Below are 57671 nucleotides of genomic sequence, written 5' to 3'. Positions count from 1 at the left end.
TTGCGGGCCGACCGGGGTCGTGACCCTGAACACGTGCCCGGCCGGTACATTCCAGGCGCGACCGGTGCGGATCGGCACCTCGAACTGCTCGATCAGCGTGCGCCCCTCCTTTTTGTCCCGGACTCTCTCGTAGAAAGCCGTGTCTACCTGCAAGGCCGAGCCTTTGCTGACTTGATAGGCCGCCGGATAGTCTTTGTACATGGCACAAATCCTCGATCAGTGATGGGAAGAAGGGGTAAGCATCTGCAACAGGAGGTGTTCGGAATCGTCGAGATAACGGCTCATGGCGTTCGCAGCCGCGCGCTTGTCGCCGTCGGCCAGAAACTCATGTATCTGCCGGTCACGCGCCAGCCAGGGCGCCTGAAAACGGGATTCATCGGGAGCGGTGCAAAACACCAGGCGCAGTTGCGCGACGACGTTGGTGAAGAACTCATCGAACAACGGACTGCGCAGCAACCCGACGATGTGTTGATGAAAGGCCAGGCTGTGGGTGCCGACCGCGCGCCAGTCCTCGCGCTCCCGGGCCAGCTCGGTGGCCTCCAGGGCTTCGAGCATCCGGTCGGACTGATACTCACGCAATGGCTGGCTGGTGCTGATGGCTTGCAGTTCCAGGGTGCGCCGGACCTTGAACAGATCGCGCACATCATCGACACCCAGCCTGCGCACCATCACGCCCTTGTTGCGGACATACCGGGTCAGCCCTTCCTGCCCCAGACGGTGCAACGCCTCGCGAATGGTGTTGCGCGAGGCGTTGTAGGCCGACACCAGATCGTTTTCCACCAGCGCCATGCCGGGCAGCAAACGACCGCCGATGATGTCAGCGCGCAATTCCAATGTGATGTGGTCAGCCAGGGACAGTCCGCTGCTCATACTCAACGCCTCGTGATTGTTCAACAATCGTCTGCGAATGAGTAATCACTATTCGTGCCATCACCTGTCGTTCCTGAACTAGTCCTCCCAGTATTTGAACAATACGCTGGCGTTCACGCCGCCAAATCCGAAACCGTTGGACATCGCGTAGTCAATGTTCATTGGTCGCGCCTGACCGTGAACGATGTCCACGCCTTCGGTGGCCGGATCCGGGTTATCGAAGTTGAGCGTGGCCGGCACCACCTGATCGCGCAGCGCCAACAGGGTAAAGATCGCCTCGACCCCGCCTGCGGCGCCGAGCAGATGCCCGGTGGCGGACTTGGTCGACGTCACCGCGATCTTGTTGTCCGAGCCGAACAACGACTTGATGGCCGCCAACTCTCCCAAATCGCCAACCGGTGTCGAGGTGGCGTGCGCGTTGAGATGCTGCACCTGCGCCGGCGAAATGCCCGCCTGAGCCAACGCCAGCGACATCGCCCGACGCGCACCGCTGCCATCCTCCGGCCCCGCAGTCAGGTGATAAGCATCGGCGCTGGTGCCGTAACCGACCAGCTCGGCCAATGGCTGAGCGCCGCGAGCCAGGGCATGTTCCAGGGATTCGATCACCAGCAGGCCCGAACCCTCGCCCATCACGAAGCCATCGCGCCCACTGTCGAACGGCCGCGAGGCGCGCTCCGGGGTATCGTTGTAGCCACTGGACAGGGCCCGGGCCGCCGCAAATCCGGCGAGACTGACCCGATCGATCGCCGCCTCCGCGCCGCCACACACCGCAATGTCCGCCTCACCACAACGAATCAGCCGCGCCGCGTCACCAATCGCCTGAACCCCGGCCGCGCACGCTGTTACCGGAGCCCCCAAAGGGCCCTTGAAACCGTGCTGGATCGACACATGGCCCGCGGCGAGGTTGACCAGAAACGAAGGAATGGTGAACGGCGATAACCGTCGCGGACCACGGCTGTCAGTGGTGCGCACCGCATCGGCAATCGCGCCGAAACCACCCACGCCCGAGCCGATAATAGTGGCCGTGCGCTCTTGGGCATTGGCGTCGAGCGCTTGCCAACCGGCCTGCTCCACTGCCTGGCGCGCCGCTTCCATGGCGAACACAATGAAGCGGTCCATCTTCTTCTGCTCTTTGGGCGGCGTCGCCCGATCCGGGTCAAAACCCGCCTCGGCATCTTCCGCCAGAGTCGGCACCACGCCACCGACCTTGGCCGGCAGATCGGCAACCACCTCGTCCGGCAACGCCCGCACCCCGGAGCGTCCAGCCAACATACGCGCCCAAACCGCTTCGACGCCGCTCCCCAACGGACACACCAGGCCCATGCCCGTGACTACCACCCGACGATTACTCATAGCGCAAATACCTCAGTCGATTCATGGCGCCTCACTTGTAACGCGCGGCGGCCGTGCTTCTGGACAGATTCGGCGCCATCGCATGACGCGCCGCCATAAAAGCTTCCCACTCCGAGACATTCGCTAACGAAGGAATGGTGATCAGTTCACCCTGATCCAGACCCGACAGCGCCGCGTCGACCATCTCCCCCGCTTCCATGATCATGTCTTCCGGAATCTGGGACGCATCAATACCGGAGCGCTCCAAAATCTCGGTGCGTGTCACGCCCGGCAACACCGCTTGCACCTGGACCCCGGTGCCTTGCAGCTCAGCATTCAACGACTGAGTCAGGCTCAACACATAAGCCTTGCTCGCACTGTACGTAGCGTTGAACCGCTCAGGCAAAAACGCCACCACCGACGCAATATTGATAATCGTCCCGCGACCCGCCTTGGCAAAACTGGCTGCCGCCGCCGAGGCCAACCGCGTCACCGTGGTAACGTTCAGTTGAATCAGGCGCTCCATCTGATCCATGTCGGCGTTGGCCAACAAACCATCCGCCGCGATACCTGCGTTGTTCAGTAACAGACTGATGCTCGAATCGCTGCGCAGACGTTGCTCGACCTTCAGCACCTCATCCTTTTGCGTCAGATCCGCCTTGAGCACCTCCACCTGAACACCATACTCCGCGCGCAACTTGCTCGCGGCAGCCTCCAATCGCTCCTGATCACGGGCGACCAGCAATAAATCAAAACCACGCGCCGCCAACCGCTGCGCGTAAACCGCGCCAATGCCGGAAGAAGCGCCGGTGACGAGGGCCGTACCTTGGGTCTGGACAGAATTCATGACAGTGCTCCTGGGAGGATGCTTAAGGGAAGACGAACGCTTCAGCGAACGACGGATTTATTATAGGCATAATTTTATCGCCATATGATAGCCGTAATTTTTTGCATCCCGATGAAAGGGGCCAGATAGACCTCCGCAGCAACAAGCAAAAAAGGCCGGTCAATGACCGGCCTCCTGGTGTGGATCTATCAGCTTAGTTCACTTCCAGCTTCTCGCGATTCTTGTCCAGAATGGCTTTGCCAATCCCCTTCACTTCCAGCAGTTCGTCTACCGACGAAAATGGCCCATTACTCTCACGATAAGCAACAATCGCCTTGGCCTTCGCCTCACCGATCCCGGACAACTCCCGTTGCAGGGTTGGCGCATCGGCCCCATTCAGATCGACCTTGGCGGTTTGAGACTTGGCGGCAGCGTCCAGCACCAAGGGTGCCTTGGCAGCCTCTGGCGCAGCCGTCGGCGCAGCGATTGCCGCAATAGAGGCGCTGGTGAGCAGGGCAAAAACCAGAGAGTAGAAGTAGCCAGTACGCATAAATGAAGCTCCATGACATCGATTGGAAGAAGCAGCTTTTCCGAAGCTGCCTCCCAAACTTAGGCGATGTGATGGAGCTGTCAAAAGTGTGTCCGTTACAGGATGTGAAACAATCAGGGTTCGAGGCGGCGTTGCTGGTGGATCCAGTCGACGATCTCCCCGTCGGGGGTGTAGCCGCTGACCGTTTCGCGTAGAAGTTGACGGACGCGGGAGTAATCATCCTGTTCGACGGCAAGCAGCAACTCGGTCAAACGCCCCTTGAGCACGTCCCAGGGCAAATGGTCTTCGTTGGCGGTCATGATCATCGGATGTGGCGTCGCTGCGACGTTATCCCCAATCAGCAACTCTTCGTAGAGCTTCTCTCCCGGACGCAGGCCCGTAAACTCGATCGAAATATCGCCCTGGGGATTTCGCTCGGAACGGATGCTCAAGCCGGACAGGTGAATCATCTTCTCTGCCAGCTCGACGATCCTTACCGGCTCGCCCATGTCCAGCACGAACACATCGCCGCCCTGCCCCATGGAACCGGCTTGAATCACCAATTGCGCGGCTTCGGGGATCGTCATGAAGTAGCGGGTGATTTTCGGGTGCGTGACCGTCAGCGGGCCACCGGATTTGATCTGACTGTGGAACAGCGGGATCACTGAGCCGGACGATCCCAGCACATTGCCGAAACGCACCATGGTGAAACGAGTCTTGTTAACCCGGGATACATTGGCTTTATCGCCGAACAACACCGGGGCAATTTCACGGCTGAGGGCTTGAAGGGTCAACTCCGCCAGGCGCTTGGTGCTGCCCATGATGTTGGTCGGGCGTACGGCCTTGTCGGTGGAGATCAGAACGAAGTTCGCGACCCCCGACTGCAGGGCAGCCTGAGCGGTATTGAGCGTACCGATGACATTGTTGAGCACGCCTTCAGCGATATTGTGCTCGACCATCGGCACATGCTTATAAGCCGCCGCGTGATAAACGGTATCCACATGCCAGGTCTTCATCACATCGAGCAGTTTGTGCGGGTGACGAATTGAGCCGAGTATGGGCAATAACTTGACCGACACCGACTCACGACAGCCGCGCTGCTCCAATTCCGACAGGATGCTGTAGAGGTTGAACTCACTGTGCTCAAACAGCAAAAGCGTGGTCGGGCCAAGGGAGAAAATCTGCCGACATAGTTCCGAACCGATCGATCCGCCGGCGCCAGTGACCATGACTGTCTTGCCTTTGATGCAGCGCTCGAGCAAATCAGCCTGGGCTGGCACGGCATCAMGACCCAGCAAGTCAGCGATATCCACTTCCTGGATGTCTTCAACCTTGACCCGACCACTGGCCAGATCGGTGAAGTTCGGGACGCTTCGCACATGGAGGGGATAGGCCTCCAGCAGATTGAGAATTTCCCTGCGTCGTGCGCGGGTGGATGACGGCAGGGCCAAAAGGATTTCCTGTGCGCCGGTGACGTCGATCATCTGCTGGATGTGTTTCGGTTTGTAGACCTGGAGGCCTGAAATAGAGCGATCGGCAATGCTGGAGTCGTCGTCGATGAAGGCTACGGGGCGCATCACCCGGCCCATGCGCAACGCAGCGACCAACTGGTTGCCTGCCACGCCTGCGCCGTAGATGGCGACTTTGGTCAGGCCGTCATCGCGGCTGGTGAACGGTACGTGCTGGGCCGCGGTGAACCAGTCGCCCATGAAGTACTGGCGCATGCATAGGCGTAGGCCTCCGATGATGACAAGGCTTAGCCACCAGTAGTTGAAGATGATGGAACGGGGGACGACGACCTGATGGTTGCTATACCAGAAAACGACTACTGCTAAAATGAGCGCAGAAAGGCTAACCGCCTTGATAATGGCAATCAATGCTTCATTGCCAAAGTAGCGCATGACTGCCCGATACATGCCAAACCGAATGAACAGAGGGATGGCAATCACTGGCGCGCAAAGAAACAACCACAGGTGAGCCCTCAGAGGCTCAAGCAGATCGTCTATACCCAAACGAACCACGAACGAACCCCACAGCGAGATCCAGACCAGGAACACGTCCATGATCACCTGAATCAGGCGCTTTCTCTGGCGAGGCATTCCCAAAAGGAATATCCGCAGTTTGTCCATTCCCATTCCTTCCATCTTGATCTCAGTTAGTCCAAGCCATGCAGGGATTGCACCACAGTCACAGAACAATTCCTTCGATAAACGAAGCAGGCGCCGGTGCCCGGGCACGCTTCACGCATTCACTCTAATCTCCAGTAGAGCGTAAAAGAGTAGAGATTAAACCTTCCAGACAGATAAAATGCACGCCCTGTGCGCATCCCCGATGCCGGTTCTATCACCCAGGATGATGTCAAGTAGACATCAGTCTTTTTTTTTACGCACTGACAATGCATTTTTTAAACTCATGATGCGAGGACGCATGGACCAGCAACCGCCCCTGTCCGGTAGATCAGACGCTGAGCTATTCGTCGAAAACTCAAGGAGTTCACTGACAGCCCCCGAAGTAGCGATCCTTCTGTGTACGTTTAATGGCTGCACATTTCTTAAAGAGCAAATTGACTCTTTCATAGCCCAGACACATCAAAAATGGACGCTATACATTTCTGATGATGGCTCTACCGATGGAACGCTTGCACTGCTGGAAAATTACCAGGACCTGATCAACTCACAACGCATACAAGTGTTCAGTGGTCCGCGCGCAGGTTTTGCTGAAAACTTCATGTCGCTGGTAAGAAACGAGAATATAAAGGCAGACTTTTTTGCATTCAGCGATCAGGACGATATCTGGTTCAATAACAAGCTGGAAAGAAGTATCCGACAATTGGAGTCGCTGCCCCCCCATCTGCCAGCCCTGTACTGCTCCCGCACTCGCCTGATCGATCAAGACCGGAAAATCATTGGTTTTTCACCTGACTTCAAACGGCCCCCAGTCTTCCAGAATGCGCTGATCCAAAGCATTGCCGGTGCCAATACGATGCTCCTCAATAGCGCAGCACGGGACCTCTTGAACAAGATCCCCCACACCATGACCGTTGTCGCGCACGATTGGCTCACCTATCTTTTGACGACAGCCTGCGGTGGAAACGTCATCTACGATTCAGAGCCGACGCTGGACTATCGCCAGCACGGTGGCAATGTCATCGGTGCCAATTCCGGTTTCAAAGAGCGCCTGATACGCCTCGGCAAGTTGATCGACGGACGCTTCAGCCGCTGGAGTGATTCAAACCTTCAGATCCTTGAGTTACTTGAAGGGGAACTGACACCCGTGAATCGGCAGACATTGAATGACTTCAAACATGGGCGGCAAAGCTCCATCTTCAAGAGGTTTCGCCTCATGAAAAAGTCAGGTGTTTATCGCCAGACCCTGGCCGGTAACATCAGCCTCATTCTGGCCATCTGCCTGAACAAGATTTAAGGTGACACAGCGGGCACCGACACAAGGTGCCCTTTTCAAAAAAGTGCTGCTCGCACCGATCACAATTTTTTAATGATGTATCGGCACAGACGTACGTAATACAACGTGCGGGTTCTGAGTCGCCCCAACCATTTCTTACCCAGCTTGTGATAAGGCGCCTGAAACGCAAGATCACGAATCACCGCAGTGACGCTCAACTCAGAAGTACGATCTATGCCAGCGTCGATCTGAGCCAACAGCGTAGGCCTTACATGATGCTGGTCAACCTCTCTGGCGACCTCGGCACGGCTGATAAAACCGCTGTCGATGGCTCTTCTAAGGCATGCCATCCAGAGATGGCCGTTCGGGTTCTCAAGAGAAACCCAAGGCTGGGTGTTCATGTCGGTGTAATGCAGCAATGAGGTCTGTCCGGCGGAGTACTGCTCCAGAGAGTTCCACGTCACCGGCACCGAGTAGCCAATCTGTTTCGCGACGCTCATTTCGAACATCAATGTGCGGTATTCAAGCGCCCCACTGTCCAGATCAGCAACAATATCTTCGATCTTCCAGTTTAATCGCTCGCAGTCCAGAACCATGACGCTGAATTGCGAACGGCGCCCCTGGGTCCCGCTTGCTACCGTCAACAGATGATTGTCGCCAAACGGCTGATTCCAAAGTCCTTCAATGTCCGCAAAGACCTGCATGTCGGCGTCCATGTAAATGGCTCGCCCTTTGAACTGACACAACTCCGGAATGAGGAATCGCTGAAACGAAAACGGTGTACGGGCCCGGTTTTCCAGGCCTTTAGGCTGCGGTATCGATCGCTGATGACTATAAATCGCCGACAGTTCAACCGATAGAGAAGATCGCTCTCTGATCGAAAACTCCAGCACTCGCATTGGCAGCCATTCCGCGGGAGTCGCGGCTACAAAAACCCGTACAGGTGTATCAGTGTTATCCGTGGCAGTTGGCGCTGGATGTTCATCGGTCTGCTGATTCATTTTTTTTCCGCGCCAAACTGCCAGTCGGCCAGCTTCTGAATGGAACCGGCATTGAAATATCTACACTCTTCCAAAATCACATATTCTATGGAGTTGAATAACATCGCCCGTTAATTCCACATCATCTGGTTATTTTCTGCACCACAGAATTCACAACATCCGTGCGCACCCGGCAGGCACTAACTCCGATAGCTATGGGCCATGTCAAACACCTTGTCCAGTTGTCGTTCAAGCTTGCCGATCGAGAACTGTTCAGCACAATAGGCTTGAGCAATCTCCAATGCCTGCTTGCGCGACTGCGGCGAGTCAAGAGACTGTTTCAACGCCTCATGCCACCCCTCATTCACTAGCGCTCCACCACCCTCCGGAATCACTTTGCTGTACACCGGGATGTTCGACGCCATAACAGGAATCCCCGCCGCAGTGTATTCAATGAATTTTGTCGGTGCCTTGCACAGGTTAAAGTCTTCGTTGACCAGAGGTGCCAGGCCGATGTCCCAGTTCAAACCGGCCAGCACGGAAAGAAACTCCGCGTAAGCTTTATTGACCTTGTGGCTTTTAACCCTGTCGCCGAAGCGCACGAGGCGCTCGGGCATCTGGATGGTACCGAACACCTCAAAATGCAGCTCGGGCCTTTCGTCGAGCAGACGCTCAAGCGCCGGCACAACCATGTCCAGGTCTTCCTGATGCCCCTTGGACCCCATGTAACCTATCGTCTGATACGAACGCTCCTGCCGGACAATAGTGACCCGCTCCCCCATAAACGGCGCATACATCCCGTGAAAAATAGGTTGGTGGGGGTACATCCCGCCCAGCAGACCTGCCAGATGAGAAGTGGATGCGTAGATAAGATCACAGTGGGCGAGCAGATATCGACGCGCGTCGATAACGTCCTGGGCGCCTTGGCGCTTCTGGATCTCCGCACCTAGCGAATGGGGAATTTCCAACAGGTTATCGTCGATGTGATAGACAACCGGAATGTTCTGCGCTTTGAAGTAATCGACAATATCGGCGCCAAATGGCTGACCGTATCGAGTAATGACGACCAGATCCGGATTGAACGAATCACTCCATTGCTTCCAGCACCCATCCCCCTTTCGCGCGACAAGATTCTGGGAAACAACGGCAAAGTTCACTTCCCCCCGGCGATGCATCTCGCGCAGGGGAAGATCGAAACTGATGAAATAGGTGGCGTTTACATTCTCGGTAAAAATCAGAATGTTCCGGCCATTCGGGTTGCCGGCCTGGAAAACGTCGAAATCACTCGACGCTCCGGTAGCACGCGGTCTGAACAGCGACTTGAGAAACGCAATCATGCGTTGGAAGCCTTCTGATCACCCGAACTTTGCCCGGCCTGCAGTTTGGCCTCATACGCCTTGATCACTTGTTGACGATGGCGCTTGGCTTCATAAACAGCCTTGTGCGGAATGTAGCCCGACAGTTTGTCGGTAGCCGCATTTTTCTTGTCCCACAGGCCGTGCAGGAACGATGGAATAAAATGGCGATATTTGATGTCGCGCAGCAGTGAAGGCCTGAAGTAACCGAGGTCGATTTCCTTCTGGATGGCTGCTTCGGTCAATGTCCCGTCCGCCAGCATCATCCGCACTTCAGCAAACCATGGCCAGGCGTTCTTGTTGCCGCAGGCGGACCAGGGCTGAGTATAGACGTCGGTGTAGTGAATCAACCGAGTGTCCGTGTCCCAGTGCTCCAGGCTGTTCCATTCGAACGGCACACCGTACTTGACGTGCTCTTCGTCCAGAATGATCAGCTGTGACATGAGCTGGTCGTAGTCATAACGCCCTTCATCCATGCCACGCACAATGGTTTCAACGTCCCAGTCCAAACGCTCGCAATCGAGCAGCATCACGGCGCACTGCTTCTTGCGGGTTTTCGGGGCGCCAACTTTCTGGGTCGACTCGTCCGTGAACTTTACTTCCTGCTGGATGATGATTTTCGCGCCATCGAACGGAATGTTCCACAGTTCGCGGATATCACGAAACACCAGCATGTCGGCGTCCATATAGATCGCCTTACCCTTGTAGCCGCTGAGTTTGGGAATGCAGAAACGACTGAAGGAAAACCCGGTGCGCTGACCGTTACGCGGGTCTAACGGCTCAGGTACCGGAAGGTCAAGCATCGGGATAACTTCAACCTTGGCCGTGGTATGTCGCTTGATCGAATACTCGAGGACGGGAACGGCTAACAGCTGCGAGCGATCAACACCCACATATACCCGTATCACTTCATCGTCATGAACCATTCGAAAATCCCTCTTAAACGTTAGCGTTCTTGAATTCTACCTTCGCCCATTCGGCAAGACGCTCTACGCCCGACTGAATGCTGACATTCGGGCTCCAGTTCAAAGCGGCCCGGGCGGCGGTAATGTTGGCGCACGCATAGCGAATATCACCGATCCGGAACTGGCCGGTGATTTTATAAGAGGTGTCGCTCACGCCCAGATTGCGCATCAGCATTCTGGCCATTTCAAGGATCGAGACCGGCTCGCCGCTACCAATATCGAGAATTGTGCCGTGGGCAACGTTGGCATTGTTCGCCTTGACCAACGCGTCCACGATGTCATCCACAAAAACGAAATCACGGGCAATATCGCCGTCTTCGAAAATCGCCAGTTCGCCACCGGCAAGCAGTTGACGAGCGAAGATCGACAATACGCCGGTATAGGGGTTACGCAAGGACTGGCCAGGACCGTAGACATTCTGGAAACGCAGAATGGTCGCATCCCACGGCGCGCCGTCACCGGCCTGGCATAGCAGGTATTCCTGCATCAGTTTTGTCGAAGCGTAAACCGAAGCCGGTGCCGGCGGCAGCCCCGCGTGGCTGGCGATAGGCCGAGCCGGTAACACCGCACTTGCCGGCAATGGCACCGTGAAGTCACCAGCGGTCATCGTCTGTGGCTGGCGTGGCAAGCCGACATATTCCACACCGCGGGCATCGGCGTAACCGCCCTCACCGTATACTGCCCGCGATGCCGCCAGTACGACCTTGCGCACATTGTTCTGCTTACGAAGCGCCTCGATCAAGTGGGTTGTCCCCAACACGTTGACCGAGCAATAACGAGACGGCTCATCGTAAGACTGGCCGGTACCGGTTTCTGCTGCCAGGTGATACACCAACTCCGGATCAGCTTCGCTTACGGCTTGCATCAGCGCCTGGGCATCGGCGACATCGCCGCGGACAAAGCGTACGTTCTGCGGCAGGACAGGGTCGACAGCATCACCACCATGGACCTGAGGGTGCAGGTTGTCGAAGACCCAAATAGAGCGAGAAGCATCTTCCTTGAGCAGGGCCTTGACCAGACGACTACCGATAAAGCCGGCACCGCCGGTAATGAAAATACGCTGTGTCATTGATTTGTTACCTGGGAATGTAGTGATGTTGAGCAAACCAAGTCGTCAACTATTCGGATGGCGGCATCGCCTTCCAAGATCATACGTTTTACAAAACGCTCGGAAAGGTGCCTGAACTCTGGCGCTTGGCTTTCATCCAGAACGCGCTCGATGAACGCGGACCAGTTCGCCATCTGCTCGATGGCGTACAGTGGAGCGTAGGTCTGGGTGTCGAGATCGCCCTTGACCACAGCAACCGGCAACCCGCGCGCTGCTGCATCGAGAGCCACAGTAGAAGGACTGGTGATAACCGCCTTCATCCGACCCAACAACCCGCCAGCGGTATATCGCTCCCATTCGGGCTGTTTGGGATCGGCGATGATCAGATTCGAGGCGACGGGCTTGTCTCCCTTGTAACGAGAGGTCAGCCACAGCCCCGCATGATGAGGCTTGATCAAAAAGGTGACAGCAGGAAATTGTTCCGCCAGCGCAGTTACCCCTGCAAGAAAAAACTGCCGATATTCTTCGGAGTACCGATGCCAATGCAGGTTTTCAAAGACACCAACCACACAAGCTTCGGGAGCGATCAACGTATCCAGATTGGCAACCTCTTCCTGGCCCACCTTGGAGCAGCCAACCGAAACGCATTTTGCACGGGTAGCTGCGCTGATGTCGGCGTGCAAGGTTTCCAGCCCGCCCCAAAGGTAAATCCTGTCGGCGGCGAAATTGATCCGGTCTATCGATTGGATCTTGTCGCTGTAGGTCAAGCCCACATTCTCGAGACCATGTTGCAAGGTCGCAGTCATGACGCCGACACCCTTCGCCGCTTCGGTAAGGGTGCGACTGAATCGATGAGGACTGAGATTGGTTTCCGATACCGTCAGCAGCACTCTAGTCCGGGAGCTGAAGTGGAATGAAGCCAACGGCTCGGTGGCGGATACTACTCGGACATTGATCTGATGAAGTGACAGGGTTTTCATCACTCGCGGAGAAGCTTTGAGCAATGCGCCGCTGCACACCACCTGCAGCGCTATCTCGCGCTGCTTGAGTTCAAGCATGATCGGCAGCGCAAGATCCAGGTCCTGGACCAGATGCAGTACCACGACGACCTCTGCTTCGTAGGAGTCTGCACCGGAGCGTTGCTCGATGGCCGATTGCACCGCATCCTGCCACAGAGAGCCAATGACAGCAGAACTGAAGTGCTGCTCAATCAGCGTCCGTGCAAGCGCTACGTCTTGGCGACCATTTTCGGTGCTCGACAGATAACGACGCAGCCCCTGCAAAAAATCACCGGTCATGATGCTGCCGGCTAACGGCGACAGTGCAGGCGTTGCGGTAGCGACGACGGGAATGCCTCGTGTCAGGGCATGAACCGTGCGATTGGCGGACTTGCAGACACTGAACGGGTCGCAGGAGTTAGGGATCAGAACAACCCGTGAAACAGCCATCCAGTCGTCGACAACGTTGATCGACCATTCCACATAGCGTGATGCAATAGCCATCGGCTTGATAAAGCGCTCGTACTTGGCAGCGTTGTTGCTGATCACCACAAGCTCAACCGGATACTCCAGCGCGATCGCTTCCAGTGCATCCTGGATGAGAAGCAAGTCCAGCATGCCGAAGTCGGCGTAATCGGCACCATGATTACCGAACCACAGTAAATACATGGTTTTCGACGAATCAGGGGCTGGTGCATTTGAAATCACAGGAGGGATCGCAGGAACTGCGACACCCCTTGTCTTTTTGAAGACCGCAGCCAGTCTCCGGAGCGGGCGCAAGGGTACCCCCACAATGGCCATAACAGTTGCGATCGAACCATCCTTGCCACGCTTTTTCCTGATACGTTGCAATTGCTTCTTCAACAAACGCTTGAGCGTGTAGATACCGCCTGAGTCCTTGATCTCATTCGCCAGCCTCATAAACCGGCTGCGCCACAAGGAGAGAGCCATGGTTTTTTGCATCGCCATGGCATCTTCGACAAGCTTGCGACCTTCGTTCGTTACCGTTTCAGAAGCCAGGCCATCCGGAATGACGTGCACGGCCACGCCTGGCACATGGGCCTTTATGACGTCTGACAAAGGTTCAGTGGTTGTCACAACAGCAGTTGCGAGCTGGGCCATTCTGATGAACATTTCGCCATGCGTGCCCAATGGTCCCTTGCCATAACCAGGCACAAAAACGTTGTCACATAGGTCGATGATGACGGGCATGTTCAGAGCCCGGGCACGCTGAACCAATGCCAGGCTTTCAACAGAAAAAGCTTTGACGACGACAAGGGCATCAAGGCTTTCAAGATTGACAGGACCTTGACTGGTAAACAGACTGCAGGTAAAGCCTTTCGCTTCAAGTGCCAGCAAAGGAAGTAATGCCCGATAGCGCACACTGGCCATGTCAAGCGACAGTGAGGCAACGCACCAGCCCACGTTTATCTGATGTCTATCCATAAGACTTCCCACCTCTGAACACTTCCCCCGCCCTTTGGTCAACGCAACTACAAACGGACCGGCCAATAAATAAAACAAAAACCGATAAAAAGAGATATAGCAATCCGCGCCCATGAATAAGAACCCTGGCTCTGCTCATGCAGCGCAAGCTCAATCCCGATGCGATTCGTAACCGCGCATTCTACCGAACACCTACCTATCCGCGGACTTTTTTTTCGGGGCAGGACATTTTGGACGATATTCACCAGGGCTTCATGACTTGCATCAAACAGACCAGCTGGCTCAAGACCGCCAAGGTTACGACCGAGAGCCCCGCGTTTGACTGCGCCCCGCGAGGCATACCTGTTAAGGGCAGCCTCGATCAAAGACCTTGAAGCTTTGCTGCCGTGCAATTGCTCGACGGTGCAGGAAACAACCGACCTGGACAAGGTACCGCTTGCACCGACAACATCGCCGTGCCGGTTATGCCGAATTTTCTCCAGCTGCATTTCCGCTATACGAGCCGGCACGCCTGAGGCTAGCACCTGCATTCCAAGAGGTTGAGCCTCCGGACAATAGATGCGCGGATGCGACCCCAGGCAACCTGCCCGGGCATAAACATGGTACCGTTTCGCGCCGCCGACGTAGCGTTGGCATTTCTAACATGCATGTCGATGAACCAAGCTCATGAAAAGAAAATTAACGAATTTGTTGCCAATGCGGTACATGACAGATGGAGGAGCCAAGTCGTTATGCACCACATTCCTGCCATGCCCGGGAGGGAGCGGTAGTAATGTCAAAGGCTGAGCCAATACTGTCAAAGGCTGAGTCAGTGATATCCATCGCTGATGTAGCCTCGCAACCTCATGTGCCATATCGCGGCGATATTGACGGGCTTCGCGCCATCGCTGTTTTGGGCGTAGTGTTATATCACGCTTTTCCTACGCTCATAGTCGGGGGTTTTACAGGCGTAGACGTCTTCTTTGTGATATCGGGTTATTTAATATCAGCCAATATTTACAAGAGTGCTGCGGCGGGGCGTTTCAGCTTTGTTGATTTTTACCGTCGCAGGGTTCGAAGAATATTTCCCTCGCTTATTTTGGTGATGGTGGCATGCCTAGGTTTTGGATGGCTTGCTCTTTTCCCCAACGAATATGCGGAGCTTGGAAAGCAAACTGCCTTGGGAGCAGGCTTTGTATCTAACATAGGTTTCTTTAGAGAAAGCGGCTACTTCGATGTATCATCAATCACCAAGCCGTTACTGCATCTATGGTCGCTGGGCGTAGAAGAACAGTTCTACATTCTATGGCCAATTGCTGCAGTTCTGTTGTGGCGCACAGGAAAATTTTTCGGAATTTTTCTGATCTTATCCATAATCCTATCCTTCATAGCTTCTATTATTGTCATCAAGACCAATCAAGTCGCTGCATTTTATTTGCCATTTTTCAGGTTTTGGGAATTGGCCATGGGAGCGTTGCTCGCATATAGCTCCAGGAATGGATGGAAAGCTCATTCATTTTTTGCATGGCTCGGGATAGCACTGATTGCCGCCTCATATACTTTCGCCAAAGAGGGAGTAACCTTCCCTGGATATTGGGCTCTCCTTCCAGTGTTCGGAGCATGGCTGATTATTGCATCGACTTCATCCGGCTGGCTTAATCAAAATGTATTGGCCTGCCCTCCAGCCAAATTTCTTGGACTCGTTAGTTTTCCCTTCTACCTTTGGCATTGGCCAATTCTCTCATTTGCCCATATAGTGCTTGGCGAAGAACCATCTCTGCTTGCTAGAGCCGGGGCAGTTATAGCTTCGTTGCTGCTGGCATCTGCAACGTATTTTTTTGTAGAGAAGCCACTCAGGTTTTCAAAGAGCGCGTACGTGACTGTAGGCCTGACTCTGTCAATGGTATGCGTCGGGACATTTGGCTGGTATGCGGCGCGAGCGGATGGGATCCCTTGGCGTGCCGCAGCAGTAGACCAAGAAGAGTTGAACAAGCTCATGGTCGGCCCTACTTGGAAATACACAAAAAATGACCTGTGCGTCTCTCTGTATGCGCCCACATTTCGTTATTTTTGCTCGCAGGAAAAAGCAGCACCACCAACAGTTATTCTTATTGGAAATAGTTATGCTAACCACTTGTATGGCGGGCTAGTTGAGAGCGCTCGTTTCTCAAAGCAAAACATACTCTCCTATGGTTCGTGCCAACCCGGCGGCTATCCGATTGACTGTGATACACAAGAAAAAATAGTTGCAGAAAACCCATCAATAAAATTAGCTATAATAAATGAGCTTTGGCCGAGACTTGGCGCCGATGGCCGAGAACAGGACATGATAACCGGAGAACCATTAAAAGCTGGTGGCGATCTAGCAGCTCGATACGAAGATTTTTTAAATGCCAAAATTGACTTCATGAACAAACATGGCGTAACGACTGTTATCTTCAAGCCAAAGCCGGAAGTCATGTATGAGCCTCGGACATGCTTTCCCCGCCCGTTCGCTCCAGCAGCAAATGACTGCTTGCTTCCCTTGGAACAGGTTAAAAAACAACAGGAGGGTATTGTCGCTGTGATTGATCGAGTTGTAGCAAAACATCCTGAGGTTTTTGTGTTCGATCAAAACCCTCTGTTTTGTAACGAGAACTCATGCAGCCTAATAAAAGATGGAATGCCCTTGCTGCGAGACTATCGCCATTACAACGAATTTGGCAGTCGACTTATCATTGAAAGATTTGCAGATTGGGCAAAGCAGCACAATATTGGAGTCGTCGACTAATTGAGTTCTGGCAATTGATTGATCTGAGTGTTGCCACCGCAAGGTGGCTCATTTCAACCAAGCCCGCCACGCGCGGGCTTTTTTATTGCCTGAGAACGATCAAAAAAGGGGTTTGGTGGGCGTTGTAGCGGTCGTGTTGCATGCGATCGGAAACGCGCCTTCCTGCGGATCCGATCATTTGATTGCAACACCGCAAATACGCCTGAGAGACTTGTCAAACCGGCTTATCAAAGCCGGGACGATACTTGAGCACTTTTGCAGGTACACCGCCCACGATAGCCCCTCGATCGACGGTTCTATTGACAACCGATCCCGCGGCGATAATGGCACCATCATGGATTGTGACCCCATCCAGGATGCGACTCCCCGTCCCGATCCATATGTCACTGCCCATCTGAATGCCTTTTCGAGTGAGGCCCTGCTTGGCAATAGGCACTGTAGGGTCATCGAAAATGTGATTGGCAGGAATGACGACAGTATGCGCCGCAATCCGCACATAATTCCCGGTTTTCAGCCCGCCATGACCATAAAGCACACAATACGGGTTAACCGAATTGGATTTACCCAACTCTATTCGCCCCCCCGGCCCAGTGTCCAGGATTGCGCCGGGATGGAGTATGCTTCCGTCACCTATAACAATGGTTGAATCCGAGTTAGTACAAATAAGTCGCGCGCCGGACTTTATGACCACCCGCTTTCCAATCACGATATTGGAAAGACACCCCTCAAAATAAGCATCCGGCGCGACCTGAACCCCCTCTCCAAAGGAGACGGTTATTTCTTCTTCTATTTTATTTGAAGAACAAAAGAACTGCCTTATCCTCGAAAGAATGATATTCATTAATATTTTACTACGTATGCTTTCGTCCTGTTCGGCGCATCATCTCCGTATCGGATTTGAGCTAGCGCTTCAGGTTTATCTTTAAAAAACTGATCAATAGCCTTTCCTGCCATCGGGTAATTTACAGAATTATAGTCATCAAAAAAAATCACCCCCCCCTTGACCATACGAGGATAGAAGTACTCCAAACACTCAATGTGCGGCTCGAACAAATCACAATCGATATTAACGTAGTGATATTTCTGTTCTTCCAGCAATGGTAGCGAGTGACTAAAAAGGCCTTCACGTAACTCGACGTAGCGACTCAGATCAGCTTGATCGATCAGAGCTTGAACCCCTGCAAGAGACGTCTCTGCAAATAAAGTCTTATTCAGATAAGTCGCATCAGCCGGCGCGAACAGCTTGTCTTGATCCGAAAGTGGCGGCAGACCGCTAAATGTATCCAAGCCCAGCATTTTAAAAGGTATACCGCTCTCACGCGCGTACTTTGCGCATGCCACAAGACTGCTACCCGTAAAAACGCCGCATTCCACTGCATTGAACCTGGAGAGTCTGCGGACACCTCTATTCCAGAAGAAATCTCCCCAGGGATTTTTTTTCTTTTTCTGCCTTTCACTTCGGAGAAAATTGGCAATGGCTATTTGAAAGCCATGAAGAACAGGAACCCGCTCGAAAAAAATATCGGGAAATGGAGGAACATGCGGAAACTCGAGCGACGCATTGAACTTAAGCTTCTTTTTTTTCACAACACCGTTATTGGACATTTTTACACCCTCGAACTGGAAAGGGCCAAGCCCAAGTCAACGATGCCAGTTTGGCCTGACACCGAAGTAACATCGAAATTAAAGAAGTTTTGCGACATCTCAAGTGGCACGGCGGCATCCCCCACCACCTCATTGACAATATAGCTCAAGAAATACTTCCCACCGAGCAAGTGGTTGTTAAATGAAAATTCCAAGTGATACTCATCCCCTTCAACCACATCATGCAGCAGTGGACCGCACTCCGCCCCATCAATTGCACATACAGTAATACCAGAACTGTTCCTGATACCAAAATTAAACGCTATACACTCCGCTGAACTCGCAGCTAAAAACTTAGCCTTGAATACATACTGATTTGCCTGATCCCTATACTCCAACGAAAAATCTTTAATCATTTCAGCAGTCGATGAAAGCTTACTGATCTCCGACTTACCCATTGAGCGAGCTTTCGGCTGCTGTTCGCTTCGTACACTTTTGTACACTTCGATGGCCTCAAAGACGGATCCATCGTGAATTTTCTTGCCACCCTCGATGACGACAGCCCGGGTACAAAAATTCGCTAGCAAATTCTGGTTGTGCGTCACCAACAGAAAAGTCTGCCCCGAATCACGCATCTCCCGGATACGGTCGTAACATTTCATACGGAAGCTGGCGTCGCCGACAGCCAACGTCTCATCAATAATGATCAAGTCGGCATCAACATGAACTGCACAGGCGAATGCAAGGCGAGACTGCATACCCGACGAATAGGTTCGCATAGGCTGATCAAAATAATCACCTAAATCGGCGAACGCTATGATATCAGCGATCCTGCGATCAGCGCCTTGCTTGTTAATGCCCTGAATACTACAAAAAAGATAAGCGTTTTCTCTACCAGTGAAACTCATGTTAAAGCCGGCAGTGAGCCCGAGCAATGTAGCGATACGGCCATATCGGGACACTTGACCGTCAGTGGGCTCAATCACATTTCCCAAAATACCAAGCAGTGTTGACTTACCGGCACCATTCCGCCCAATAATCCCAACCGTCTCACCACTGCGAACTTCAAGATCAATGCCATCCAGAACTTTTTTACCGCCAACCCCCTTCGACGCTCGTTTCAGCAACGCATCGAAAAAGACAGTCATTGGCCGCAAGGAACTTGCGTAGCTTTTGCTTATACTTGATGCTTCAAGAAGCAGGCGATTGCGTTCAATATTAGACAACATCGGCGACCACCCCTTTGATCCTGTTAAACAACCAAACAGAAAAAATACTTAAAATAAGCGCCGACGAAAGCAGAGAAAGAAAAACAATTAGAGAAGGCCCCCTACCAAAAACCAAGGCCTCCCTTATAGGTTCGACTATAACGGTCAGTGGATTAAGCCAAAGAATGAAACGATACGCTTCCGGCGCAAGACTGACAGGATATGAGATGGGAGCGGCATAAAAAAGCACGCGCATCAGCAACCTGACTGCCTCTGAGATATCCCCAATAAAAGGGCCAATCATCGATAAAATTAAAGAAAGCGCGGAAATAATAGTCAAAGACAACATTAACAAAATCAAAGCCCAAGCAATCCCAGGCAAGCTAACCACAGAAAATGCCATGCATAAAACCAGCACCATCGTCGCGTATATTATACCGTGGACGTAGGCACGCATGAGATTCGCAAGCCAGATCACCCACAAAGGAAACGGCGACTTGACAACATAAGTTCTTTTGCTCGCATAGACCACCGTAGACGAGTTAACAACATCGGAGACAAGCAAATATATCGACAAGCCGATAAAAAACGGCAACACAAAACCAACGGACACATTAGAACCGGGCTCATTCCAACTTACTTTTAATATGCCACCAAAAACAACTGTATAAACAAACAATAAACACAGCGGTGTCAGGACCATCCAAAAGACACCTAGAAAGGATCTTTTGTATTTAGCCTGCAGGTCGCGTCTTGCCAAATCCCATGCTAACCTAAAGCATTCTGCGAACTTCATAAAAACCTCAAAAAATGGATACAACAAATATCCAGTTCAAATATTCTCAGGCGCGAAATTATAAGGAAACACCGCCGAAAAAGCGAGCGTGATGGCATATCAATACCGCATGATCACGACTATCCTTCCTACCGAGCACTGCTGGACAACTCATCGGATCATCCATCCACCACTCTCAACCCAGCCCTCCAACCCACAGGCCATCTGCTCGTTTGGCAGGCCGAGTCGGATCTCGATTATCCAGACAAAGAGGTCACCAACGGGCCGAGGGCGAGAGCCCTCCCCCTCTTCACTCGCGCCCAGCTGCCCTTGCTGAAGTAACAGACGAAGACACCACAATAAAGCACAGCATGCCGACTCGAACTTATGTCCTGCCCGCCTTTAATAAATAGGCAACAAAAATAAGCGGTAAATACGCCATGCAAATTCCCGCCACAACGTTCAAATAATCCTGACTAACCAAGATCGAAACAGGTAGCAAAAAAACAACATTAATGGCGACCACACTCACCGTCACTTTTTTATGCCCCCAACGACGCGCCGCTTTTTGATAGGCATGGCTGCTATGGGCTTGATAAACCTTATCTCCACCTATGAGGCGTCGAATTAGCGTCCATGTCGCGTCAACAATAAAAACCCCCAGCAGAATCAACCAGTTCCAGATCAATTCAGGCTTGCTCCAGGCTGACTGAAGCGCCATTGCACCGAGAATAATGCCAAGGAAACCGCTCCCCGCATCCCCCATGAAAATCCGGGCCGGCGGAAAATTCCAGCAAAGAAAACCCGCAACAGCCCACACCAGTATCAGGGGAGCCCAGATCAGCTCAATAATGCCGCCCATCCAATAGAGCAGACACATCCCTAGACATACGCTGATAGCCTCAACACTGGCCAAACCATCGATACCGTCCATGAAGTTGTAGAGATTGAGCAACCAGACCAGATAAATCGCACCAACGACACCACCGAACCATCCCGGCGTCAACGAAACACCCAATAGCTCAATGGGCGCTATCCCGCCGAACCAGAACAACACCCAAACCGCCGCAATAAAGTGCCCTAGCAAGCGCCATCTCGCGGCGATATGCCCATGGTCGTCGGCGAAGCCGATTACCGCAGTCAACATGCCCGCGCCCGACAGCGCCATCAGTGCCGGTAGCGACAACAAATCCAACAATGCGAGAACTGGAAGCGCGAGCAAAAAAGCAACAACGATTGATACGCCCCCACCGCGAGGAGTGGGAACCGAATGAGCGCTACGCTCGTTCGGAATATCCATCAGGCTTCGGGACAAGGCATACCGGCGCAAAAACCCGGTCAACCCACATGAAACGGCAAACACCAATACCAACAGCGTAAAAATCATCTTGCCTCTTTATCCCGGTAATGGTCAGCTGCCTGACGCAAGGCCCTTTCTGTACTGACAGGCGGATGCCATCCAAGCACCTCACGCGTGTGCTGGATATCCACCTGTAAAGAACTGCATAGCCGCTCGGCAACCCCCGACGCTCCGATCATCGAGGCAACAACGCTCAACAATCGCGCAGGCACAGGTAACAGTCTCGCGACCTTACCCAGTGCAAAGGCCATACGGCGCAGCAACTGACTAGTGGACAGATCCTCACCATCGCTGACCAAAAAAACCTGACCGGCGGCAGCAGGATTGTCGATACAGGTAACCACCAGGTCCGTGAGATTTCCGAGCGCAACCAGACTGCGCCGATTATCGATGGCCCCCAATGGCAAAGGCACGCCGCGATCCAGCCAACGCATCATGCTGAGGAAATTGGCTTTGACACCCGGCCCGTAAACGAGGGGCGGACGGATAACCACAACCTCCATCCCGGTTTCCTGGCTGATTTGCCACAACGCAACCTCCGCCTCATGCTTGGACACGCCATAAGGATCGACTGGCGCAGGTAAATCCGTCGCCTTGAACGGTACATTGCGTACCGTGCTTTCGCCATTCACCTTGATTGAGCTGATAAAAATAAAACGCTTCACTCCGGATTCTGCTGCACGCCTTGCAAGCCGAACGGTGCCCTCGACATTGGCCTTACGAAACTCCGCGAGGCTGTCCGCAGCCGCTTCATTCATGACATGCACTCTGGCCGCACAATGAACGACGACCCCCCCCTCCTCCAGCACTGGCATGCCTATCGGCAGATCCAGATCAAAGGGAACGACCCGGCATAAACCACTCAATCGAGAGCTTGCGCGAACTGCCGCGACGGGCGCGAACTTCTTGTCGAGCAACAATCTGAAGACCACGGCTTCACCGACAAACCCGGTCGCACCCGTTACTAAAACTTGCGGGCCTTTCATCTACTTTTACTTCCGATCAATGCCGCTGCCCAACAAATCAAAAAAAAGAACACTTTATCCCGTACCCGCCGACGACATTTCCAGGCACTAAAAGAGAGCCTCAATAGCTGCCCGCGCCCCAGACGTAGCCAGCCTCGAACGAAAGGATCAGCACTTTGCCCTACTTGACGCGCTATTAGTCGGACTTGGGAGAACCACCAACCATCATGAATAGTCTTGTAACGCGCAATTAATGGATTGATGCCGGTGTTAGCCCCAATCTGGTTTCGCTCGTGCTGACGATATTGCATGGACGGTTGCGGATCGATAAACCATTTGAAGCCATGGCTGCGCGCAAAGGCATAGCAATACCAATCGTGCAGACTGACACCTTGCAGCTCAGTCCAATTGGCTAACAGTGACGCCTTTAAAGCCCCCATTACCCTGCTACTCATCACATACGTGCAACCTGGCCCAGCTGCTTCAAACAGGAAGTCCCACGCAACCTGAGGCTGAGCCTTATCGAGCAACTGTGTCCTGCCGCTCGACCAAAAAGCGATGACATTGCTGGAGTAGGCATCTACATTCAGGGTATGAATCGTGCCGGTCGCGCGCTGAAGCTTATCCACGTGCCAGATATCATCCTGATCGGCAAAGGCGACAAAGTCATAGCCTTCAAAGTCGACATCGCGAATGAGGCGAAAGAAGTTACGGGAGGCACCGCCGAAACTACCGGCGGCCGGCAAAACTAAAACCTTGAGGTGATCAGCCGCATAAGCTGCACACCAGGCTTCGGTGCCATCAGTGGAAGGATCGATACTGATATAAACGGTTACGTCGACAGCTGACTGGTCGAGAATCGAGGCCAACTGCTCCTCGATCCACTGCATGCCATTGTAGGCAGCCAGCAAAACCGCAACCTTGGGATGTTTTACTGGCATGCCATTCCTGCCTGGACCGATTAAACGCGACTGCTCGAAAGGTTTATCCTTCGAATCAGTGGGAAGGCGAGTCCAGCAGTTTCTGCAGATATTGACCATAACCAGTCTTCTTCAGGGCATCAGCCTGAGTGCCCAGCTGCTCCGCACTAATCCAGCCATTGTGGTAAGCGATCTCTTCCAGGCAAGCCACTTTCAGTCCCTGACGCTGCTCGATGGTGTGCACGAAGTGACTGGCCTCCAGCAACGAATCATGAGTACCGGTATCCAGCCAGGCAAAACCGCGTCCGAGCATTTCGACATTGAGGGTCTTCTGCTCGAGGTACGCACGGTTAACGTCTGTAATTTCCAGCTCGCCACGTGCGGACGGCTTGATGTTCTTGGCGATCTCGACAACCTGGTTGTCGTAGAAGTACAGACCCGTCACTGCGTAACTGGATTTTGGCTTCAGTGGTTTCTCTTCGATGCTCAAGGCGCGGCCGGAAGCGTCGAACTCGACGACACCAAAACGCTCCGGATCCGATACGTGATAGCCGAATACGGTCGCGCCAACCTCTTGAGTGGTGGCGGAACGCAGGTTTTCCGAGAAGTGCTGACCGTAGAAGATGTTGTCGCCCAGGATCAGGCAGCAAGGATCCTTGCCGATGAACTCTTCGCCAATGATGAAGGCCTGTGCCAGACCGTCCGGGCTAGGTTGTTCGGCGTAGGTCAGCTTGATGCCGTACAGACTGCCGTCACCTAGCAACTTGCGGAAGCTCGGCAGGTCTTCAGGGGTAGAGATAATCAGGATCTCGCGCATACCGGCGAGCATCAGCACCGACAGCGGATAGAAGATCATCGGCTTGTCGTAGATCGGCAGCATCTGCTTGGACACGCCAAGGGTCAACGGGTGCAGACGAGTGCCCGAGCCGCCAGCGAGGATGATGCCTTTACGATTTGTCGTGTTCATTTATTCAGGACTTCCATCAGCATTCGGGTGACGCCACTTTGCCAATTCGGCAAGTGCAGAGAAAAATTGTCGCGCAGCTTCTGAGTGCTCAACCGGGAATTCAGAGGGCGGCGCGCCGGTGTTGGGTAGGCGGTTGTGTCTATCGGATTGATCGCTGTAACAGCGAGTTCTTCGCCATTGGCCTTGGCGAAACCGATCACATGACTGGCATAGCCGTGCCAGGACACTTCGCCAGCCGCCGCCAGGTGATACAGGCCCGCCAATTCAGGACGCTGCAGCACTTGCTGAATGGCCAACGCCGTCACATCGGCGATCAGGTCTGCACCCGTCGGGGCGCCAATCTGGTCGGCGATAACGCTCAAGGTTTCGCGATCCTTGGCCAGACGCAGCATGGTCTTGGCAAAGTTGTTGCCGCGAGCGCCATAGACCCAACTGGTACGGAAGATCAGGTGCTTGCAACCTGAGGCAATAATTGCCTGCTCACCAGCCAGTTTGCTGGCACCGTAATGATTCACCGGGGCGACGGCATCGGTCTCTTGCCATGGCGTCAGGCCTTCACCGCTGAACACGTAATCGGTCGAGTAGTGAATGAGCCAGGCCCCCAGAGATGCAGCTTCTTCAGCCATGACCTGACTCGCCTGACCGTTCACGCGGTCGGCCAGCTCAGCCTCGGATTCAGCTTTATCGACTGCGGTGTAGGCTGCTGCGTTGACGATGACGTCGGGTTTAACCTGACGGATCGCCGCGCGCAGTGCATTGAGGTCAGATAGGTCGCCGCTCAAACCATCGACCGGATGACGGTCCAGGGCGATCAGCTCGCCAAGAGGCGCAAGGGAGCGTTGCAGCTCCCAGCCGACCTGGCCGTTTTTTCCCAACAGGAGAATTTTCATGCTTTGTCCGAACGGTCCGTGTAGTTCTGGTCGATCCATTGCTGGTAGCTGCCGCTCTTCACATGAGCTACCCACTCAGTGTTGTTCAGGTACCACTCGACAGTCTTGCGGATACCGGTTTCAAAGGTTTCTTCCGGCGTCCAACCCAGCTCGCGCTGAATTTTGCTGGCGTCAATCGCGTAGCGCTGGTCGTGGCCCGGGCGATCCTGAACGTAGGTAATCAAGCTGGCGTGTGGACGATGAGCGGAGTCCGGACGCAGTTCGTCGAGCAGCGCACAAAGGGTATGCACCACTTCGATGTTTTGCTTCTCGTTATGGCCGCCGATGTTGTAGGTCTCGCCGATCACGCCTTCGGTTACGACTTTGTAGAGTGCGCGGGCGTGGTCTTCGACGTAGAGCCAGTCACGAACCTGGTTACCTTTGCCGTAGACCGGCAGCGGCTTGCCTTCCAGTGCATTGAGGATGATCAGCGGGATCAGCTTCTCGGGGAAGTGGCACGGACCGTAGTTGTTCGAGCAGTTGGTGACCAGGGTCGGCAGGCCGTAGGTACGGCTCCAGGCGCGAACCAGGTGATCGGAACTGGCCTTGCTGGCCGAGTACGGCGAGCTCGGCTGATACGGCGTGGTTTCGGTAAACAGGTCTTCCGGACCTTCGAGGTCTCCGTAGACTTCGTCGGTGGAGATATGGTGGAAGCGGAAGTTGGCTTTACGCGCATCGTCCAGTGCCGCCCAATAGTGGCGTGCAGCTTCCAGCAAGGTGTAAGTGCCGATGATGTTGGTCTGGATGAATTCAGACGGACCGGAGATCGAGCGGTCAACGTGGGACTCTGCGGCCAGGTGCATGATGGCATCCGGTTGGTGCTCACGCAGGACACGGTCCACTTGATCACGGTCGCAGATATCAACGCGCTCGAACACGTAACGCGAGCTTTGGCTGACTTCGGCCAATGACTCAAGGTTACCGGCATAAGTCAGCTTATCGACGTTAACGACAGAGTCGGCAGTGTTGGAGATGATATGACGAATGACTGCCGAGCCGATAAATCCGGCGCCGCCGGTTACTAGAATTTTCACGCGAAACCATACCCTTAAGTTACTGACAGGGCCGCCAACCGCGCACTGTCTAATCCATGAATACAAAAGCCATCAAGTTCGCCGAGGCTTCTGACAGAGTCAGTCTGAACCGATTAGGGAATGCCCTATCGACCAAGCGCAGCATTTTACAGCTTAATGAAGGTTTTACTAATGGATATGGACAAGCTGCGACGCAAATCCCACGCCTGCAACGGGTTTATCGCAATCAGACAAGGCGCTTGCGTGAGGCTCTGGACGTACGCCCCAGAAACCAGCCCAGAATGGGGCCAATCACCATGCCGACCAGCAGCGCAATTACCATGATCAGCGATACTGGCAACTGCGGGCCTGCCCAGCCCAGGAAAAGCAGCGACACACTCTGCTGGTTCTCAAGAACGAACGCCAGGATCGCCAGGACGAGCAGCAGGACAAATACAGCGAGAAGTACGCGCTTGACGTTACGCATCAGCGGTTCCTTGAAGTGCAGCAGCTGTCAAAGCCCCTCCTCCTCGTCCTCATTCACACGATCGCGCAGTTCTTTGCCTGGCTTGAAGTGAGGAACGAACTTGCCGTCGAGGCTGACGGACTGACCGGTTTTCGGATTGCGCCCTACGCGCGGTGCGCGATAGTGCAAGGAGAAGCTGCCAAAACCACGGATCTCGATGCGATCACCGGTGGCCAGACATTGGGACATTTGCTCAAGCATGGTCTTGATGGCCAGCTCCACATCCTTGGATGAGAGTAGCCCTTGATGGGTGACAATTCGTTCGATCAACTCCGACTTCGTCATATTTTTCCCTTCTTTTTCAAGCAGCTAGATCAGCGCTTCAAAGGTTTTAGCATGCCCGGAGGAATTTGAACAGCCCGAGTTCTTGACATCTCTTTCCCGGCCCTGAGATGCCCGATTTCAGAGCACCGGAACACTACTCAAACCCTGCATTCACCTACAGATAACCAGCATGGTCCGTGTCAGATAGCCCGCGGGATTGAAGCCGAAAGGGAATACATCTTCTTCCTTGGCATCATCGGACCTTACGATGACTTTATAACCTGCACCCTTGCACTCCTTGGCCGCTCGCTTGTGACACCTCTCCCATCCCGAGCCCAACCCCGAACAATCGACCTCTATGCCACTGACTCCGCGCACCGCGTGAGTCTTGGCGCTGGTGGTACAGCCCGCCAATGTCATTACTGCTATCACGACAATGAGCTTGTTCATTCACTTCCTTATGCCGGGCGCATTGCCCAGCGGTCGTTCACTTCAGACTAAGCCTAACCTTGAATAGACGATTGACCTGCATGAAGTTACAGACAACTTATGTAGATCGTTGGTTTCACGAAAGAAATAAAGCGGTGGCGTCAGCCCTCCCCGGGATTCACCAAATTGCAGACACAAAAAAGGGCGACCGAAGTCGCCCTTTTTCTATGGTCTGACAGAACTCAGTTCTGTTTTTCCATTTGTGCACGCAACAGGTCGCCCAGAGTGGTAGGACCAGCAGCGATGTCAGCAGCAGGCTTGTCTTTCAAGCTCTGGATTGCTTCTTTCTCTTCAGCATCATCTTTCGACTTGATGGAGAGCTGGATTACACGGCTCTTGCGGTCAACGCTGATGATCTTGGCTTCTACTTCCTGGCCTTCTTTCAGAACGTTGCGCGCGTCTTCAACGCGGTCACGGCTGATTTCGGAGGCTTTCAGAGTCGCTTCGATATCGTCGGCCAGAGTGATGATGGCGCCTTTGGCGTCAACTTCTTTCACGATGCCTTTAACGATGGCGCCTTTGTCGTTCTCTTGAACGTACTCGGAGAACGGATCGCTTTCCAGTTGCTTGATACCCAGGGAGATGCGCTCGCGCTCTGGGTCAACCGACAGGATAACGGTGTCCAGCTCGTCGCCTTTCTTGAAGCGGCGTACGGCTTCTTCGCCCACTTCGTTCCAGGAGATGTCGGACAGGTGAACCAGACCGTCGATGCCGCCGTCCAGACCAATGAAGATACCGAAATCGGTGATCGACTTGATGGTGCCGGAGATTTTATCGCCCTTGTTGAACTGGCCAGAGAAATCTTCCCATGGGTTAGATTTGCACTGCTTGATGCCGAGGGAGATACGACGACGCTCTTCGTCGATGTCCAGAACCATGACTTCCACTTCGTCGCCGACTTGTACGACTTTCGAAGGGTGGATGTTCTTGTTGGTCCAGTCCATTTCGGAAACGTGTACCAGACCTTCAACGCCTTCTTCCAGCTCAGCGAAGCAGCCGTAGTCGGTCAGGTTGGTTACACGAGCGGTAACGCGAGTGCTTTCTGGGTAACGGGCTTTGATAGCAACCCATGGATCTTCGCCCAGTTGCTTGAGGCCCAGGGAAACACGATTGCGTTCGCGATCGTACTTCAGAACCTTGACATCGATCTCGTCGCCAACGTTGACGATTTCGGAAGGATGCTTGATACGCTTCCAAGCCATGTCGGTAATGTGCAGCAGGCCATCGACGCCACCCAGATCGACGAATGCGCCGTAATCGGTGAGGTTCTTGACGATACCTTTGACTTGTTGGCCTTCCTGCAGGGATTCCAGCAGAGCTTCACGCTCGGCGGAGTTCTCGGCTTCGAGGACGCTGCGACGGGAAACGACAACGTTGTTGCGTTTCTGGTCGAGCTTGATGACCTTGAATTCCAGCTCTTTGCCTTCCAGGTGCGTGGTGTCGCGCACTGGACGGACGTCAACCAGAGAACCTGGCAGGAACGCACGGATGCCGTTAACGTCGACAGTGAAGCCGCCTTTAACCTTACCGTTGATAACGCCCTTGACCACTTCTTCGGCTGCGAAGGCTGCTTCCAGAACAATCCAGCATTCAGCGCGCTTGGCTTTTTCACGGGACAGCTTGGTTTCACCAAAGCCGTCTTCAACCGAGTCCAGAGCAACGTGAACTTCGTCACCGACGTTGATGTTCAGTTCGCCAGCGTCGTTGTAGAACTGCTCAAGCGGGATGAGTGCTTCAGACTTCAGGCCAGCGTGAACGGTTACCCAGCGAGCTTGGTAATCGATATCAACGATAACACCGGTGATGATGGAGCCTGCCTGAAGGTTCAGGGTTTTTAGGCTTTCTTCAAAGAGTTCCGCAAAGCTTTCGCTCATTTTAATTCCTGTTGATAAGGGCGAAGAATACGCCCATCTCCACATCCCAGACGATGTGGGTTAGTTTCATTTAAAAGAAGCTCCGCAGGACTATGACTGGTCCCCTGCGGCCCTCTTGGTCACCCGGCGATATCGCGAATGGCGATCTCGCTCATGATGCGTTCCAGCACCTGATCGATGGATAATTCCGTGGAATCCAGCTGTATGGCGTCAGCCGCCGGTTTGAGCGGGGCTACCGCTCGCTGGGTGTCACGCTCATCGCGCGCACGGATCTCATCTAGCAGACTCGACAGACTAACACCATCGACTTTGCCCTTCAACTGCAAGTAACGTCGGCGCGCACGCTCTTCGGCACTGGCAGTGAGGAAAATCTTCAAGGGCGCGTCGGGAAATACCACCGTACCCATGTCGCGACCATCGGCCACCAGACCCGGCGCCTCCTGAAAAGCCCGCTGCCGCTGCAGCAACGCCTCGCGAACCGCAGGCAACGCGGCGACCTGCGAGGCACCCGAGCCGACACTCTCGGTACGGATCACATCGCTGACTTCATCACCTTCCAGAATAATGCGCTGCAACTGACCGTCGGTCGCCGCGATGAACTGCACATCCAGATGCGCGGCGAGCTTCTTGAGCAATTCCTCATTGGTCAGGTCGACGCCATGGTTATGCGCAGCGAAAGCCAGCAATCGATAAAGTGCACCGGAATCCAGCAGGTTCCAACCCAGGCGCTTGGCCAGAATCCCGGCGACAGTACCTTTGCCAGAGCCGCTTGGCCCATCGATAGTGATGACCGGTGCGATGCTGATCACGACTGAGCCTCTTGTGCAACACGGATACCGACCTGCGCGCACAGCGCGAGGAAGCTCGGGAACGAGGTCGCGACGTTGGCGCAATCATGGATGCGGATCGGCGCAGTGGCGCGCAGTGAAGCCACGCTGAAGGCCATGGCAATCCGGTGATCGCCGTGACCGTGCACTTCGCCGCCGCCGATCTGGCCGCCGTCGATGATGAGGCCGTCCGGAGTGGGCTCGCACTTGACGCCCAGCGCCAGCAGACCGTCCGCCATGACCTGGATCCGGTCCGATTCCTTCACGCGCAGCTCTTCGGCACCACGCAGCACAGTGCGACCTTCGGCACATGCAGCCGCCACGAACAGCACCGGGAACTCGTCGATAGCCAGCGGAACCAGCGCTTCGGGAATCTCGATACCTTTGAGTTTAGCTGCCCGCACGCGCAGGTCGGCTACCGGCTCGCCACCGACTTCACGCTGGTTTTCCAGAGTGATGTCAGCGCCCATCAGACGCAGGATGTCGATTACGCCGGTACGTGTCGGGTTGATGCCGACGTGCTCGAGCACCAGCTCCGAACCTTCGGCGATCGACGCCGCCACCAGGAAGAACGCCGACGACGAGATATCGCCCGGCACTTCAATGTGGGTCGCGGTCAACTTGTGGCCGGACTCGACCGAGGCGGTCGCTCCGTTAACCGTTACCGGGTAGCCGAAGCCGCGCAACATGCGCTCGGTGTGGTCGCGAGTCGGTGCCGGCTCGGTGACCGTGGTCTTGCCTTCGGCATACAGACCCGCCAGCAGCAGGCAGGATTTAACCTGGGCACTGGCCATCGGCATGGTGTAAGTCAGGCCCTTGAGCTTGTTGCCGCCACGAATGGTCATCGGTGGACGACCGTCAGCGGCGGTCTCGATCACAGCGCCCATTTCACGCAGCGGATTGGCCACGCGATTCATCGGACGCTTGGACAACGAAGCGTCGCCGGTCAGGGTGCTGTCGAAGTTCTGCGCAGCCAACAGGCCAGACAGCAGACGCATCGAAGTGCCGGAGTTACCCAGATAGATCGGGCCCGGCGCAGGCTTCAGGCCATGCAGGCCGACGCCGTGAATGGTCACACGACCGTGGTGCGGACCTTCAATGACGACGCCCATGTCGCGGAAAGCTTGCAGGGTCGCCAGGGCGTCTTCGCCCTCGAGGAAACCTTCCACTTCGGTGACGCCTTCGGCCAGGGAACCGAGCATGATCGAGCGGTGGGAAATCGATTTGTCGCCCGGTACACGAATCCGCCCAGTCAGGCGGCCACCAGGTTGTGCCAGGAAAATCAGATCGTTGGAATTCATAGCGTCCACATAGGCCCGGCGGGCCAGGATTTTACTGAAATGCTCGCGGGCAACCCGGGCGCGAGTGAACACGCCCAACAATTGGTGCCCATCCCCTGCATCGACCGCGTCGCGCAAGGCGTCGAGGTCGCTGCGAAATGTATCGAGTGTGCGCAGGACAGCTTCGCGGTTGGCGAGGAAGATGTCGTGCCACATGACCGGGTCGCTACCGGCGATTCTTGTGAAATCGCGGAAACCGCCCGCAGCGTAACGGAAGATCTCAAGATTTTCATTGCGTTTGGCCAACGAATCGACCAAACCGAACGCCAGCAAGTGCGGCAAATGGCTGGTCGCCGCCAACACTTCGTCATGACGCTCGACTTGCATGTGCTCGACGTCGGCGCCCAATTCGCGCCACAACCGGTCGACCACCGCCAGCGCGGCCGGATCGGTCTGATCCAGCGGCGTCAGAATCACTTTATGGCGACGGAACAGGTCGGCATTGGAGGCTTCCACCCCACTCTGCTCGGAACCGGCAATCGGATGCCCCGGCACGAAACGCGCCGGCATGCCGCCAAACGCTTCGGTCGCCGCGCGCACCACATTGCCCTTGGCACTGCCGACGTCAGTCAGAATCGCCTGCCCCAGGTCCATGCCCGCCAACAGCGCGAGCAGCTTTTCCATGGCCAGGATCGGCACCGCCAACTGAATCACGTCCGCACCCCGGCAAGCCGCCACCAGGTCTTCTTCGCAGCGGTCCACCACACCCAACTCGACCGCCAGTTTGCGCGACTGTGGATCGAGATCAACCCCGACCACTTCGCGGCACAGACCGCTTTCACGCAGGCCTTTGGCAAACGAACCGCCGATCAACCCCAGACCGACCACCACCAGGCGACCGATCATAGGTTCAGCAGATTGCAGTGCAGTGACATCAACCACGAGCCATAACCTTGGTCAGCGCCTCGAGAAAGCGGCTGTTTTCCGCTGGCAAACCGATGGTGATGCGCAGGTGATTCGGCATGCCGTAGTTGGCCACCGGACGCACGATCACGCCTTCACGCAACAACCCCTGGAACACCGGGGCAGCAACGCGACCCAGATCGACACAGATGAAGTTGCCTTTGGATGGAATCCAGCTCAGCCCCAACTCACGGAAACCTGCCTCAAGCTGCTGCATGCCGGATTGGTTCAGGCGACGGCTTTCAGCCAGGTACTCGACGTCTTGCAGCGCGGCACAAGCGGCGGCCAGCGCGAGGCTGTTGACGTTGAACGGCTGACGCACGCGATTGAGCACATCGGCGACGATGGCCGAGGACAAACCGTAGCCGACCCGCAGCGACGCCAGGCCATAGGCCTTGGAGAAGGTGCGCGAGACCAGCAGGTTCGGATAGGCCGCCAGATAATCCAAGCCATCCGGCAAGTCGCTGCCTTCGGCGTATTCGATGTAGGCCTCGTCCAGCACCACCAGCACATGGGCCGGTACGTCCTGCAGGAATTCATCCAGCGCCTCGGCGTCGAACCAGGTCCCGGTCGGGTTGTTCGGGTTGGCGATGAACACCACGCGGGTATCGGCATCGATCGCGGCCAGCATCGCCGGCAGATCATGACCCCAGTCTTTGGCCGGGATCACTTTTGCCTGGGCGCCAACGGCCTGGGTCACGATCGGATACACCGCAAACGCATGCTCACTGAACACCGCATTCAGGCCCGGTGCCAGATAGGCACGCGCCACCAGCTCCAGAATATCGTTGGAGCCGTTGCCCAGCGTCACTTGGTTCAGCTCGACGCGACACTGATCGGCCAACAGGGTCTTGAGCGCAAAACCATTGCCGTCCGGATAACGGGTCAGCTCGGCCAGCGCTTCGCGAATCGCCGCCAGCGCCTTGGGACTGGCACCCAGCGGGTTTTCGTTGCTCGCCAGTTTGACGATGCTGGCCGGATCGAGGTTCAGCTCACGGGCCAGTTCGTCCACAGGCTTGCCCGGAACGTAAGGCGAAAGTTGTTGCACGCCCGGCTGTGCCAGAGCGAGGAAGTTGCCACTCATTTGCTACCGCCCTTAGAGAACTGCTTTCGGGTAGGAACCCAGCACTTTGAGTGCCACTGCTTCCTGACTGATCTTTTCCAGCACACCCTTGACCAGCGGGTCGCGGTGATGGCCGACGAAGTCGATGAAGAACACGTAGGTCCATTTACCGCTGCGCGACGGACGGGTCTCGATCCGTGTCAGATCGATGCCATTGTCGTGGAACGGCACCAGCAACTCGTGGAGAGCGCCGGGTTTGTTGCTCATGGAAACGATAATCGAGGTCTTGTCGTCACCGGTCGGCGGCACTTCCTGGCTGCCGATCATCAGGAATCGCGTGGAGTTGTCCGGGCGATCCTCGATTTTCTCGGCCAGACGGGTCAACCCGTACAAGCCGGCAGCCATGTCGCCGGCAATCGCCGCCGAGTTCCACTCACCCTTGACCCGCTTGGCCGCTTCGGCGTTGCTGGACACCGCCACGCGCTCGACATTCGGGTAATGGGCGTCCAGCCACTTGCGGCACTGGGCCAGGGACTGGGCGTGGGAATAGATGCGGCTGATGCTGTCGGTCTTGGTGTTTTCGCCAACCAATAGGTGATGGTGAATACGCAGCTCGACTTCGCCACAGATCACCATGTCGTGTTCGAGGAAGCTGTCGAGGGTGTGGTTGACCGCGCCTTCGGTGGAGTTTTCCACCGGGACCACGCCAAAGTTCACCGCACCGGCCGCCACTTCACGGAACACTTCGTCGATCGCCGCCATTGGCTTGCTGATCACCGCGTGACCGAAGTGCTTCATGGCCGCAGCCTGAGTGAAGGTACCTTCAGGGCCGAGGTAAGCCACTTTCAGCGGCTGTTCGAGGGCCAGGCACGAGGACATGATTTCGCGGAACAACCGCGCCATCTCTTCGTTACCCAGCGGCCCCTGGTTACGCTCCATCACGCGCTTGAGCACCTGAGCTTCACGCTCAGGACGATAGAACACCGGCACTTCGCCTTCGGCCAGCGAGGCCATCTTTACTCGCGCAACTTCCTGGGCGCAGCGTGCGCGCTCACTGATCAGCTCCAGGACCTTTTCGTCCAGAGCGTCAATGCGCAGGCGCAGTGCCTTGAGTTCTTGCTCAGACATTAGCCGTGTTCCTTCTCGAACTCTGCCATGTACGAGACCAGTGCGTTGACCGCAACGATATCGACGGCGTTATAGATGGAGGCACGCATGCCGCCCACGGAACGGTGACCTTTGAGGTTCAACAGGCCACGCTCGTCGGCACCGGCCAGGAACGGCTTGTCGAGACGATCGTCGGCCAGACGGAACGGCACGTTCATCCACGAGCGGTCCGACTTGTTGATCGGGTTGCTGTACAAGCCGCTGGCGTCGATGAAGTCGTACAGCGTGCGCTGCTTCACTTCATTGAGCTTGCCGATGGCTTCGACACCGCCCTGCTCTTTCAGCCACTCGAACACCAGACCGGACAAGTACCAGGCCAGGGTTGGCGGCGTGTTGTACATCGAGCCGTTGTCGGCCGCGACCTTGTAGTTGAGCATGGTCGGGCAGATGGAACGGGCGTGACCCAACAGGTCTTCGCGAACGATGTTGACGACGATGCCGCTCGGGCCGATGTTTTTCTGGGCGCCGGCGTAGATCATGCCGAAACGCGAGACATCCACCGGGCGCGAAAGAATGTCCGAGGACATGTCGGCGACCAGCGGCACATCACCGGTTTCCGGGATCCACTGGAATTCCATACCGCCAATGGTTTCGTTCGGCGCGTAGTGAACATAGGCCGCGTCCTTGGACAGGTTCCATTCGTTCTGACCGGGAATAGCGAAATAGTCGTAAGGCTTGGCGGTCGCGGCAACATTGACGTGGCCATAGCGCGAGGCCTCCTCGATTGCTTTCTGCGACCAGATACCGGTGTCGATATAGTCGGCGGTGCGACCTTCCGGCAACAGGTTCAGCGGAATCTGGGCAAATTGCTGGCTCGCGCCACCTTGCAGAAACAGCACTTTATAGTTCGAGGGGATATTCAGCAGATCACGCAGATCCTGCTCGGCCTTGGTGGCAATGGACACGAACTCATCGCTGCGATGGCTCATTTCCATGACCGACAGGCCCTTGCCGTGCCAATCAAGGAGTTCAGCCTGGGCGCGCTTCAGGACAGCTTCGGGAAGCGCCGCAGGACCGGCACAGAAGTTATAGGCTCTCTTGCTCACATCCAATCTCGCTCTGATTTGGTGGTATCACGCAGTAAATCTGTAGGAGCTGTCGAGCAGAGCGAGACTGCGATCTTTTAGTGCTGAACGAAAACAAGAGCCAGATCAAGAGATCGCAGCCTCGCTTCGCTCGACAGCTCCTACATAAAAAACAATTCCACAGCTCCCTGAGGACAAACAACAAGGGGGCGAATCTTCATCCGCCCCCTGCTTGCCCGCTTACTCCTGCGGCTCTTCGTCGGCGGCGGCGTCGAGTTGCTGGTCGTCGGCAACATCGTCGATCACGACCTCACCCTCGAACACTGCATCCTCTTCACCTGCAAGCCCTTCGCCTTCCAGTTCTTCGCCTTCGACTTCCGACGGCTCCTGAACCCGCTCCAGGCCCACCAGCGTTTCATCGTTGGCCAGCTTGATCAGGGTCACACCCTGGGTGTTACGGCCCAGGCTGGACACTTCGTCGACGCGGGTACGAACCAACGTACCCTGGTCGGAAATCAGCATGATTTCCTCGCCGTCGAGCACCTGAACGGCGCCGACCAGACGGCCGTTACGCTCGTTGCTGACCATGGCGATAACGCCCTGACCGCCACGCTTGTACTCAGGGAACTCGGTGATCGCGGTGCGCTTGCCGAAACCACGCGCCGAAGCGGTGAGGATCTGGCTGCCTTCTTCCGGGATCAACATGGAAATCAGCTTCTGACCTTCCGGCAAACGCATGCCGCGGACGCCTCGAGCGGTACGGCCCATGGCGCGAACGTCGGTTTCCTTGAAGCGAGTCACCTTGCCGCCGTCGGAGAACAGCATGACTTCGCGATCGCCATCGGTAATGGCCGCAGAGATCAGTACGTCGCCTTCATCCAGCTCCAGCGCGATCAGACCGACGCTGCGTTGACGGCTGAAGGATTCCAGCGGGGTCTTCTTCACGGTGCCTTTGGCAGTGGCCATGAAGATGAAGTGACCTTCGGTGTATTCCTCGACCGGCAGCATGGTGGTGATGTATTCATCACTGTCCAGCGGCAGCAGGTTGACCAGCGGGCGACCACGGGCCGCGCGGGAGGCTTCCGGGATTTCGTAGGTTTTCAGCCAGTACACTTTACCTTTGCTGGAGAACAGCAGCAGCGTGGTGTGGCTGTTGGCGACCAGCAGGTGAGCGATGTAGTCCTCATCCTTCACGCCGGTAGCCGATTTACCTTTACCGCCACGACGCTGAGCCTGGTACGCAGCCAAAGGCTGGGTCTTGGCGTAGCCACCGTGGGAAATGGTCACGACGCGCTCTTCTTCCGGGATCATGTCACCCAGGGTCAGGTCGAGACGGGCATCGAGAATCTCGGTGCGACGCACGTCGCCGTACTCGGCGCGGATCACTTCCAGCTCTTCGCGGATCACTTCCATCAGGCGCGTGGCGCTATTGAGGATGCGGATCAGCTCGCCGATCTGGTTGAGGATCTCTTGATACTCGGCCAGCAGCTTTTCGTGTTCCAGACCGGTCAGACGGTGCAGACGCAGCTCCAGAATGGCTTGTGCCTGCTCTGGCGACAGGAAGTACTTGCCGTCGCGTAGACCGTATTGTGGATCGAGGTTTTCCGGACGGCACGAATCGGCACCGGCACGTTCAACCATTGCAACCACCGCGGAGGACTCCCACGGCGTGCTGATCAGCGCTTCCTTGGCTTCCGACGGGGTCGGCGAAGCCTTGATCAGGGCGATGACCGGGTCGATATTCGACAGGGCAACCGCTTGACCTTCCAGGATGTGGCCACGTTCACGCGCTTTACGCAGCTCGAACACGGTACGACGGGTCACGACTTCGCGACGGTGACGAACGAAGGCTTCCAGCAGATCCTTGAGGTTGAGGATCCGCGGACGGCCGTCGATCAGCGCGACGATGTTGATGCCGAACACACTTTGCAGCTGAGTCTGGGCGTAGAGGTTATTGAGGATTACCTCAGGCACTTCGCCGCGACGCAGCTCGATCACGACGCGCATACCGTCCTTGTCGGACTCGTCGCGCAGCTCGGTGATGCCTTCGAGCTTCTTCTCTTTGACCAGCTCGGCGATCTTCTCGATCAGACGGGCCTTGTTCAGCTGGTAAGGGAGTTCGGTGATGACGATCTGCTGACGACCACCAACCTTGTCGATGTCTTCGATGATCGAGCGGGCACGCATGTAAATGCGCCCGCGACCGGTGCGGTAGGCTTCAATGATGCCGGCGCGACCGTTGATGATCGCGGCGGTCGGGAAGTCCGGACCGGGGATGTATTGCATCAGCTCATCGACAGTCAGCTCCGGATTGTCGATGAGTGCCAGGCAACCGTCGATGACTTCACCGAGGTTGTGCGGCGGAATGTTGGTCGCCATGCCCACGGCGATACCGCTGGAGCCGTTGACCAGCAGGTTGGGGATCTTGGTCGGCATGACCGCGGGGATCATTTCGGTGCCGTCGTAGTTCGGCACCCAGTCCACGGTTTCTTTATGCAGGTCGGCCAGCAGCTCGTGCGCCAGCTTGGTCATGCGCACTTCGGTGTATCGCATGGCCGCGGCGTTGTCGCCGTCCACCGAACCGAAGTTGCCCTGACCGTCCACCAGCAGGTAACGCAGCGAGAATGGCTGCGCCATCCGAACGATGGTGTCGTACACCGCGGTATCACCGTGCGGGTGATACTTACCGATCACGTCACCGACAACACGGGCAGATTTCTTGTACGGCTTGTTGAAGTCGTTGCCCAGCTCGCTCATCGCGAACAGCACACGCCGGTGCACGGGCTTCAAGCCATCGCGCGCATCGGGCAGTGCCCGCCCGACAATTACGCTCATCGCGTAGTCGAGGTAGGACTGCTTCAGCTCGTCTTCGATATTGACCGGTAGGATTTCTTTGGCCAGTTCGCCCATGAGAAGCCTGATTCCTTTTTCTGGTGAAACTTCGTCACATCCATATGGGACGAACGAAGCTCGCCGATGCAGACTGAGTGCCATGCACCGACTTACGACAAATCAACGAGTTATGCCATGGATCTGCGCAGTAAAGGCAGCCACATCAGGCTACCCTGGAAACCGCCGGATGTTATCACAAGAGCCGCCACGCACCTATCCCCCAGATGCGCATGGAGCATAGTTAGTTGACCGGTGACAGGCTTGAAGGGGACGAGAGGGGCTTAGAGGTGTGATCAACCGGCATTCAACCGTATTTTTCACTTGTAAACACTGACCTGTAGGTGCTGCCGAAGGCTGCGATCTTTTCGGGACCGTTACCGACTTATGCCGGGAAGATCAAAAGATCGCAGCCTTCGGCAGCTCCTACAGGGATTTCGTGCAGCCTGAATGATTTAATGCAGTCGCTTGCGGCACATCAATTGGGCCATTTTCGCGGTGTCCGGGCGCTCGACGATACCCTTTTCAGTGACGATCGCATCGATCAGGTCGGCCGGAGTCACGTCGAACACCGGGTTGAACGCTTCCACATCTGCCCCCACCCGCTTGCCGCCAACTTCCAGCAACTCGCGGCCATCTCGCTCTTCGATAGGAATCTCGTCGCCACTGGCCAGGTTCATGTCGATGGTCGAACTCGGCGCCACCACCATGAAGCGCACGCCGTGGTGCATGGCGTTGACCGCCAACTGGTAGGTGCCGATCTTGTTCGCCACATCGCCATTGGCGGTAATCCGGTCGGCGCCGACGATCACCCAGGTCACACCCTTGGTTTTCATGATGTGCGCGGCAGCGGAATCGACATTGAGGGTCACCGGAATACCTTCATTGGCCAATTCCCACGCGGTCAATCGCGAACCTTGCAGCCATGGCCGGGTTTCGTCGGCGTAGACACGCTCGACCATGCCTTCGATGAACGCCCCGCGAATCACCCCCAGCGCCGTGCCGAAACCACCGGTGGCCAGTGCACCGGTATTGCAATGCGTGAGGATCGCCTGGGCGTTGCCCTGATGCTTGCGGATCAGATCGACACCCAACTGAGCCATGGTCAGGTTGGCTTCGCGATCACTTTCGTGGATGGCGATGGCTTCGGCTTCCAGCACCGACAGCGGATCAGCGTGCTCCCTCAGGCGCTCAAGCCGCTCACGCATCCGGCCCAAGGCCCAGAACAGATTGACCGCGGTCGGACGGGAGTCGGCCAGCAGCGCGAAATCCTCTTCCAGCGCCGCTTGCCAGTCGCCACCTTCGGCAAAACGGGTACGGGCCGCCAGCACCACGCCATAGGCCGCACTGATGCCAATGGCCGGCGCACCGCGCACCACCATCGAGCGAATGGCTTCGGCCACACCCGCAGCGCTGGTGTAGGCGATCCAGGTTTCCTCGAACGGCAAAATACGCTGATCCAGCAGGTACAGTGCGCCATCACGCCAATCGATGGCCTTCACCTTCTCAGCAGCCAACAGTCGATCGCGCATCCCACACCCCGCACTCATGAACAAAAGCCGCCGATTATAGCGATCCCCCCGCGAAGACGCTCGGGTATACTTCGCCATCCTTTACAAAAGCACTGGAACCGACTCTCGATGCCGACCCCCACCGCTGCGCTCGACCTATTATTGCTGCCGACCTGGCTGGTACCCGTCGAACCGGCTGGCGTGGTCCTTAAAGAGCATGCCCTGGGTATCCGCGACGGTCGTATCGTGTTTATCGGCCCACGCGCAGCCGCCTTGAAGCTTAACGCAACCGAAGTGCGCGAATTGCCGGGCATGCTGCTCAGCCCCGGCCTGATCAATGCCCACGGGCATGCAGCAATGACGCTGTTCCGCGGCCTGGCCGACGATCTGCCGCTGATGACCTGGCTGGAAAACCACATCTGGCCGGCCGAAGCCAAATGGGTCGACGAGGCTTTCGTACGCGACGGCACGGACCTGGCCATCGCCGAGCAGATCAAAGGTGGCATCACCTGCTTCTCTGACATGTATTTCTTCCCGAAGGTCGCCAGCGAACGCGTACATAACAGCGGAATTCGCGCCCAGATCGCCATTCCGATCCTCGATTTCCCGATTCCAGGCGCCAGCACGGCGGATGAAGCCATTCGTCAGGGCGTCGAATTATTCGGCGATCTCAAGCATCACGAACGGATCAAAGTCACCTTCGGTCCCCATGCCCCGTACACCGTGGGCGACGAAAACCTGGAAAAAATCCGGGTGATCGCCGAAGAGCTGGACGCCTCGATTCACATGCACGTCCACGAAACAGCCTTCGAAGTGCAGCAGTCGGTGGAGCAGCGCGGCGAACGCCCGCTGGCCCGCCTCGCCCGCCTGGGCCTGCTCGGGCCGCGCTTCCAGGCCGTTCACATGACCCAGATCAGCGATGAAGACCTGGCGCTGCTGGTAGAAAGTAACACCAATGTGATTCATTGCCCGGAGTCGAACCTGAAGCTGGCCAGTGGCTTCTGTCCGGTCGAGCGTTTGTGGCAGGCCGGGGTGAATGTAGCGGTCGGCACCGATGGCGCGGCCAGCAATAATGACCTGGACCTGCTCGGCGAGACCCGCACCGCCGCATTGCTGGCCAAGGCTGTCGCCGGCTCGGCCACTGCGCTGGACGCCCATCGCGCCCTGCGCATGGCCACGCTCAACGGCGCCCGCGCGCTGGGAATCGAAGCGCAAACCGGTTCGCTTGAAGTCGGCAAGGCGGCAGACATCGTCGCGTTCGACCTGTCGGGCCTGGCTCAGCAACCGGTCTACGACCCGGTTTCGCAACTGATCTATGCCACTGGCCGCGACTGCGTGAAACACCTTTGGGTCGCCGGCAAGCAACTGCTCGATGACCGCCGCCTGACCCGCCTGGATGAAGCGCAACTGTGCGCCACCGCCAAGGCCTGGGGCAGGCGCATCAGCGGCCACACCGAATCGTAAGCACCCTGGACCAAAACCGGGGCAACAGAATTTTTCAAGTTTTAGAGGACTGACACCATGAGCAACGTCGACCACGCCGAAATCGCCAAATTCGAAGCCCTGGCCCATCGCTGGTGGGACCGCGAAAGCGAGTTCAAACCGCTGCACGACATCAACCCGCTGCGGGTCAACTGGATCGACGAACGCGTCAATCTGGCCGGCAAGAAAGTCCTCGACGTCGGTTGCGGCGGCGGCATCCTCAGCGAAGCCATGGCCCAGCGCGGCGCCACCGTGATGGGCATCGACATGGGCGAAGCGCCGCTGGCGGTCGCGCAATTGCATCAGCTGGAATCCGGCGTAAACGTCGAGTACCGGCAAATCACCGCCGAAGCGCTGGCCGAAGAAATGCCTGAGCAGTTCGACGTAGTCACCTGCCTGGAAATGCTCGAACACGTACCGGATCCGTCCTCGGTGATCCGCGCCTGCTTCCGCATGGTCAAGCCTGGCGGCCAGGTGTTCTTCTCCACCATCAACCGCAACCCGAAGGCTTATCTGTTCGCCATCGTCGGCGCTGAATACATCATGAAGCTGCTGCCGCGTGGCACTCACGACTTCAAGAAATTCATCCGCCCTTCCGAGCTCGGTGCCTGGAGTCGCATGGCCGGCCTGACCGTCAAGGACATCATCGGCCTGACCTACAATCCGCTGACCAAGCACTACAAACTGGCATCCGATGTCGACGTCAACTACATGATCCAGACCCTGCGCGAGGAGTAAGCCGATGCGTATCAGAGCAGTTCTTTTCGACATGGACGGCACCCTGCTCGACACCGCGCCGGATTTCATCGCCATCTGCCAGGCGATGCGTGCCGAGCGTGGTTTGCCGCCGATGAACGACAAGCACATCCGTGACGAGATCTCCGGCGGCGCCAGGGCGATGGTCGCGGTGACTTTCTCGATGGACCCGGAATCGCCGGGCTTCGAGGAGCTGCGCCTGGAGTTTCTGGAGCGCTACGTCAAAGGTTGCGCGGTGCACAGCAAGCTCTTCGACGGCATGGGCGAATTGCTGGCCGACATCGAGAAGGCCAACCTGATCTGGGGCGTGGTCACCAACAAGCCGCTGCGCTTCGCCGAGCCGATCATGCAGCAACTGGGGCTGGCCGAGCGTTCGGCGCTGCTGATCTGCCCGGACCATGTGAAGAACAGCAAACCGGACCCGGAGCCGTTGATCCTGGCGTGCAAGATGCTCGACCTCGACCCGGCCAGCGTGCTGTTTGTCGGCGATGACCTGCGCGATATCGAGTCCGGGCGTGATGCCGGCACCAAAACGGCTGCCGTGACCTATGGCTATATTCATCCGGACGATAACCCGCGGCATTGGGGCGCGGATGTGGTGGTCGATCATCCGCTGGAATTGCGCCAGGTGCTGGATAGCGCTTTGTGCAGTTGCTGATTCAAATCAAAAGATCGCAGCCTGCGGCAGCTCCTACAGGGGACCGCGATCGGCGTAGGAGCTGCCGAAGGCTGCGATCTTTTCGGCCCTGTTAACGGATTGTGTTGAGGTTTTTTATGTTTGATTATTCCGCCCGCCCTGAATTGCTCAAGGACCGGGTCATCCTGGTCACCGGCGCTGGCCGAGGCATCGGTGCTGCCGCCGCGAAAACCTACGCCGCTCATGGCGCCACCGTGTTGCTGCTGGGCAAGACCGAAGCCAATCTGACTCAGGTCTACGACGAAATCGAAGCGGCCGGGCATCCACAACCGGTGGTGATCCCGTTCAACCTGGAAACCGCCCTGCCCCACCAATACGATGAACTGGCAGCCATGATCGAAACCGAATTCGGCCACCTCGACGGCTTGCTGCACAACGCGTCGATCATCGGTCCACGCACACCGATCGAGCAGTTGTCCGGTGAGAACTTCATGCGCGTCATGCAGGTCAACGTCAACGCCATGTTCATGCTCACCAGCACCCTGCTGCCGCTGCTCAAGCTGTCGCAAGACGCCTCGGTGGTATTCACCTCCAGCAGCGTCGGTCGCAAGGGTCGTGCTTATTGGGGCGCTTACGGCGTGTCTAAATTCGCCACCGAAGGCCTGATGCAAACCCTGGCCGACGAAGTACACACCGTCGCCCCCGTGCGCTCCAACAGCATCAACCCCGGCGCCACCCGCACCAGCATGCGCGCTCAGGCCTACCCTGGGGAAAATCCGCTGAACAACCCGACACCCGAGGAGATCATGCCGGTCTACCTTTACTTGATGGGGCCGGACAGTACCGGCATCAACGGTCAAGCGTTCGACGCTCAGTAATGCCCGTGCGTCGCTTTTGTGCCGCGACGACTTCCCGTCGCGGCACGCAAAGCCAGCGATAACTGCTGCTGTTTCAAGTCAAATAAATGTCAACATCCCCGACACCATCCTTCGCGACCTCCCCGACCTTGTTGATTTAGAACGCTTTTTAGCCGACTGAACCGAATGGCATGACTTTCGCTCTAATTTTGCTCAGACACGCCGTGTGAAAGCAGACGGGGCAGAGCTTGAGCCGAGAGGTTACTAATCTTCGGCAAAGCGGACTAAACTCGTGCCAAATGTCCTACGGGACTGATGGACCAGTATGACGCGCAGCCCAAAGCCGCTCTCACCCAGCCTGTAAGACAGTCTTACTGTTTAGGGGCTCACGCCATATGAAATCGCCTTCCCAGACCAACGCAATTGACTTCGACAGCGCCAAATTGCAACGCCTGGGCTTTGGTCAGCAGCCTCCCCTTCTGGAGCGGCCCGGCAGTCTTGCGCAGTTGCGTCAGGAGCTGGGCCTGCAACTGCAAACCAGTCTTGAGCCGCAACGCATTCTCGGACTTTTCTTCCGTGAAATTCAGCGCCTTGTACCGCTGGATGCCTTGAATTATGAGCATCAGCCCAGCGACTTGCGCCTGCAGTTCGGCCAGCGAGGTCATCATTCGATCAGCTACAGCCTCAGTCATGAAGGCGAGCAATTGGGTGAACTGGTGTTCCGTCGCAATCAGCGTTTCAGCGATGAAGAGCAAGGCCATCTGGAATCGCTGTTATCAGCGCTTCTCTACCCGATGCGCAATGCCCTGCTCTACCGTGCCGCCACCCAAAGCGCCTTGCGCGACCCGCTGACCGACACCGGCAATCGCATCGCGATGGATCAGACGCTGCAACGGGAAATCGAGATGTCGCGCCGACACTCACAGCCCCTGTCGTTGCTGATGCTGGACATCGATCACTTCAAACAGATCAACGACACCTACGGGCACAGCGCTGGCGATGAAGTGCTCAAGGCCGTCGCCGCTTCGATCAAAAGCCAGTTGCGTAACGTGGACATGGTGTTCCGGTTTGGAGGCGAAGAATTCATGATCTTGCTGTCCAACACCAGCCGGGAAGCCGCGGCCATGGTCGGCGAACGACTGCGGTTCGCTGCACAGGCTCAGGACTATGTGGCCGAAGGCAAGGTCATCGAACTGACGGTCAGCCTGGGTTGCTCGACCCTGCTGCCCGGCGAGTCTGCCGAGAGCCTGTTGCGACGAGCCGACAGTGCGCTGTATGTGGCCAAGCGCGAGGGGCGTAACCGGTTGGCGATGGCGGGGTAGATATTTTCGAAGAGATCGCAGCCTTCGGCAGCTCCTACGAGCTGCCGTAGGCTGCGGTCTTTTAGCTTTCGGCCAACGCCATCCGCTCACGGACTACCGGGGCTTTTGCTGCCAGTTCCAACTGCATGCATCGCTCCAGGAACAGGTACATGTAGTCGTAACTTTTGCAGACCGCCTGGCGCAATTCCATTTGCAGGGATTTGCTCGGGTTCAGCCCCGCCAGGGTGCAGATGATTTCCAGCGCTTCCCAAGGATGGGCATCGTCGTACTGGGCGTGCATCTTCAACCACTTCATGGCCCGCTTGCGATCTTCCTCGGGGAACGAGTCCGCGTATACGCCACTGGAACAGACCAGCGCCGACCACTCCCCGGTTGCACCCTCGATGGCGTAGTTGGTGGCGGCGATGGCCACGATCAGCGAGTCCGACGAACTGGTGTGCCAGCACCAGTGACTCAAGGCGTGAAGTTCAGGGGCAACCTGTTGCGCCTGCAGATCTTCCAGGCTGATACCGTGAGCACGGCTCCAGTGCACCCAGTAATCGGCGTGGTTCAGCTCGACGCGAATATTGCGCATCAGCCAGCGACGCGCCATGTCTTCGCCAGGGTGGCGTGCAAAACGGGTCTTGGCCAGGTTCTGCGCCATGTATAAGGCGAACTGTTCGACCACCGGCCAGCCACCAATGAGGTACTGACGCATGGTTTTTGCGCTGAGCTTGTTATCGCGCATACGCTGGTACAGTTCATGTTCGACAACGCGGCGCTTGCTCTCACTGCAATCCTGAATCAATTGCTGAGCCCAGGCGGGGTAACTTGCAGCTTCCATGAGGGGTCCGGTTCTGTTGAATGTGTCGATCACTGTCGCGCTCCTTTTGATTGTGATTTTCAGATCAACAAGAGATTTCAACGGAACGTGCCGGGCGCCTTGAATAACAAAGGCCGGGGCCTGGCAGGACGACTTTGTAAACTGTCGCAGGTAAACAGATGCGGGCGTTCAATCAGATACCCTTGAGCGTAATCCACCCCGATCTCCAGCAATGCCTGCTCGATCTGAGGTGTTTCAACGAACTCGGCAATCGTACGCTTACCCATGACATGCCCGATGTGATTGATCACTTCGACCATGGCGCGGTTAATCGGGTCGTCCAGCATATCCTTTACGAAACTCCCGTCGATCTTCAGGAAGTCTACAGGTAAATGTTTCAAGTAAGCGAACGAGGACATACCGGCGCAGAAGTCATCTAATGAGAAGTGGCAACCTAAGCCTTTGAGTTCATTAATAAATCTAATTGCGCTAGGCAAATTGGAAATCGCGCTGGTTTCTGTAATTTCAAAACAAATCATTTCAGGTGGAATTGAATATGCAACAAACTGTTCACGAAGGAAGTCCAGAAACGCCTCATCTCCGATAGTAATACCTGACAGATTTATCGCACACATGGCCAGCGGCTCTTCGCCCTCTTGGGCGATGGCCTGGGCAATGACCTTGAAAACGTTCTCCACCACCCAGCGGTCAAGCGACGTCATCAAACCATAACGCTCGGCGGCCGGAATGAAACTGTCCGGCAGAATCATGCGCCCGGCTTCGTCATGCAGGCGCAGCAGGATTTCGATATGTCCGCCGTCCCGCTCGCCAAGGCCCAGAGGCGCGATTTCCTGGGAGTACAGGCAAAAGCGGTCCTCCTCCAACGCCATGTGCAGGCGCTGCACCCAGGCCATCTCGCCAAAGCGCAGGGACAGTTCCGAATCGTCGGCGTGATAGACCTGAACCCGGTTGCGGCCCTTTTCCTTGGCCATGTAACAGGCCATATCAGCAGCTCGCAGCGAGGCCTCGAGGGTGGCCGGACTCTGAGTGACGTGCACCAGACCAATGCTCACCGTGGTCACGAACGGCCGGCCTTTCCAGACAAAATGCAGGTTCTGCACAGTCTGGCGCAGGACTTCGGCAATTTTCTCAGCCGCTTCCGGCGCACAGTTTTCCAACAGAATGCCGAACTCGTCACCACCCAATCGGGCCAGGGTGTCGCCTTCGCGCAAACCTGATTGCAGCAACGCACAAATATGCCGCAACAATTCATCGCCGGCAGCATGACCGCAGGTGTCGTTGACCAGTTTGAATTGATCCAGATCGAGGAACATCAAGGCGTGACGCCCCGCTTGTCGCATCAGGCCATGCAGGGCCTGTTCCAGGCGATATTCGAATTCGCGGCGGTTGGCCAGCCCGGTCAAGGCGTCATGGGTCGCCTGCCAGGACAGATTGGCGATGTACTGCCGCTCCTGGGTCATGTCATGCAGCACCAGCACGGTGCCACTGACCTTGCCCGCGTTGCGGATCGGCGCACCGACCAGGGTGACCGAAACCGTGCTGCCGTCCAGTCGCTGGATCAGTTTGGAATGTTCGCTGCCGCCGCCGAGCTGGCCGCTCAAAATGTGCTCAATCAAGGTAAAACCGTCGGCCTGAGCGTTCTCGTCCAGCAGATTGAACAGCGCCGCCAATGGCAACCCCGTCGCCTGTTCGGCCTTCCAGTGAGTCAAGGCCTCGGCCGCCGGGTTCATATAGGCAATCGCGCCCTCGACGTCGGTGGTGATCACCCCATCGCCAATCGATTGCAGGGTGATCTGCGCCCGGTCTTTCTCCAACTGCAAGGCATCGGCGAAGGCATGGCGCTGCTCGAGCAGTTTGTGGGTACGCAGCAAGGCCAGCACGATCAGGCCCAGCGCGGTGGCGAGGTTCGTCGCCAGCAGCAGCCGGAGAATCATGCGCGAGCCCTCGCCCAAGGCATCGCTGAACGCTTTGGCAGGGGGCGTCACGCCATCGTTGATGGCCAAAATCTGCATCTTCCAGCGCTTGATGTCGGCATCGGTAGCCTGGTTCTCGACGATACCCTGATGCATTTCCCGCGCGACGTCATCGAGCCGCACCAGGTACGCGTCACCGATCGTCCAGAGCTCGATGGCTTTTTCCAGGTAACTGAAATGCCGGAAATTGAGGTACAGCCAAATCAGGCTGGGGACGTCGTCCGGGTGATTGCCACCCTTGAGAATTCCCAGGCGCGCGGCCTCTATATTCGGTGGCTGATGATCCAGCGCCATACGCAACTCATGGCCGCCCTGAGGCACGGCAATCGCGTTCTGGTATTTGAGAAAAATCGTCTCGTCGCGACTGTCGGCGTAGAGATTGAGGTAATAGATGGCGTCTTTCTGGCCCTTGGACCACAGGCTCTCACCGCCGACGTAGCCACGAACCGCTGAAAGAACGTAAAGACTGACGCCGCCCAACAGTGCCTGAAACAACACAACGGCGATAAATGGCCAGACGATGCCCAACAGCCGCGGTGTTCCGAGAGTCCGTTTTTGCTTCATGAGGTCCCTTGCATAAGCACTGCCGGATGAACACCCGAATAAATCCCGCACCTGACAGCACAGACTAGGCTAATTTTCGACACTTCGAATGGTCGGGCACACCGCTACGACCCAATTGCATGGCCAGACCAGGTCCTCCGGGACAGTTCAAATACTAAGCACAGAAAGCCGTACAAGGTTCAAGGTCGTTGAATTTGCTGCAAATGCCCATAAAGCTTGGCGTACAAACCACCCTCGGCAATCAATTGCTGATGATCGCCATCCTCGGCAACCTGCCCGCCATCGAACACCAGCACCCGATCGGCCTGCTTCACGGCCGACAATCGGTGCGCAATGATCAACGTGGTGCGGTGGCTCAAGAACCGCGCCAGCGCCTGGTGCAGGTTGTATTCGGTGGCCGCGTCCAGTGCGGACGTGGCTTCGTCGAGGATCACCACTTTGGGCTCGGCCAACACCATTCGGGCAATCGCCAGGCGTTGACGCTGCCCGCCGGATAAACGCACACCGGATCGCCCGACGATACTGTCCAGACCGTTGGGCAATGCACGCACCGTGTGGTGCAGCTGAGCAATTTCCAGTGCCTGCCAGCAGGCCTCGTCACTGCGTTCGCGGCCCATGGTCAGGTTGGCGCGCACGGTGTCGTTGAACAGGGCGGGATGTTGCAGGACCACGGCGACATTTTCGCGCACAGTTTCCAGGCCGATATCTTGCTGAGTCGAACCACCGAAACGGATGGTCCCGGCCTGCGGCGTGTACAGACCCAGCAGCAACTGCACCAGAGTACTTTTGCCGCCGCCACTGGCGCCGACAATCGCGACTTTTTCACCGGGGGCAATCGACAGGTTCATTTGGTTCAGCACCAACTCGTCGCCGTAGCCGAAACTCAGCCCCTGCACTTCGATACCCACCGTGTCGCGCCCTTGGAACGGATCGACACTGCCGGTGTATTGCGGCTCGTCGGCACGGGCCAGCAACTCGTTGATCCGCGACAGCGCACCGCCGGCGGCGTAAAAGGCGTACTGCAGATTGAGCAGCTGTTCCACCGGACCGATCATGAACCACAGGTAGCTGAACACCGCCAGCATCTGGCCGATGGACAGGTCKGAAAACAGCACGGTGAGCATGGCCGCGGCGCGGAAAATATCGATGCCGAACTGGAACAGCAAACCGCTGGCCCGGTTCGATGCATCGGTTTTCCACTGCGAGCTCACCGCGTAATCGCGCACTTCCCGCGCTCGCTGCCCCAACCGTCCGAGGAAAAACCCCTGACGATTACCGGCACGCACTTCCTGGATGGCGTCCAGGGTTTCGGTCAAGGCCTGGGTGAAGCGTGAGGTGCTGTCGTTCTCGAGCTTCTTCAGATGTTTGACCCGCTTGCCCAACTGCACCGTGGCGTAGATCACCAGCGGGTTGAACAGCAGAATCAACAGTGCGAGTTTCCAGTGCATCCACATCAGGATCGATGCGGTGCCCACCAGTGTCAGCATCGCCACGAGGAAACGACTGAGGGTTTCGCCGACGAATTTGTCCAGCGTGTCCAGGTCGGTGACCAGGTGCGTGGTCACCGTGCCGCTGCCCAGGCTTTCGTATTCGCCCAGCGAGATGCGCTTGAGCCGGTCGATCAACCGCACCCGAATCCGATACACGATGTCCTTGGCCAGCGCCGCAAACAATTTCGCCTGCACCACGTTGAACAACAATGCGGCGCAACGCAGCGCCAGGGTCACCAGCAGCATCAGACCGATATAACCCGCGGCTTTCTGCCAGACGTCGGGCAGCGCGTGGTTCATGACTTTCAGCGCAACGTCACCGTGGCCCAGCAGTACTTCATCCACCAGCAATGGCAACAGCAACGGGATCGGCACGCTGCACAGCGTTGCCAATACCGCAACGCCGTTGGCGATCCACAGGGATTTTTTATGGTGTAGGGCCAGGCGGCGGATTTCCGCCCAGCTCAGCCGATCGACACGTTTGGGAGCCGCTGCATCATCGGGCAGATCATGCACAGGCAGCGCGCTCCAGCCAGCGGCCGAGCAACGGTGACAACTCGCTCAGGGACTGATAACCGTTGGTCAGCAGCGCCAATTGACCATCGCGCTCTGCCAGCAAGGTCGGGAAACCGGCAATGCCCAGGTCCTGGACCCAGGTGAAATCGGCGGCGGTCGCTGCGTGCTGATCGGCACGATCGAACGCGGCGGCAAACTCGATGCGCGGCAAACCGGCCTGCTCCGCCAGCTCCACCAGCACGCTGGCGTGGGTGACGTCGCGACCTTCGGCGTAGAACGCATGCTGGATCAGCCCGAGCAATGTCCAGGCGCAATCCGGCGCCAGGCTGCGCGCGGTCACCAGTGCCCGACAGGCAGGCTCGGTGTCGTAGACAAACCCGTCGGGCAACGCGCCTTCAAATTTGAACGGCTGGCCGGTGGCTTCGCTGACCGCCTGCCAGTGCTCAAGGATGTAGCGCCGGGTGGTCGGCTCCAGCGCCGCGCCACTGCCGGTGCGCAAACCACCCACCACCAGGTGCAACTCCACACCCGCTGCCTGCGCCTGCTCAACCAGCGCTTTGGCCACCGGAGCGAAGCCCCAGCACCAGGAACACATCGGATCCATCACATAGAGCAGGCGTGCAGACATGGTTCAAGCCTCGGAAGCGGATTGCTTGTAGTTGTAACCGATCGGGTGCGGCATGTTGCGCGCCTTGGCCAGTTCGATCTGCTTCTGCCGGTCGATGGCACTGCGACGGGTTTTCTCGCTCAGCTTATCCCAGCAATGCGGGCAACTGATGCCGGCCACGTAGTGCTCGGATGCGCGGTCTTCCACGCTGACGGGCGTACGACAGGCATGACATTGATCGTAGTCGCCTTCGCTGAGATCGTGACGAACGGTCACGCGGTTATCGAACACGAAGCAGTCGCCCTGCCATTTGGTTTCTTCCTGCGGCACCTCTTCGAGGTACTTCAGGATGCCGCCCTTGAGGTGATAGACCTCGTCGAAACCCTGGCTGAGCATGTAGCTCGACGCCTTCTCGCAGCGAATGCCGCCGGTGCAGAACATCGCGACTTTCTTGTGCACGGCCGGGTCGAAGTTGGCTTTGATGTAGTCGGGGAACTCGCGAAAACTGGTGGTCTTCGGATCGATGGCGCCTTCGAAGGTACCGATCGAGACTTCGTAGTCGTTGCGGGTGTCGATCAACAGCACTTGCGGATCGCTGATGAGCGCGTTCCAGTTCTGCGGATCCACATAGGTGCCGACCTTTTTGTTCGGGTCCACGCCTTCAACGCCCAGGGTGACGATTTCTTTCTTGAGTTTGACTTTGGTGCGGTAGAACGGCTGCTCATCGCAGTACGACTCTTTGTGGTCGATGTCGTCCATGCGTGGGTCGTTCTTGAGCCAGGCCATCAGCCCGTCAATGCCTTCGCGGCTGCCGGACACGGTGCCGTTGATGCCTTCTTCGGCGATCAGCAACGTGCCTTTGATGCCGTTGTCGATCATCGCTTGCAGCAGTGGCTCGCGCAGATCAACGTAATTTTCCAGGGTGACGAACTTATACAGTGCCGCCACGACAATCTGTTGTGTCATGGGTAACTCTCCAGGTGGCTACCCTCGTAAGGGGTGAACCGGATGCGAAAAAAAACGCGCCGGGTGAGCGGCGCGTTGCGGATTCTAGCAAAAAACCAAGGGTTAATGCTTGCTGCCGCCAGCACAGGTCGGCGAGGCCGGAGCCGCGTCGATCTGCGCCCATTCCTCCGGCGTGTAGGTATGCAGCGCCAACGCATGGAACTCGCCCATCAGTTCGCCCAAAGTGCCGTACACCTTCTGGTGACGCTTGACGCGATTGAGCCCTTCGAACTGCCGGCTGACCACCACCGCCTTGAAGTGGGTCTGCAACCCACGGCTGTGCATGTGGCTTTCATCCAGCACTTGCAGGTGCTCGGGCTGTAGCAGCCCCAGCGTCGATTCGATGCGTTGTTGCATGGTCATCCCAAACTCCGCTTAAGGCTTTTTCTTGGCTGGAGCGGCCGCATCTTTCGGCGTCAGCTCGGCCGTCATGTCAGCCAGCAGTTTGTTGACCACAGGCACCGCGCTTTCCAGCTTGGCTTGAGTCATCTGGGCCGATTGCTGAGTCAGCTGCGGCATTTTTTCCAGGACTTTCTTGCCCAGTGGCGACTGGTAGAACGCCACCAGATCCTTGAGCTCGGATTCGCTGAAGTTGGTGGTGTAGAGCTTGACCATGTCTGGCTTCAGCTTGTTCCAGCCAATGGCTGCGTCCAGCGCTGCGTTGGCCTTGGCCTGGTAGGTTTCCAGCAGGGCTTTTTTCGATTCAGGGGCTTTGGTCTGTTCAAAGCGCTGAGCGAACATTTGCTGCACTTGCATGTACACCGGAGTGCCCAGTTTGTCAGCGTGCGCCAGGGTCAGGAAAGCTTCGGCACTGGCGTTGTGGCTGGCGGTATCGGCAAAAACCTGGCCGCTGGCGCAAACCAGTGCAACCGCGGTACAGATGGCACGAAGACGAGTCATCGAGTTTCCTTTTCTAGCAGGCGAGGTAAATCCTCAAGGGCGACCATTCTGCACCTAAAAAAGTGTGTCGCTCAACCCCAAGCCTTGTCGCGCCTGATTTAGAGGGGTTGAACGGTCAAATTCCAGACTGATGGAACCACAAGAGGCGATCACGGCCTAAACTGCGCTATCAGACCTACAGGAGTGTGCATGATGAGCCGTATCGAAACCGACAGCCTGGGCCAGGTGGAAGTCCCGGATGACGCTTACTGGGGCGCTCAGACGCAACGCTCGCTGATTAATTTCGCCATTGGCAACGAACGCATGCCGCTGGCTGTGTTGCATGCCCTGGCCCTGATCAAGAAAGCCGCGGCACGCGTCAACGATCGTAATGGCGACCTGCCCGCCGACATCGCCCGCCTGATCGAACAAGCGGCCGACGAAGTGCTCGACGGCCAACATGACGACCAGTTCCCGCTGGTGGTCTGGCAGACCGGCAGCGGCACCCAGAGCAACATGAACGTCAACGAAGTGATCGCCGGTCGCGCCAACGAACTGGCCGGCAACCCGCGCGGTGGCAAGAGCCCGGTGCACCCCAACGATCACGTCAACCGCTCCCAGAGTTCCAACGATTCCTTTCCCACGGCCATGCACATCGCGACGGTTCAGGCGGTGCAACAGCATTTGCTGCCGGCGATCGCTGAGTTGTCCGGCGGCTTGGCGGAGCTGTCCGCGCGGCACATGAAACTGGTCAAGACCGGTCGTACCCACATGATGGACGCCACGCCGATTACCTTCGGTCAGGAACTCTCGGCGTTCATCGCACAACTGGATTACGCCGAGCGGGCGATCCGCAGCGCGTTGCCGGCGGTCTGTGAACTGGCCCAGGGCGGCACCGCGGTCGGCACCGGGTTGAACTCACCCCATGGTTTTGGCGAAGCGATCGCTGCCGAACTGGCCGCCCTCTCCGGCCTGCCGTTCGTCACCGCGCCGAACAAATTCGCCGCACTGGCCGGTCATGAGCCACTGACCACGCTGTCCGGCGCCCTGAAAACCCTCGCCGTGACCCTGATGAAAATCGCCAACGACCTGCGCGTGCTGGGCTCCGGACCGCGAGCCGGGTTCGCTGAAGTGAAACTGCCGGCCAACGAGCCGGGCAGCTCGATCATGCCTGGCAAGGTCAACCCGACCCAGTGCGAAGCGTTGTCGATGCTGGCCTGTCAGGTGTTGGGCAACGACGTCGCCATCGGTTTTGCCGCCAGTCAGGGGCACCTGCAATTGAACGTGTTCAAACCAGTGATCATCCACAACCTGCTGCAATCGATCCGCTTGCTGGGCGACGGCTGCAGCAACTTCCAGCAGCATTGCATCGCCGGCCTGGAACCGGATGCCGAGAAAATGGCCGAGCATCTGGAACGAGGCTTGATGTTGGTGACAGCGCTGAACCCGCACATCGGCTACGACAAATCAGCCGAGATTGCCAAGAAGGCTTATGGCGAGGGGCTGACCTTGCGTGAGGCGGCGTTGCAGTTGGGGTATCTGACCAATGAAGAGTTCGATGCGTGGGTGAGGCCGGAGAATATGCTGGAGGCGGGGGCCAAGGGTTGAAATGAAGTGAAGCAAAAAGATCGCAGCCTGCGACAAGCTCCTACAGGGATTGATGTTCACCGAAATATCGCGAATGAACATCGATCCCGTAGGAGCTGCCGCAGGCTGCGATCTTTTGATTTTCAGGCCATCCGCACCCGTCGTGCCCTGAGCCCGGCGATCAACGATGGCCCCAACGCCACCAGCGCCGACCCGAGCACCACCAGCACAGCCCCGCCATAACCCAGACCGTTGATCGTTTCGGCATGCACAAAATCAGGCCATAACCAGGCCGCCACGGCCACCGCGGCAAAAGTCACCAGCGGCGTGATCGCCAGCGTCGCGCTCACCCGCGAAGCCTCCCAATGCGCCAGCGCTTCAGCAAACGCGCCATAAGCGATCAGGGTGTTCAAGCAGCACGCCAGCAGCAGCCAGCCTTGCAGCGGGCTCAGTTGCAGTGCTTCCTGCGGATGCACCCACGGCGTCAGCAACAGCGCGCAGAACAGGTAAATCACCATCATCACCTGCAACGAATTCCACACCGTGAGCAACTGCTTCTGGCCCAAGGCATAAAAGGTCCAGACCGTGGACGCCAACAGCACCATCAGCACACCCGCGGTGTAATCGGTCAGCGAGGTGAGCAGCTCACTCAAGCGCTGATTGAAGAACAGTGCAAAGCCGATCAGCAGCACCAGCAGGCCAATCCCCTGCCCCACGCTGAAACGCTCCTTGAACACGAACAGGCTGGCGATCAGCAACATGATCGGGCCCATCTGCACCACCAGTTGCGCGGTGCCGGGACTGAGCAGGTTCAGGCCCATCAGGTACAGCACGTAGTTGCCGACCAGGCCGAGTACCGCCATCAACACCAACCAGCCACCGCGCGGGCCGAGGACTTTGCGACTCGGCAAGCGTCTGGTCGCCGCCAGATATATGAACAGGCACCCGCCGGACACCATCAGGCGAAACCAGGTCACCGTTATCGGGTCCATCACCAGCAGCACTTGCTTGAGTTTGATCGGCAGAATTCCCCACAACAACGCGGTCAGCAAGGCCAGGAATAAACCGTACACCCAGCGACCCGATGAAATATGCATGCTGCCCCCGAAGCCCATTGGCAAGAATGCTCATTCTAGGCTCAGACCGGAGCGCGACACAGGGACAGTTGCCCTCGGGCCGCGAATGAAACTGTGCAGGTCGCACCATGACGTTGACGGGATGCCGTCGATCAGCTCGCCAGGCGTTGCAAAGGGTTCATGCATAAGCTCATTGAAACCGCCCTCTGCAGGAGATCGCCCATGTACGGCATGCGCGCCCAGGACACCGCACCCGCCACGCACTTTCGCTGTGACCGGTTGTGTCGCGTCAATGGGGAGTTGTATTTCACCACCCGGGAACAGACCCTGGAGGGGCCGTTCGATAATGCGGCGACGGCCGAGAAGGAGATTCAGGCTTATATCGAGCGGATGCAGGTTTTGCGGATGAACTCGTAAATCGCGTCGCCTGCATCGCGGGCAAGCCCGCTTCCACAGGGTTTGTGGCGTTCGCCGTATTTGTGATCGCCGCAAATTACTGTGGGAGCGGGCGTGCCCGCGATAGCAGTGCAACAGTTGCTACAAATCCGGGCACTTACCGCACCGCCTCGAACAACCCCGTAGCCCCCATCCCCCCCCCCACGCACATGGTGACGATGCCGTAACGAAGGTTACGCCGCTGCAACTCGCGCACGATGTGCCCGACCTGACGCGAACCGGTCATGCCGAACGGGTGGCCGATGGAAATCGAGCCGCCATTGACGTTGTATTTGTCGTTGTCGATCTCCAGCCGGTCGCGGCTGTACAGGCATTGCGAGGCGAACGCTTCGTTGAGCTCCCACAAATCAATGTCGGCAATCTGCAACCCCTTGGCCTTGAGCAACTTTGGCACCGAGAACACCGGGCCGATGCCCATCTCGTCCGGCTGGCATCCGGCCACGGCGAAACCGCGAAAGAAGGCTTTGGGCTTGAGCCCCAGCGCCAGGGCTTTTTCCAGGCTCATCACCAGCGTCATCGAAGCACCGTCAGACAGCTGCGACGAGTTGCCGGCGGTCACCGAGCCGTCTTCGGCAAACACCGGTTTCAACCCGGCCAGGCTTTGCAGGGTGGTGTCGGGGCGGTTGCAGTCGTCGTGATCGATAATGCCGTCGAGGATCTGCACCTGGCCGGTGGCCTTGTCTTCAACGCGATACTTCACCGCCATCGGCACGATTTCATCGTTGAACAACCCGGCGGCCTGCGCCAGAGCGGTACGTTGCTGGCTTTGCAGGGCGTACAGATCCTGCTCTTCACGGCTAACGCCGTAACGACGCGCGACGATCTCGGCCGTCTGGCCCATGGGGAAATAGATACCTGGCACCTGCTCTTTCAGCAGCGGGTTGATCAGGTGGTCGGTGTTGACGCTTTTCATGGTCAGGCTGATCGACTCGACACCGCCGGCGACGATGATGTCGCTGCAACCCGAAGCGATCTGATTGGCGGCAATAGCGATGGCCTGCAAGCCCGACGAACAGAAGCGGTTAAGGGTCATCCCACCCGTGCCGATGCCCAGGTGCGACAGCACCGCAACATTGCGACCGATGTTGTAACCCTGGGCGCCTTCGTTGGAACCGGCGCCGACGATGCAATCCTCGACGCTGGCCGGGTCGACATCATTGCGCGTGAGCAGCGCGTTGACACAGTGGGCCGCCATGTCGTCAGGACGGGTCATGTTGAACTTGCCGCGGAAGGATTTGGCCAGGCCGGTCCGCACGCTGTCGACGATCACCACTTCACGCATGGCATACACCTCATTGTTGTTGTCAGTCGGGAGTTGGATCGAGCATAAGCCCCACTCATGACTGACCGCGACAATCATTCACCCCGCGTATGCGTAACCATTGGCTCAGCGCTTGCGCTTTTGCAGTTTCTTCTCCCGTTTGTCGGACTTTTCGAATGCTGCTTCCAGCGCCTCATTGAGGGTGCGCAATACCTTGACCCGCGCCCAGCGCTTGTCGTTGGCTTCCACCAGGGTCCAGGGCGATACCTCGGTGCTGGTGC

At 56.8% G+C, this 57671-nt stretch carries 52 protein-coding genes (2 of these 52 only partly in view); 10 read left to right on the top strand and 42 right to left on the bottom strand.

What is annotated here, in order from left to right:
- From AC1D2Q_RS14370 to AC1D2Q_RS14345, 6 genes are all read right to left on the bottom strand, one after another.
- Window positions 1–201, bottom strand: partial view of an urea carboxylase-associated family protein gene (locus tag AC1D2Q_RS14370; protein WP_477813592.1) — the 5' end (the start) only. Its footprint begins 651 nt before the window's first position; 201 of the gene's 852 nt are visible here — the first part of the coding sequence; the start codon lies at window positions 199–201; its stop codon lies off the left edge, out of view.
- Between the two features lie 15 nt (window positions 202–216).
- On the bottom strand, window positions 217–870 hold the full coding sequence (locus AC1D2Q_RS14365) for a GntR family transcriptional regulator (protein WP_477813591.1): 654 nt from the start codon (window positions 868–870) through the stop codon (window positions 217–219).
- A 78-nt stretch (window positions 871–948) separates the two neighbouring features.
- Window positions 949–2223 carry a beta-ketoacyl-ACP synthase II gene (gene fabF, locus AC1D2Q_RS14360; RefSeq protein WP_305409783.1) on the bottom strand — a complete coding sequence of 425 codons (1275 nt, stop codon included), beginning with the start codon at window positions 2221–2223 and terminating at the stop codon, window positions 949–951.
- Window positions 2224–2254: 31 nt separating this feature from the next.
- On the bottom strand, window positions 2255–3049 hold the full coding sequence (locus AC1D2Q_RS14355) for an SDR family NAD(P)-dependent oxidoreductase (protein ID WP_477813590.1): 795 nt from the start codon (window positions 3047–3049) through the stop codon (window positions 2255–2257).
- Between the two features lie 193 nt (window positions 3050–3242).
- Window positions 3243–3578 (bottom strand): ComEA family DNA-binding protein, encoded by a 336-nt coding sequence (locus AC1D2Q_RS14350; RefSeq protein WP_477813589.1) that lies wholly within the window; start codon window positions 3576–3578, stop codon window positions 3243–3245.
- 113 nt (window positions 3579–3691) lie between these two features.
- Entirely contained in the window at window positions 3692–5686 is a 1995-nt protein-coding gene (locus AC1D2Q_RS14345) for a polysaccharide biosynthesis protein (protein ID WP_477813588.1), read from the bottom strand.
- Window positions 5687–5984: 298 nt separating this feature from the next.
- Between AC1D2Q_RS14345 and AC1D2Q_RS14340 the strand changes: the two genes are divergently transcribed.
- On the top strand, window positions 5985–6980 hold the full coding sequence (locus AC1D2Q_RS14340) for a glycosyltransferase family 2 protein (protein WP_477813587.1): 996 nt from the start codon (window positions 5985–5987) through the stop codon (window positions 6978–6980).
- A 59-nt stretch (window positions 6981–7039) separates the two neighbouring features.
- On the opposite strand, the gene AC1D2Q_RS14335 is transcribed toward AC1D2Q_RS14340, so the two are convergent.
- From AC1D2Q_RS14335 to AC1D2Q_RS14315, 5 genes are all read right to left on the bottom strand, one after another.
- Window positions 7040–7960 (bottom strand): glycosyltransferase, encoded by a 921-nt coding sequence (locus AC1D2Q_RS14335; protein WP_477813586.1) that lies wholly within the window; start codon window positions 7958–7960, stop codon window positions 7040–7042.
- 179 nt (window positions 7961–8139) lie between these two features.
- Complete coding sequence (locus tag AC1D2Q_RS14330) at window positions 8140–9276, bottom strand: glycosyltransferase (protein WP_477813585.1); 1137 nt, start codon at window positions 9274–9276, stop codon at window positions 8140–8142.
- Entirely contained in the window at window positions 9273–10220 is a 948-nt protein-coding gene (locus AC1D2Q_RS14325; RefSeq protein WP_477813584.1) for a glycosyltransferase, read from the bottom strand. Before AC1D2Q_RS14325 ends, AC1D2Q_RS14330 begins: the two co-directional genes overlap by 4 nt.
- Window positions 10221–10233: 13 nt before the next feature.
- Window positions 10234–11328: an NAD-dependent epimerase/dehydratase family protein gene (locus tag AC1D2Q_RS14320; RefSeq protein ID WP_477813583.1), complete on the bottom strand. Its 1095-nt coding sequence runs from the start codon at window positions 11326–11328 to the stop codon at window positions 10234–10236.
- Window positions 11325–13865 (bottom strand): glycosyltransferase, encoded by a 2541-nt coding sequence (locus AC1D2Q_RS14315; protein ID WP_477813582.1) that lies wholly within the window; start codon window positions 13863–13865, stop codon window positions 11325–11327. The genes AC1D2Q_RS14320 and AC1D2Q_RS14315 overlap by 4 nt, the downstream gene beginning before the upstream one ends.
- A gap of 23 nt (window positions 13866–13888) precedes the next feature.
- On the opposite strand from AC1D2Q_RS14315, the gene AC1D2Q_RS14310 reads away from it, so the two are divergent.
- On the top strand, window positions 13889–14125 hold the full coding sequence (locus tag AC1D2Q_RS14310; RefSeq protein WP_477813581.1) for a hypothetical protein: 237 nt from the start codon (window positions 13889–13891) through the stop codon (window positions 14123–14125).
- A 398-nt stretch (window positions 14126–14523) separates the two neighbouring features.
- Complete coding sequence (locus AC1D2Q_RS14305; RefSeq protein ID WP_477813580.1) at window positions 14524–16500, top strand: acyltransferase family protein; 1977 nt, start codon at window positions 14524–14526, stop codon at window positions 16498–16500.
- Between the two features lie 214 nt (window positions 16501–16714).
- Here AC1D2Q_RS14305 and AC1D2Q_RS14300 read toward each other — a convergent pair whose 3' ends face one another.
- The 21 genes from AC1D2Q_RS14300 to mtnA form a co-directional block, all read right to left on the bottom strand.
- Window positions 16715–17341, bottom strand: coding sequence for an acyltransferase (locus AC1D2Q_RS14300; protein WP_477813579.1), 627 nt, complete (start codon window positions 17339–17341; stop codon window positions 16715–16717).
- Window positions 17341–18105 (bottom strand): TylF/MycF/NovP-related O-methyltransferase, encoded by a 765-nt coding sequence (locus AC1D2Q_RS14295; RefSeq protein ID WP_477813578.1) that lies wholly within the window; start codon window positions 18103–18105, stop codon window positions 17341–17343. The genes AC1D2Q_RS14300 and AC1D2Q_RS14295 overlap by 1 nt, the downstream gene beginning before the upstream one ends.
- A gap of 2 nt (window positions 18106–18107) precedes the next feature.
- Window positions 18108–19313, bottom strand: a complete 1206-nt coding sequence (locus tag AC1D2Q_RS14290) for an ABC transporter ATP-binding protein (RefSeq protein ID WP_477813577.1) — start codon at window positions 19311–19313, stop codon at window positions 18108–18110.
- Window positions 19303–20088, bottom strand: a complete 786-nt coding sequence (locus AC1D2Q_RS14285; RefSeq protein WP_477813576.1) for an ABC transporter permease — start codon at window positions 20086–20088, stop codon at window positions 19303–19305. The genes AC1D2Q_RS14290 and AC1D2Q_RS14285 overlap by 11 nt, the downstream gene beginning before the upstream one ends.
- Window positions 20089–20452: 364 nt before the next feature.
- Entirely contained in the window at window positions 20453–21454 is a 1002-nt protein-coding gene (locus AC1D2Q_RS14280; protein ID WP_477813575.1) for an MraY family glycosyltransferase, read from the bottom strand.
- Window positions 21451–22413: a UDP-glucose 4-epimerase family protein gene (locus AC1D2Q_RS14275; protein ID WP_477813574.1), complete on the bottom strand. Its 963-nt coding sequence runs from the start codon at window positions 22411–22413 to the stop codon at window positions 21451–21453. Before AC1D2Q_RS14275 ends, AC1D2Q_RS14280 begins: the two co-directional genes overlap by 4 nt.
- A complete protein-coding gene (locus AC1D2Q_RS14270) occupies window positions 22410–23333 on the bottom strand; it encodes a glycosyltransferase (protein WP_305478659.1) in 924 nt (307 codons plus the stop codon). The genes AC1D2Q_RS14275 and AC1D2Q_RS14270 overlap by 4 nt, the downstream gene beginning before the upstream one ends.
- Window positions 23334–23388: 55 nt before the next feature.
- Window positions 23389–24279: a glucose-1-phosphate thymidylyltransferase RfbA gene (gene rfbA / locus AC1D2Q_RS14265; RefSeq protein WP_477813573.1), complete on the bottom strand. Its 891-nt coding sequence runs from the start codon at window positions 24277–24279 to the stop codon at window positions 23389–23391.
- A complete protein-coding gene (gene rfbD, locus AC1D2Q_RS14260) occupies window positions 24276–25169 on the bottom strand; it encodes a dTDP-4-dehydrorhamnose reductase (RefSeq protein WP_477813572.1) in 894 nt (297 codons plus the stop codon). The genes rfbA and rfbD overlap by 4 nt, the downstream gene beginning before the upstream one ends.
- Window positions 25166–26242, bottom strand: a complete 1077-nt coding sequence (gene rfbB, locus AC1D2Q_RS14255) for a dTDP-glucose 4,6-dehydratase (protein ID WP_305409808.1) — start codon at window positions 26240–26242, stop codon at window positions 25166–25168. The genes rfbD and rfbB overlap by 4 nt, the downstream gene beginning before the upstream one ends.
- A gap of 226 nt (window positions 26243–26468) precedes the next feature.
- A complete protein-coding gene (locus tag AC1D2Q_RS14250; protein WP_477813571.1) occupies window positions 26469–26708 on the bottom strand; it encodes a LapA family protein in 240 nt (79 codons plus the stop codon).
- A 27-nt stretch (window positions 26709–26735) separates the two neighbouring features.
- On the bottom strand, window positions 26736–27032 hold the full coding sequence (gene ihfB, locus AC1D2Q_RS14245; RefSeq protein WP_003369729.1) for an integration host factor subunit beta: 297 nt from the start codon (window positions 27030–27032) through the stop codon (window positions 26736–26738).
- 150 nt (window positions 27033–27182) lie between these two features.
- The gene (locus AC1D2Q_RS14240; protein WP_477813570.1) at window positions 27183–27461 is read right to left on the bottom strand and encodes a hypothetical protein; all 279 of its coding nucleotides are present in this window, start codon (window positions 27459–27461) and stop codon (window positions 27183–27185) included.
- 221 nt (window positions 27462–27682) lie between these two features.
- Window positions 27683–29374 carry a 30S ribosomal protein S1 gene (gene rpsA / locus AC1D2Q_RS14235; protein WP_018929851.1) on the bottom strand — a complete coding sequence of 564 codons (1692 nt, stop codon included), beginning with the start codon at window positions 29372–29374 and terminating at the stop codon, window positions 27683–27685.
- Between the two features lie 119 nt (window positions 29375–29493).
- Complete coding sequence (gene cmk, locus AC1D2Q_RS14230) at window positions 29494–30183, bottom strand: (d)CMP kinase (protein WP_007939921.1); 690 nt, start codon at window positions 30181–30183, stop codon at window positions 29494–29496.
- Window positions 30180–32387 carry a bifunctional prephenate dehydrogenase/3-phosphoshikimate 1-carboxyvinyltransferase gene (locus AC1D2Q_RS14225; RefSeq protein WP_477813683.1) on the bottom strand — a complete coding sequence of 736 codons (2208 nt, stop codon included), beginning with the start codon at window positions 32385–32387 and terminating at the stop codon, window positions 30180–30182. The genes cmk and AC1D2Q_RS14225 overlap by 4 nt, the downstream gene beginning before the upstream one ends.
- A 28-nt stretch (window positions 32388–32415) precedes the next feature.
- Window positions 32416–33528, bottom strand: coding sequence for a histidinol-phosphate transaminase (gene hisC / locus AC1D2Q_RS14220; protein WP_230174513.1), 1113 nt, complete (start codon window positions 33526–33528; stop codon window positions 32416–32418).
- Between the two features lie 12 nt (window positions 33529–33540).
- Complete coding sequence (gene pheA / locus AC1D2Q_RS14215) at window positions 33541–34635, bottom strand: prephenate dehydratase (protein WP_007899727.1); 1095 nt, start codon at window positions 34633–34635, stop codon at window positions 33541–33543.
- Entirely contained in the window at window positions 34635–35720 is a 1086-nt protein-coding gene (gene serC / locus AC1D2Q_RS14210) for a 3-phosphoserine/phosphohydroxythreonine transaminase (protein ID WP_477813569.1), read from the bottom strand. The genes pheA and serC overlap by 1 nt, the downstream gene beginning before the upstream one ends.
- 219 nt (window positions 35721–35939) lie before the next feature.
- On the bottom strand, window positions 35940–38609 hold the full coding sequence (gene gyrA / locus AC1D2Q_RS14205; protein WP_204124572.1) for a DNA gyrase subunit A: 2670 nt from the start codon (window positions 38607–38609) through the stop codon (window positions 35940–35942).
- Between the two features lie 434 nt (window positions 38610–39043).
- Entirely contained in the window at window positions 39044–40120 is a 1077-nt protein-coding gene (gene mtnA / locus AC1D2Q_RS14200; RefSeq protein ID WP_018929856.1) for an S-methyl-5-thioribose-1-phosphate isomerase, read from the bottom strand.
- A gap of 108 nt (window positions 40121–40228) precedes the next feature.
- Between mtnA and AC1D2Q_RS14195 the strand changes: the two genes are divergently transcribed.
- The 5 genes from AC1D2Q_RS14195 (at window position 40229) to AC1D2Q_RS14175 (ending at window position 45153) form a co-directional block, all read left to right on the top strand.
- The gene (locus AC1D2Q_RS14195; protein WP_477813568.1) at window positions 40229–41563 is read left to right on the top strand and encodes a TRZ/ATZ family hydrolase; all 1335 of its coding nucleotides are present in this window, start codon (window positions 40229–40231) and stop codon (window positions 41561–41563) included.
- 57 nt (window positions 41564–41620) lie between these two features.
- A complete protein-coding gene (ubiG, locus tag AC1D2Q_RS14190) occupies window positions 41621–42319 on the top strand; it encodes a bifunctional 2-polyprenyl-6-hydroxyphenol methylase/3-demethylubiquinol 3-O-methyltransferase UbiG (RefSeq protein ID WP_018929858.1) in 699 nt (232 codons plus the stop codon).
- A 4-nt stretch (window positions 42320–42323) separates the two neighbouring features.
- Window positions 42324–42995 (top strand): N-acetylmuramic acid 6-phosphate phosphatase MupP, encoded by a 672-nt coding sequence (gene mupP, locus AC1D2Q_RS14185; RefSeq protein WP_477813567.1) that lies wholly within the window; start codon window positions 42324–42326, stop codon window positions 42993–42995.
- Between the two features lie 116 nt (window positions 42996–43111).
- Entirely contained in the window at window positions 43112–43852 is a 741-nt protein-coding gene (locus tag AC1D2Q_RS14180) for a YciK family oxidoreductase (RefSeq protein ID WP_477813566.1), read from the top strand.
- Window positions 43853–44226: 374 nt separating this feature from the next.
- Complete coding sequence (locus tag AC1D2Q_RS14175) at window positions 44227–45153, top strand: GGDEF domain-containing protein (protein WP_477813565.1); 927 nt, start codon at window positions 44227–44229, stop codon at window positions 45151–45153.
- Between the two features lie 61 nt (window positions 45154–45214).
- On the opposite strand, the gene AC1D2Q_RS14170 is transcribed toward AC1D2Q_RS14175, so the two are convergent.
- From AC1D2Q_RS14170 to AC1D2Q_RS14140, 7 genes are all read right to left on the bottom strand, one after another.
- On the bottom strand, window positions 45215–45976 hold the full coding sequence (locus AC1D2Q_RS14170) for a TenA family transcriptional regulator (protein WP_477813564.1): 762 nt from the start codon (window positions 45974–45976) through the stop codon (window positions 45215–45217).
- Between the two features lie 77 nt (window positions 45977–46053).
- Complete coding sequence (locus AC1D2Q_RS14165) at window positions 46054–48513, bottom strand: EAL domain-containing protein (protein ID WP_477813563.1); 2460 nt, start codon at window positions 48511–48513, stop codon at window positions 46054–46056.
- A 179-nt stretch (window positions 48514–48692) separates the two neighbouring features.
- The gene (locus AC1D2Q_RS14160) at window positions 48693–50519 is read right to left on the bottom strand and encodes an ABC transporter ATP-binding protein (protein ID WP_477813562.1); all 1827 of its coding nucleotides are present in this window, start codon (window positions 50517–50519) and stop codon (window positions 48693–48695) included.
- Complete coding sequence (locus tag AC1D2Q_RS14155; RefSeq protein WP_477813682.1) at window positions 50512–51114, bottom strand: DsbA family protein; 603 nt, start codon at window positions 51112–51114, stop codon at window positions 50512–50514. The genes AC1D2Q_RS14160 and AC1D2Q_RS14155 overlap by 8 nt, the downstream gene beginning before the upstream one ends.
- A 36-nt stretch (window positions 51115–51150) precedes the next feature.
- A complete protein-coding gene (gene trhO / locus AC1D2Q_RS14150) occupies window positions 51151–52092 on the bottom strand; it encodes an oxygen-dependent tRNA uridine(34) hydroxylase TrhO (protein ID WP_477813561.1) in 942 nt (313 codons plus the stop codon).
- A gap of 102 nt (window positions 52093–52194) precedes the next feature.
- Entirely contained in the window at window positions 52195–52494 is a 300-nt protein-coding gene (locus AC1D2Q_RS14145; RefSeq protein ID WP_007939900.1) for a BolA family protein, read from the bottom strand.
- Window positions 52495–52506: 12 nt separating this feature from the next.
- Window positions 52507–53031 (bottom strand): DUF2059 domain-containing protein, encoded by a 525-nt coding sequence (locus AC1D2Q_RS14140; protein WP_223483719.1) that lies wholly within the window; start codon window positions 53029–53031, stop codon window positions 52507–52509.
- Between the two features lie 192 nt (window positions 53032–53223).
- On the opposite strand from AC1D2Q_RS14140, the gene AC1D2Q_RS14135 reads away from it, so the two are divergent.
- Complete coding sequence (locus AC1D2Q_RS14135; RefSeq protein ID WP_477813560.1) at window positions 53224–54618, top strand: class II fumarate hydratase; 1395 nt, start codon at window positions 53224–53226, stop codon at window positions 54616–54618.
- Between the two features lie 122 nt (window positions 54619–54740).
- On the opposite strand, the gene AC1D2Q_RS14130 is transcribed toward AC1D2Q_RS14135, so the two are convergent.
- Window positions 54741–55694, bottom strand: coding sequence for a DMT family transporter (locus AC1D2Q_RS14130; protein ID WP_477813559.1), 954 nt, complete (start codon window positions 55692–55694; stop codon window positions 54741–54743).
- 201 nt (window positions 55695–55895) lie between these two features.
- Between AC1D2Q_RS14130 and AC1D2Q_RS14125 the strand changes: the two genes are divergently transcribed.
- Complete coding sequence (locus AC1D2Q_RS14125; RefSeq protein WP_477813558.1) at window positions 55896–56090, top strand: DUF6316 family protein; 195 nt, start codon at window positions 55896–55898, stop codon at window positions 56088–56090.
- Between the two features lie 136 nt (window positions 56091–56226).
- Here AC1D2Q_RS14125 and AC1D2Q_RS14120 read toward each other — a convergent pair whose 3' ends face one another.
- A complete protein-coding gene (locus AC1D2Q_RS14120) occupies window positions 56227–57411 on the bottom strand; it encodes a thiolase family protein (RefSeq protein ID WP_477813681.1) in 1185 nt (394 codons plus the stop codon).
- 105 nt (window positions 57412–57516) lie between these two features.
- Window positions 57517–57671: the end of a polyphosphate:AMP phosphotransferase gene (gene pap / locus AC1D2Q_RS14115; RefSeq protein WP_477813557.1), read on the bottom strand. The gene runs 1369 nt beyond the window's last position; 155 of the gene's 1524 nt are visible here — the last part of the coding sequence; its start codon lies beyond the right edge, outside the window; its stop codon occupies window positions 57517–57519.

The sequence above is a fragment of the Pseudomonas sp. P1_A1 genome (assembly GCF_056406935.1).
Note: the sequence above shows the minus strand (reverse complement) of the source record. Positions and strands in the feature narration are given on the sequence as shown.

What these genes read in the sequence shown, in the direction of transcription:
- AC1D2Q_RS14165 (WP_477813563.1), bottom strand. Translation starts at nt 48,513, where the DNA reads ATGAAGCAAAAACGGACTCTCGGAACACCGCGGCTGTTGGGCATCGTC.
- AC1D2Q_RS14120 (WP_477813681.1), bottom strand. Translation starts at nt 57,411, where the DNA reads ATGCGTGAAGTGGTGATCGTCGACAGCGTGCGGACCGGCCTGGCCAAA.
- AC1D2Q_RS14280 (WP_477813575.1), bottom strand. Translation starts at nt 21,454, where the DNA reads ATGATTTTTACGCTGTTGGTATTGGTGTTTGCCGTTTCATGTGGGTTG.
- AC1D2Q_RS14300 (WP_477813579.1), bottom strand. Translation starts at nt 17,341, where the DNA reads ATGAATATCATTCTTTCGAGGATAAGGCAGTTCTTTTGTTCTTCAAAT.
- rfbD (WP_477813572.1), bottom strand. Translation starts at nt 25,169, where the DNA reads ATGAAAATTCTCCTGTTGGGAAAAAACGGCCAGGTCGGCTGGGAGCTG.
- AC1D2Q_RS14250 (WP_477813571.1), bottom strand. Translation starts at nt 26,708, where the DNA reads ATGCGTAACGTCAAGCGCGTACTTCTCGCTGTATTTGTCCTGCTGCTC.
- AC1D2Q_RS14170 (WP_477813564.1), bottom strand. Translation starts at nt 45,976, where the DNA reads ATGGAAGCTGCAAGTTACCCCGCCTGGGCTCAGCAATTGATTCAGGAT.
- trhO (WP_477813561.1), bottom strand. Translation starts at nt 52,092, where the DNA reads ATGACACAACAGATTGTCGTGGCGGCACTGTATAAGTTCGTCACCCTG.
- ubiG (WP_018929858.1), top strand. Translation starts at nt 41,621, where the DNA reads ATGAGCAACGTCGACCACGCCGAAATCGCCAAATTCGAAGCCCTGGCC.
- AC1D2Q_RS14295 (WP_477813578.1), bottom strand. Translation starts at nt 18,105, where the DNA reads ATGTCCAATAACGGTGTTGTGAAAAAAAAGAAGCTTAAGTTCAATGCG.
- fabF (WP_305409783.1), bottom strand. Translation starts at nt 2,223, where the DNA reads ATGAGTAATCGTCGGGTGGTAGTCACGGGCATGGGCCTGGTGTGTCCG.
- AC1D2Q_RS14155 (WP_477813682.1), bottom strand. Translation starts at nt 51,114, where the DNA reads ATGTGTTCCTGGTGCTGGGGCTTCGCTCCGGTGGCCAAAGCGCTGGTT.
- AC1D2Q_RS14340 (WP_477813587.1), top strand. Translation starts at nt 5,985, where the DNA reads ATGGACCAGCAACCGCCCCTGTCCGGTAGATCAGACGCTGAGCTATTC.
- AC1D2Q_RS14225 (WP_477813683.1), bottom strand. Translation starts at nt 32,387, where the DNA reads ATGATCGGTCGCCTGGTGGTGGTCGGTCTGGGGTTGATCGGCGGTTCG.
- ihfB (WP_003369729.1), bottom strand. Translation starts at nt 27,032, where the DNA reads ATGACGAAGTCGGAGTTGATCGAACGAATTGTCACCCATCAAGGGCTA.
- AC1D2Q_RS14320 (WP_477813583.1), bottom strand. Translation starts at nt 11,328, where the DNA reads ATGACACAGCGTATTTTCATTACCGGCGGTGCCGGCTTTATCGGTAGT.
- AC1D2Q_RS14310 (WP_477813581.1), top strand. Translation starts at nt 13,889, where the DNA reads ATGCAGCGCAAGCTCAATCCCGATGCGATTCGTAACCGCGCATTCTAC.
- AC1D2Q_RS14350 (WP_477813589.1), bottom strand. Translation starts at nt 3,578, where the DNA reads ATGCGTACTGGCTACTTCTACTCTCTGGTTTTTGCCCTGCTCACCAGC.
- rpsA (WP_018929851.1), bottom strand. Translation starts at nt 29,374, where the DNA reads ATGAGCGAAAGCTTTGCGGAACTCTTTGAAGAAAGCCTAAAAACCCTG.
- AC1D2Q_RS14130 (WP_477813559.1), bottom strand. Translation starts at nt 55,694, where the DNA reads ATGCATATTTCATCGGGTCGCTGGGTGTACGGTTTATTCCTGGCCTTG.
- AC1D2Q_RS14315 (WP_477813582.1), bottom strand. Translation starts at nt 13,865, where the DNA reads ATGGGCGCGGATTGCTATATCTCTTTTTATCGGTTTTTGTTTTATTTA.
- AC1D2Q_RS14335 (WP_477813586.1), bottom strand. Translation starts at nt 7,960, where the DNA reads ATGAATCAGCAGACCGATGAACATCCAGCGCCAACTGCCACGGATAAC.
- AC1D2Q_RS14175 (WP_477813565.1), top strand. Translation starts at nt 44,227, where the DNA reads ATGAAATCGCCTTCCCAGACCAACGCAATTGACTTCGACAGCGCCAAA.
- AC1D2Q_RS14290 (WP_477813577.1), bottom strand. Translation starts at nt 19,313, where the DNA reads ATGTTGTCTAATATTGAACGCAATCGCCTGCTTCTTGAAGCATCAAGT.
- AC1D2Q_RS14355 (WP_477813590.1), bottom strand. Translation starts at nt 3,049, where the DNA reads ATGAATTCTGTCCAGACCCAAGGTACGGCCCTCGTCACCGGCGCTTCT.
- AC1D2Q_RS14140 (WP_223483719.1), bottom strand. Translation starts at nt 53,031, where the DNA reads ATGACTCGTCTTCGTGCCATCTGTACCGCGGTTGCACTGGTTTGCGCC.
- AC1D2Q_RS14330 (WP_477813585.1), bottom strand. Translation starts at nt 9,276, where the DNA reads ATGATTGCGTTTCTCAAGTCGCTGTTCAGACCGCGTGCTACCGGAGCG.
- mtnA (WP_018929856.1), bottom strand. Translation starts at nt 40,120, where the DNA reads ATGCGCGATCGACTGTTGGCTGCTGAGAAGGTGAAGGCCATCGATTGG.
- AC1D2Q_RS14305 (WP_477813580.1), top strand. Translation starts at nt 14,524, where the DNA reads ATGTCAAAGGCTGAGCCAATACTGTCAAAGGCTGAGTCAGTGATATCC.
- hisC (WP_230174513.1), bottom strand. Translation starts at nt 33,528, where the DNA reads ATGAGTGGCAACTTCCTCGCTCTGGCACAGCCGGGCGTGCAACAACTT.
- mupP (WP_477813567.1), top strand. Translation starts at nt 42,324, where the DNA reads ATGCGTATCAGAGCAGTTCTTTTCGACATGGACGGCACCCTGCTCGAC.
- AC1D2Q_RS14125 (WP_477813558.1), top strand. Translation starts at nt 55,896, where the DNA reads ATGTACGGCATGCGCGCCCAGGACACCGCACCCGCCACGCACTTTCGC.
- AC1D2Q_RS14240 (WP_477813570.1), bottom strand. Translation starts at nt 27,461, where the DNA reads ATGAACAAGCTCATTGTCGTGATAGCAGTAATGACATTGGCGGGCTGT.
- rfbA (WP_477813573.1), bottom strand. Translation starts at nt 24,279, where the DNA reads ATGAACACGACAAATCGTAAAGGCATCATCCTCGCTGGCGGCTCGGGC.
- AC1D2Q_RS14195 (WP_477813568.1), top strand. Translation starts at nt 40,229, where the DNA reads ATGCCGACCCCCACCGCTGCGCTCGACCTATTATTGCTGCCGACCTGG.
- AC1D2Q_RS14145 (WP_007939900.1), bottom strand. Translation starts at nt 52,494, where the DNA reads ATGACCATGCAACAACGCATCGAATCGACGCTGGGGCTGCTACAGCCC.
- gyrA (WP_204124572.1), bottom strand. Translation starts at nt 38,609, where the DNA reads ATGGGCGAACTGGCCAAAGAAATCCTACCGGTCAATATCGAAGACGAG.
- AC1D2Q_RS14325 (WP_477813584.1), bottom strand. Translation starts at nt 10,220, where the DNA reads ATGGTTCATGACGATGAAGTGATACGGGTATATGTGGGTGTTGATCGC.
- AC1D2Q_RS14285 (WP_477813576.1), bottom strand. Translation starts at nt 20,088, where the DNA reads ATGAAGTTCGCAGAATGCTTTAGGTTAGCATGGGATTTGGCAAGACGC.
- AC1D2Q_RS14365 (WP_477813591.1), bottom strand. Translation starts at nt 870, where the DNA reads ATGAGCAGCGGACTGTCCCTGGCTGACCACATCACATTGGAATTGCGC.
- AC1D2Q_RS14180 (WP_477813566.1), top strand. Translation starts at nt 43,112, where the DNA reads ATGTTTGATTATTCCGCCCGCCCTGAATTGCTCAAGGACCGGGTCATC.
- AC1D2Q_RS14135 (WP_477813560.1), top strand. Translation starts at nt 53,224, where the DNA reads ATGAGCCGTATCGAAACCGACAGCCTGGGCCAGGTGGAAGTCCCGGAT.
- AC1D2Q_RS14270 (WP_305478659.1), bottom strand. Translation starts at nt 23,333, where the DNA reads ATGCCAGTAAAACATCCCAAGGTTGCGGTTTTGCTGGCTGCCTACAAT.
- pheA (WP_007899727.1), bottom strand. Translation starts at nt 34,635, where the DNA reads ATGTCTGAGCAAGAACTCAAGGCACTGCGCCTGCGCATTGACGCTCTG.
- AC1D2Q_RS14275 (WP_477813574.1), bottom strand. Translation starts at nt 22,413, where the DNA reads ATGAAAGGCCCGCAAGTTTTAGTAACGGGTGCGACCGGGTTTGTCGGT.